This is a genomic window from Acinetobacter sp. ANC 5414, from assembly GCF_013004295.1.
GTDB lineage: Bacteria > Pseudomonadota > Gammaproteobacteria > Pseudomonadales > Moraxellaceae > Acinetobacter.
Map to the genome: position 1 here is coordinate 346,028 of NZ_JABERM010000001.1, position 45,986 is coordinate 392,013.

Genomic DNA, 45,986 nt, shown 5'->3' on the forward strand with positions numbered 1-45,986 from the left:
AAAAGATGTGCTCCTGGCACATCTTTTTTAGAATTCTTGAATATTTCGGTTTAACGGCTTGAGCAGTGCTGCTGATCTTCTTCATATACCGGTGTATGTTCAATACAACGACGTTCAGTTAAGGCACGTTCTGCACGACGATCTTCGCGTACCAAAAGCATGGCAATCACAACCATTGCTGACATTAACGCAGTCAGATAGCTATAGGTCATGGGTAATTCAAATACCACTTGTGTACCGAAGCGGACAACTTCAATCAATCCCCAAAACAGCATACCTGCAAACATAAAGCTTAACAAACGACGATAAGGCGAGAAGAAAACAGCTATCAAAGCAGCCGCAATCAAGCTTAAGCCTACGATGGTCGCTAAATTCGCTGTAACCATAAAAACCTCCGTCTAAGATAAGATTTGGACATTGAATGTTTGTCTAAACCTGATTCCCGATACCGTTAAATAAATGATGAATATGTCTATATCAATCTCTATGCAAGCATTATGCGTAGTTTTTTAAAGAAAAAAAGTCTTGTATTTTCAGAAAGCGACACACCTTGTCGCAACATTATTTTGTCATTACATTTTTTTATTTTTAACTTTTTCTGGAAGTGAGATGGGCACGGACTTGCCGTGTCATTACAAAAAAACAGCGCCTTAAACGCATTAAAAAAATATTTTTTCCGAACCGATTGATTGTTGTTTTTATCGGCAATCCAAGTCGACCGTTCATCGTGTTTTGACTCTTTTTACAACAAAAAACGCGACATCAATGTCGCGTTTTGTCAATAAACTTCAATAGTTAACTAGGATCGTTAAGCACGACTCAGGTCTTTATCATGCACACCTAGAAGGTATAACACACCATCTAAACCTACGCTTGAAATGGCCTGATTTGCATTTTGGCGCACCAAAGGTTTGGCACGGAATGCCACACCCAAACCGGCAATTGACAGCATCGGCAAATCATTCGCGCCATCCCCAACAGCAATCGCTTGTTCAAGGGAAATGCCCATTCGTTCAGCAAGTTCACGCAGTAAAAATGCCTTACGTGCTCCATCGACAATATGACCTTTAACTTCACCGGTAACGATGCCATCTTCAACATCCAGGCAATTGGCATGCACTTCATCAATACCCAATTTTTCTTGCAGGTATTCAGCAAAATACTGAAAACCGCCTGAAAGAATAGCCGTTCGATAACCCAATGCTTTCAAGGTAGAAATTAGGCGTTCTGCACCTTCTGTAACGGTTAAGCGTTCTGCAATTTGAGGTAAAACAGAAGCATCCATCCCTTTTAACAAGGCTACACGGGCACGGAAGCTTTGTTGGAAATCAAGTTCACCTTGCATCGCCCGTTCAGTAATTTCAGCGACTTGCTCCCCTACTCCGGCTTCAATCGCCAACTCATCAATTACTTCCTGTTCAATCAGAGTCGAGTCCATGTCAAAGCAGACCAAACGGCGGTTACGACGGTAAGCATTATCTTCTTGAACTGCGACATCGACATTAAGTTCAGTCGATAAACGTAGGCAAGCTGCACGCATTGCCGTAGCATCCAGCATTTGTCCTTTCAAACCAAATTGTACGCAAGAGCGTTTTGGTCCATCGGCTTGACCCGTTAGCTTTGGACGTTCCGACAAACGCGTTACGGTTTCAATATTAAAACCTTGGTTAGACACAATATTGGTGACTGCTTGTAATTGTGATGCAGTTAATTCTGGTGCAAGTGCAGTTACGATATAACGGGTCTGCCCGCCCTCGCTGACCCATTGATCATATTCTGAGGTAGAGATTGGTTTAAAGCGCACAGTTAAACCAATATCATGTGCTAGAATCAAGATCTCCTTCATGGCTAATGCTGTAGCAGTTTGGTCATCTGACGAAACAACAATACCTAAAGTCAGTTGGTTGTGGATGACGGCTTGTCCAACATCCAAAATTTGTAAGGAATGTACGGACAATACCTGCATTAATCGTGTAAATTGATTAGGCTGGTCTGGTCCCAAAAATGATATAAGAATGATTTCTCGCATGAATTGACTCGGATCTGAGCTACAACTATTGTAAGAATCATAATCGAATTTGAATATAAATGCCTTGGAAGTTTACGTTGAATGCGCCTAGACAAGGGCTATTTGCTAGCCTACTGATTGTAAGTTTTGCTTTACACACCTTTTTACTGGTACTTGCGACAACGCATCAGCTGAATGCAAATCGCGCCAGTCAAGGACAGCTGATGACCACGCAACTGGTCACAGACAGTCTATCCGAGCTTGAACCGGCCAATACGGTGTCATTGGCCTTATTGGCCGAGCGTTATGCAACCAACCCGAGTGTTGCCTCTATTCGTATTTTAGATGCGAATAATCAGGTACTTGCAACAGGTGGTTTAACCAAGACCCGTCAAGGTGAAGTCTTTGTTCGTGAAGCACTACAAAATGAAAAGAAAGTCGGCACCATTGAAATCACTTTAATCCAATCCAGTATTGGAGAAATTTTACGGACCCAATGGCTGGCAATTTTATTATCGCTGATGATTCACGGCCTATTATGGTTAGCCTATCGCGCGATTGCCCGTCCAAGTCGAACTGAATATTTGGCGCGTATCAATAATGAATCACGTCTCAAACATGAAATTCAAACCTTGACCCAGGCCTTAGAACAAGAACAACATAATGCTGCTGTTGCAGTGGCTCAAGCGCAGCATAATGCCCAAGCAAAAACCAAAATTAAAGAATCTAAACCTGTCGTCCTTGATGACAACTGCGTTGCATTGAATATTCAGTTTTATGATCCAAAACAACTTCTGGATTCGGTCAATAAAACGGTATCTGTTCCTTATTTCAATTTATGTCAGATTTTCCTGAATAAAACGACTGAATTGTGTGTTCAACACTACAAATTAAACAGCTCAGATATTTCAACCGTACATAAATTTGATGAACATGGTGCAACCATTAGCATGTCGGTAGAAACACCCAATGCAGTGCAATGCTTGGTAATGATCAGTACTGTGTTCCAGTTATTGTCAGATGTGTTGTACAAACGCTATCGCGAAGAAAAGCGCTTTGTTTTACAAACCCGTAGTGCAATTTCAAGTCATGTCGAGGCTATGCAGCTGACGCCAGTGCAAGCTGCAGAACGTCTGGTTCAACAGTTGGCGGCAAAAGAAAGTGCGATTCATTTACCAAATGAATTACTCAAAGATGTTTCCGACCGTTACCAGTTGGTCAGCATGCCAAATCCAACCAATGTGCTGACCCGTCATGCCTTTATGATGAACGGGATGGACAGTGAAGTGGCAGAATTGGCACAGACGTTCAGAACTGAAATTTTAAAAGCTAAACAGTCCAAAGCTTCTTAAAATGGATTCATAAAAAAGCCGAGCTGATGTGCTCGGCTTTTTTTTCGTCTATTTAAAATAGAGATTTCATTAAACCGCTATTTCATTTTATTGGCTTTACTGGCCCAATACGTCGCCAATGCGGGTCCTGAAATATTATGCCATAAACTAAAAATAGCACTCGGCACAGCAGTAATCGGCGATGCCGCAAAATGCACCGCAGCCAAAGCGACGCCCAAACCTGAATTTTGCATGCCAACTTCTATGGCAATGGCTTTACTGTCAGCATAAGGCAGCTTAAATAGTCGACTTGCCCAGAAACCCAATAAATAACCTAAACCATTGTGTAACGCGACTACAGCTAAAATCAGTAAACCTGATTCCAAAATTTGCGCCTTACTGCCCCCAATAATGGCCGCCACAATGGCAACAATCGCAATCACGGAAATCAGTGGCATCACTTGAATATAAGCATCCACTTTTTGTTTTAGTACTGAACGAACAATTAAACCCAAAATAATCGGAAACAGTACAACTTGCAAAATTGAACCCAGCATTGACATGGCATTAATTTCAATCCATTGGCTGGCTAGCAGATAAAAAATAGCAGGTGTCAACACAGGTGCTAAAAGAGTCGAAACCGAGGTACAGGCAACAGATAAAGCGGTATTGCCTTTAGCCATATAGGTAATCACATTCGATGCTGTTCCACCCGGACAACACCCCACCAATATCACACCAATCGCAATTTCGGGTGGCAACTGAAATAACTGACACAACAGATAAGCCAGTCCCGGCATCACCACAAACTGTGCGACCACCCCAATCACAACCGCTTTGGGACTTTGTAATACTCCTTTAAAATCATCCACGGTCATGGTCATGCCCATTCCGAACATGATGATCCCCAGCATCCAGATGATATAAACTTTAAGCCAGACAAAAGCTTCGGGCACAATTAAAGCAATACCGGCAAATAGCACCACCCACAGTGCAAAGGTTTTTTGAATAAATTGCGTAAAGCGCAAAAAAGCTGACATGATTCAATCCAATATTTATTCTAGCATCTGGGTTAAATGTTACCTTCTACAACAAGCACAGAGAAATTATTCAGGATTACTTTCGCCTAACTGCACACTTTTTGATGCCGCTTGCTGAATAATATCTTTGACCAAAATACGTTTTACCCCTGCTGTGAGCATATCTTGCCAGGCATGTTGCAATGAACCATCGAGGTCAATGCCCTTGGTCGCATCAGAAACCACATAAGCCTTAAAGCCTAATTTACAGGCATCCATCGCCGTCCACGCCACACAAAAATCTGTCGCAATGCCGACTATAAACACCGTATCAATGCCACGTTCTTTTAAATAACCGGCTAAACCGGTTGAGGTTTTCTGATCCGCTTCCATAAAGGCAGAATAACTGTCGATATGCGCATGGAAACCTTTGCGAATAATCAATTGTGCACTGGGTAAATTTAGATCTGGATGCAGTTTGGCATCTGGCGTGCCTTGAACACAATGCGCCGGCCACAACACTTGAGTTCCATACTCTAATTTGATGGTTTCAAATGGCTGTTTACCCGCATGATTTTCAGCAAATGAAATATGATTTTCTGGATGCCAATCTTGGGTAATCACAATATTGTCAAAACACTGCGCCAATTGGTTAATGTTTGGAATGATCTGATCTGCATGGGCCACAGCTAAATTACCCCCTGGGGTAAAACCATTTTGTACATCTACTACAATCAAAGCGGTATTTTTTTGCATAATTCGCAGTCCGTTATTTGCGTGTTGTCATTTTTGTTAAGCATATAACAAAACAAATTGCAGTATTGAAGCTTGAGCTTAAAAATAAAATGACTGCTGATTTAAATAATAAAGCGATTTGCGCAAATTCGATGCCATGCCTTTTGGATGCTAGGTATGTCCTATACTAGGCATGATTCAAAGTAAAGAGAATAATTTTTAATGCACTTGTAAATAAATAATAAAAAATAAAAATTTAGTTAAAAAAATAGCCCGCAATCTGCGAGCTATTTTACCCATCAAAAAATTAAGCTTGCGTTTGTAAGCGGCGAACCAGAATCAACATAAATACGGCTGAAATCACGATACAAGGAATGGCTGCTGAGATTACCCCTGCTGCTCCAAAACCTGCGGCAAGTAACTGACCTGCAATTGTCGGCCCAAGCATTGCGCCAACACGTCCTACGGCTGAAGCCATACCAACGCCTGTTGCACGCACTTCTGTTGGGTACACAATACTACCGAAAGCATAAAGTACACCTTGGCAACCAATAACGAATGCACCAACCAATGCCGAAGCCATATACATTTGCGTCAATGAACTTGCTGCATTCAAGCAGAATAAACCTGCCAAAATACCACCGTACATTAAGATGATCACATAGGCTTTTTTCCAGCGATCCGTCAGCATACCGAGCACGATCGTACCGATTGTTGCACTGACCATGAAGAAGAATTGTGCAGTACTGCCCTCTTTACGGCTAAAGCCCAGTTCCATAAACAATGAAGGCAACCAGCTCAACATGATGTAAACCACCATCAAGGTGAAGAAGTAGCTCACTGAAATTAAACAGGTTCGCATCAAGTTCTGGCTGTTGAATAAATCTTTAAAAGAACCTTGAGTTGTGACCGTAGTTGTTTCAGCAGTATTTTGCGCTTTTAAGAATTCACGTGATTCTGGTAAGAATTTAATCATGATTGGAAGCACAATAATCGGCAGTAAACCGCCTAAATAGAAAATATTTTTCCAATTTGAACCAAAATCTAAACTCGCAATATAGGATAAAACTGCTGCACCTACAGGCATACCGCAATACATCAAACCCACAGCACGACCACGGCTTTCAGGTTTTACTGCTTCGGAAGCCAGGGTAATCAGGTTTGGCATTGCCGCACCTAAACCTGCACCCGCTAAAAAACGAACCAGTAAAAGGCTGTTAAAACTGTTTACCCATACGGTACATAAGGTAAATACAGCAAATACTGCAACCGACCAAATCAGGACCTTTTTCCGCCCGATACGGTCTGAATATCGGCCACCAATCAGCGCTCCAGGTAATAAACCCAGAATCCCTGCGCTAAAAAACACCCCCAATTGAGAACTATCTAAGCCAAAAGATTCACGAATACCGGCTGCTGCAATACCTGCCGCTTGAATATCCAATCCCTCAATCACCGCAATTAAAAAACAAATCGCGACGGTAATGACGGAATGTCTGTTATCTGATCTTTCCATTGGAAAATCCTTGTTCAATCAGTGTCCAAAATAGAGCGCCATCATCCATGAGTCTGGAAATACACATAACTACCAATAAGTGGAACAATCCACAATTTACGGATAAAAATAATAGATATTTAACGTTTTTAAATGCAATAACTTATAGTCGCAAAAACACTTAATCTGGCTTTGATCTGGGTGGAAAAGTGAACCATACAATAATGATTTCAATCCAAGAGCGTCTGCCCATCGCAAAAGTGCAGCAATCTATTTATAGTTTTAACTAATTATTACCCAAGTTTTCAATGATGATATTTGTCGTTTAAATTATTGGTTTATATAGCTTTAAAGTCTATGCTTATCTTTATTAAATCTTAAATCCTGATGTTTTTACCCGGAATTACCGATGTAATTGGCTTTAAAGCACTTTTATGACAGCTTTAACGGCACTTTTGAGTTATAACAAGTAGGCAGTTACAACGATGCTGATCAAAATTTTAGTGAACCCAAATTTAAAAAACCTGACTTTTGTATTGTTCAGTAAATTTTTCCATTGCTTTTCATAAAGTTTTTATATGGTTTGACTAAAGCATATTGTTCTTCATCGTTTGTTCGTTCATAATTTGCATAAGCATTATTCAATTACGCTTAATCGTAGTGAAATTGCTATAAATCAAAATACGCACCCATCCAAATTTATGTTTTTCTACCTCAGCCGGATGGACAAATAGGATATTTTTTCAAAATGACTCAGCAAGCACAGATCATCCAAGGTTCAATTGTCGCAATCGTCACTCCGATGTTTGAAGATGGCAGCGTAGATTGGAAGGGTCTAGAAAAGCTCGTTGAGTGGCATATAGCACAAGGTACCAATAGTATTGTTGCTGTAGGCACAACTGGTGAAGCTTCGACCTTAAGCATGGCAGAACACACCAAAGTCATTGCCGAAATCATTCGTGTAGCCAACAAACGTATTCCTGTGATTGCAGGTACGGGTGCGAACTCGACCCATGAAGCAATCGAACTCACCAAAGAAGCCAAAGAACTGGGTGCCGATGCAGCACTCTTGGTCACACCTTATTACAACAAACCTACACAAGAAGGCTTATATCAGCATTATAAAGCTATTGCTGAAGCCGTTGATTTACCACAAATTCTTTATAATGTACCGGGTCGTACTGGCGTCGACATGTTAAATGAAACAGTGATTCGCCTTGCCGACATCCCGCAAATTATTGGGATTAAAGATGCAACCGGTGATGTACCTCGTGGTCAAGCGCTTATTGAAGGATTACACGGTAAAGACATGACCGTTTACTCTGGTGATGATGCGACTGCATACCAGTTGATGGGCTTGGGCGCAAAAGGCAACATTTCTGTGACTGCCAATGTGGCACCGAAAGAAATGAGCGAAATCTGTGCTGCCGCACTTGCAGGTGATGCAGAACGTGCTGAAGCTTTAAATAATAAAGTTGCAAATTTACACAATATTCTATTTTGTGAATCCAACCCAATTCCTGTGAAATGGGCACTTCATGAAATGGGATTAATTGGTACCGGTATTCGCTTACCATTAACTCCTCTTGCAGAACAATATCGTACACCGTTGCGTGAAGCACTGAGCGCTTCTGGTGTCATTAAATAAAGAGCACAACACTATGCAATTACGTTTTGGTTTAACCCTTGCACTTTCAGCATTCAGTTTAGTGGGTTGTAGTTCAATCGGAATCAGCAATGGTTCACTGGATTATAAAAATACTGCAACCTCTGAACCCCTGAAATATCCTGAAGGCTCAATGGTTCGACCTGCAACGCCATTGTATCCGTTTCCGACGGTTGACCCACTTGCGATTGAGCATGCACCCAAGCTTGAAAATAAACGTGGCAACCGTTTTGCTTTACCTCGTCCTGACAAAGCTCAGGCAAATGTGCCAACAGATCGCCAAGATGACAGCACAAATGTCAGTCGTCCACAATTAGTACGTGATGGAAATCAAAATCCATTGCTCAAAATTGATGGAAATTCTGCTACAATTTGGCAGTACACACTTGCTACCCTCAGCAGCCTTAACTATACCATTGTTGGTCAAAGTAAAAATCGTTACGAAGTAACCATTAAGGTCGATCAACAGATCTATGTATTAAGACTGACATCTGTAGGAACAAGCAACAACATCGCTGTGTTCAATGCCGATAATAGCTTTGCAGACCAAGAAAAAGCTGCAGAACTATTAACCCAGATTTACCAAAATTGGCCAGCCTAGTCGTACTAGGCATTTTTTTTTGAAAAAGGTTCCCCCATGTTGAAACAAACCTTGCTCTATACTGGTAAAGCGAAATCTGTTTATGAAACAGACAGTGCAGATCACCTCATCCTAGTCTTCCGTGACGATGCATCTGCATTTAACGGCGAAAAAATCGAACAGCTGGATCGTAAAGGCAAGGTGAACAACCGTTTTAACGCCTTCATCATGGAAAAATTGGCTGCTGCTGGCATTGAAACTCACTTTGAAAAACTTCTTTCTCCGACTGAAGTTTTAGTGAAAAAATTGAAAATGGTTCCTGTTGAATGTGTTATTCGTAACTACGCAGCAGGTAGCTTGTGCCGTCGTTTAGGCGTGGAAGAAGGTAAAGAACTTGTTCCGCCTACTTTCGAATTGTTCTTCAAAGACGATGCACTTGGCGATCCAATGGTCAACGAATCTCAAGCGATTGCTTTGGGTTGGGCGACTGCTGAACAACTTGAACAAATGAAAGTACTGACTTATCAAGTAAACAACGTACTTAAAGATTTGTTCGACAAAGGCAACATGCTGCTTGTTGACTTCAAACTTGAATTTGGTGTATTCCACGACCGTATTGTTCTTGGTGATGAATTCTCTCCAGACGGTTGCCGTCTATGGGACAAAGACACCAAGAAAAAACTCGACAAAGACCGTTTCCGTCAAGGTTTAGGCGGTGTTGTTGAAGCTTATGAAGAAGTAGCGACACGTTTAGGTATCGACCTTTCTGATATCTAATCAGTACGCCGATTCAAAAAACCGAGCCTGATGGCTCGGTTTTTTATGCTCCATTAAATCGTAAAAATAAATGTTACTAATAAAAATGATCGTTTTTACATTATTAAGTTAAGCCCGTAATATAATTTGTATACCAAGCAACATCGGAATTGAATCTTCCCTTGATACCTTGCCGAGCAGATTCCTGTTTACCCTCTAGGATGTATCTCCCCTAAGACATCCTATTTTCCGCCCAACTCGCCCTGAGTTGGGCTTTTTTTTATTGCTGCTGTTGTTCCTGCTGCCAGCGACGTTGCTGAAGTTTTTCACCTTCCACTTCACGTTTATTCCGCGCAGATTCATACAACTTGGTGCCTTTCAATTCAGGTGGCAAATACTCTTGCAAGACAAAATGCTCTGGGTAATTGTGCGGATAAAGATAATCCACGCCATAGCCCTGCTCTTTCATCAATTTGGTTGGTGCATTTCTTAGATGCAATGGCACCGGTAAATTCGCGGTTTTTTCAGCTAAATCTAAAGCCTTGTTAATGGCTAAATAAGTACTGTTACTTTTGGCACTGGTTGCCAAATACACTGCACACTGCCCCAAAATAATACGACATTCCGGCATACCCACGGCTTGTACCGAACGGAAACATTCTCCGGCAAGAAGCAGCGCATTCGGATTTGAGTTACCAATATCTTCAGACGCTGCAATCAGCATACGGCGTGCAATAAACACTGGATCTTCGCCGCCTTTGAGCATGCGTGCCATCCAATATAAAGTCGCATCCGGATCGCTACCGCGAATGGACTTAATAAAGGCAGAAACCAGGTCATAATGCTGCTCGCCCGATTTGTCATAACGGGCAATATTTTGCTGTGCGACTTTCACTACAATGGCATTGGTAATGATATTTTCAAGTTCTGGTTCAAAGGTGCTGGCAATGAGATCCAAGAGGTTGAGTGCCTTACGTGCATCTCCGGCAGCAAATTGAATCAGTGCTTCATATTCTTCAATTTGAATAGATCGTTCTTTTAAAAAAGCATCATTTTTCAACGCTTGATCCAATAGAGTCCGAATCGCATCGGCATCTAAAGCATTCAGGCTATAGACCTGACAACGTGATAACAACGCACTATTCACTTCAAAGGAAGGGTTTTCTGTGGTTGCACCAATCAGCGTGATTTTGCCCTTTTCCACTGCATTCAATAAGGCATCTTGTTGTGACTTGTTAAAACGGTGAATTTCATCAATAAACACCACAGGTTTGAGTAAATCGCCACTTTCAGCAATGATTTCACGGAGTTCTTTCACTCCGGTATTCAAGGCAGATAAACTGACAAAAGTTCGATCAACCGCCTGCGCAAGAAGCAAAGCAATGGTGGTTTTTCCGACTCCCGGTGGTCCCCAAAAAATAATCGAGGGTAAATGCCCTTGATCAATCATTTGGCGTAAAGGAGCCTGATCACCTAATAAATGATCTTGACCAATAATTTCTGATAAATCACGCGGACGAAGCCGTTCAGGAAGTGGAATATGACTATCTGACATCTTGTTATTTCTTGAGTGTGCTTCAAACAAGTCTACTATGTAATTTTAATATCGCGTATTTCAATTGAATTGTTTTACAAAAAAATCATACTGTTTTTTTTAAAGAATGGGCAATATTATTGATCATTATTGTGCCTATTGTCTGAATTTACTTTTAAATAGAACCAAGTAGATTTACTGTGATAGTCAATATTAAGAAAAATATGCTTAATAATTCCACTTTATTTATGAAGTACATAATCATTGCGTGAAATGCATCACGCTTTTTAGCATTTTGGTCGTTTTTAATGGGTGAGCTGCATGAAATATATTTTCAAAAACAAGCCAGTACCGCTTACACAGAATTTTAAAATTAAGCCAGATCACCCCACTCAAGCCAATAATGCTCAATTAAATACAGAAAATTTATTTCTTCAAAATGTATTAGATCAATTACCGCAACTCATCTGGATAAAAAACAAACAAAATAAGCATTATTATAATCAAGCGTTTTGTGGCTATCTTGGTATGGCTCCTAATCTATACGACACTGCTGATTGTAAAAAATTCATCCACCCTGAAGATTTCGAACATTTCAGTATTCTTTGGCAGCAAGCCCGACCAACACAACAAAATTTCGAAAAAGAATGCCGGATTAAACATCATGAAAAGGGATATCGAGTGTGTTTGATTGCCGTGCAACATCCGCAAAATTTAGACAATACTGAATGGCTGATGACAGCAACCGACATTCACGATCACTATTTAAAGCAATTTGAACTGAATCAACAAGTTCATGTACAAAGCAAAATGCTCGATGCCAGTCTGGATTGCATTAAACTTTTGACACCCGATGGACGTGTTAGCCATAGGAATCGTTCAGATGGTCTGCCTTTGAGTGTATCATTCAGTGAAAAAAAGTTTGGTATGCCTTGGCTCAACTTATTGCCTGACAATGTTCAAAATTCAGGACAACAGGCTTTGACTCATGTTGCAAAAGGTAAAAATGCACGCTTTGATGGGATGAGTGCAATTTCAGGTCAAACACCACAATATGGGGATAATATTTTAACCCCAGTGCAAAATGAAGATGACTCAATACAAAACATTCTCTGTATCGATCGAGATATGAGCCAACAAAAAATTGCTGAAAAAAGCCTGCAACAATTCATCGAAACAGATGAATTAACCTGTTTATATAATCGTCGTGCATTTAATAAAATTTTCAAAAAGACCATTCAAAATGCACGCCAACAAAACCAATCCATCGGCTTTTTGCTGATTAATTTAGACTATTTCAAGCATATCAATGACACTTTAGGACATATCGCCGGCGATCATTTACTCCAGATCTTAGGTCAACGTTTCAGTGGTTGTTTTAAAGATGAAATCGTTGTTGCACGCCTAGGCGGGGATGAATTTGCCATTATTGTGCCTCATCTGACCGATGAAGCTGAATTATTCGAAATTGCAAAAACAGCTCGGCAACAGCTGGATATCCCGATTTGCTATGCAGGACAATATATTAATGGCGGGATGAGTGTCGGCTGTGCCATTTATCCTCGCGATGCACAAAATAGTTCAAATTTACTGCGATGTGCAGATGTAGCATCTCAATGATCTTAAAATCAGCGGTCGCGGTGGTATCCGAATGTTTAAGAACGCCATGTTCCAGAGCATAGAGCTCACCACCAAACAGCTCTCGCTCGCCCGAGCCATTCTCCACAGTGATAAGATTATTCCCTTCTATCAACCCAAAGTCAGTCTGAAATATGGAACGGTCACTGGCTTTGAGGCTTTACTGCGCTGGTATGATGCGGAGGATCAAATCCAACTTCCTGCACATATTTTCTCCGCTTTTCAGGACTATGAACTGGCAACACGCATCAGCGAGACCATGCAGTTAAAAGTATTTAAGGATATGACCCAATGGCGTGAATCTGGACTGGAACTTTTACCCATTTCAATCAATGCCGCACCGGTCGAATTTTTAAGAGATAACTATGCAGAAACGCTGTTAAACAGACTCGCTCAGTTTAATATTCCCCATGAAATGGTTGAAATTGAAATTACCGAGCAAAGCCTTTCAAAACGTGGCTCTGACTATGTTGTTCGCGCATTGGGGCTATTAAAATAAGCGGGTATTCGCATTTCATTAGATGATTTTGGTACCGGACATTCGTCTTTAACCCGCTTAAGAAACTATCCGGTCGATTGCCTTAAAATAGATCGTCACTTTATAGAAAACATTCACGACGATCCTTCGTCACTGGCTATTGTCAAAGCGATCAGCCAAATTGGTGCCAGCATTTCCCTAGAGATATTGGTTGAAGGTATCGAACATTTAGCACAAGTGGATGCGTTGAAAGCATGTGATTGCCATACTGGACAAGGTTTTTATTTTTATCGTCCCATGCCATCTAATGATGCCACTCAACTGTTACAAGCTGTGATGATAGCTCAAGCTTAAGCCGCAACTATATGATCTAATCTGCTCGAAAAATAACGGGTTATGCGGTAACTTTTACCTTATTAAGGCCACATAGTTTAGAAGTGATAGCCAAACAGACATTTTTGAAGTTATTGAGCCAACCAGATTAACGCACCCAACGGACAATATATTCCTCAAGATCCTCTTCATTAACGTCGACTTCTGAAATACAGCGTCCTGCTGCCGACTTTTTCGCTTTAATTATACTTTCACGTGTACCTGTATTTAGATAATGCCAAGACGGTAATTTCTTGCCTTCTTTTAAGCGACGGTAAGCGCAACTCGGTGGTAGCCAGTGAATTTCAGCTAATTTTTCAGGCGTCAGTTGAATACAATCAGGAACATAGTCAAGACGCTGTGCATAATTGCTGCAACGCGCTGTTTTGCAATCTAAAAGTTTACACGACACCTTAGTATAAGCCACTTCGCCGAGTTCTTCATCTTCTAGTTTGATCAGACAACATAAACCACAACCATCACAAAGCGCCTCCCACTCGGTAGGATTCAGTTCAGCTAAAGAATATTTTTTCCAAAATTCCGGACGTAATTGTTCAGTCATAAAACTAAAAAACAAGAGAAATTAGCCATTATTATAACGTGTTCAAGTTCACAATGTATGGATGTTATTTTTACTTTGAATCATATATTTACTGTCAAAGTGAACATTTTTTAAACACAAGCATAACAGTTTAGGAATTTCTAAGCCCTATACTAAATCTACTTTGAAAATAACAACACACGGAGAACGCTTATGTTTCGTTGGGCGATTATTTTTGCAGTGATTGCACTTATAGCCAGCCTACTAGGTTTCGCTGGTGTCGCAGGTTTATCTAAAGATTTTGCAATTATTTTGCTCGTCATTGCGGTTATTTTAGCAATCGTCGGCTTCCTTTCCCGAGGAAAAATATAATTACTCATCTTTAAACAACATATTCCCTTTAAGTAAAAGAGCCTAAATAGGCTCTTTTTCATATTCAAATTTTATCTTTTGAAGGATAAAAAACCTGAATTAAATTGAGCAAAAATTAAAGTAATTTTCACCCATTTAATTCAGGTCACCATTCCAAGATTATTCTAATATAAAAAATAAATTCTTGATCTGTTGATTATGGTCTTAAGTGACGTGGTCTAAACCCTGTTGCGAGCAGACCAAACGCATAAGCCAAAACACCGACCACGCAAAGTCCAATGACTTCGAAAATACGAATCCATTGCGATACATCGCCATTATACCAAGTCAAGGCATACCAAAGTGCTGCAATCATGGTGGCATTGGCGATGGCAAACTGGAGGAAAAGTTTTTTCCAGTGTGCTCCAAAACGGAAAATATTGCGTTGGTGCAGATAGAAATACAGCATCCCGGCATTCACCAGTGCAGAACCTGAAGATGCCAAGGCCAAGGCCATATGTTCTGCTTCCCAGTGGATCAGTTTAAAGAAGCCAATAAAGATCACGTTTAAAATCGCATTGGCTGCAACTGCCATTAAGCCTACACGTACGGGGGTTCGGGTATCTTGCTGTGCATAAAAACCCGGCGCAAAGACTTTAATCAACATGAAGGAAATCACCCCGGCACTCATACATTGCAAAGCCAATGCCGTCATTTTCGTATCTTCAAGGGTGAATTGCCCGCGTTGGAACAGGGCTTGAATGATTGGAGTCGATAACATGAACAAGGCAATGCTGGCTGGAATACCGACCAGCATAATCACTTTTGCAGCCCAGTCGATCATGCCACGGAACTTGGACTGATCTTGTTCAGCATGACGTGCAGAAAGAGAAGGTAAAATCACCGTACCAATCGCAACACCAATTAAGCCTAAAGGCAATTCAGTCATACGCTCCGCACTGTATAACCAAGACACTGAACCATCTTGCATAAAGGATGCCCAGATGGTGTTCAGCAGCAAATTGATTTGCGTCACCGATACACCAAATAATGCCGGAAGCATCAATTTCATGATGCGATCGACACCTTCGTGTTTAAAATCAACTTTAGGTGGAATCAGCAGATTTTTTCGCCATAGCTCCGGGATTTGAATCGCCAGTTGCAACACACCTGCAGCCACGACCGCCCAACCCAAGGCCTTAATCGGTTCGGCCATATACGGCGTTAACCACCATGCCCCGGCAATCATGGTGACATTCAGTAAAACTGGCGCAAAAGCAGGGGTCGAAAATGAACCATAACTATTTAAGATACTGCTCGCAAAAGCAGTCAGTGACATGAATAACAAATATGGAATGGTCAGCCGGAACATGTCGGTTGCTAAGGCAAATTTTTCGGGATCACTATGGAAACCCGGTGCATAGATATACATAATTGCCGGTGCAGCAATCATCGCAATAAAAGTCAGCAGGGTCATAAAGGTTGCGAGACAACCAAATACCCGACTAATCAGAATTTGCACTTCAGCATGGGTTTTCGTGGTTTTATATTCAGTTAAAATGGGAATAAAAGCTTGCGAAAATGCCCCTTCGGCAAACAGCCGCCGAAAGAAGTTCGGGATACGAAAGGCAACTACAAAGGTATCGAAATCTTTACCTGCACCAAACACATTCAGCAAAACCACATCTCGGACTAAACCCAAAACCCGAGACAACATGGTCATTGCACTGACAATAAAGGTCGACCGCCACAGCGCCATCGTTTCCACCCAGTATTAAAATAAGTCGCTATTGTAAAGAAACTCGACAGGAATTTCGTTGTTAAATCTTAAAGTCGAGCAGCTATTGATCTGCTTTGCATTGTTGTATTAATGCTCTGGTTTTTGGCCAATCGAAATATGGACCCGGATCGGTTTTACGTCCTGGCGCAATATCCGAGTGCCCGGCCAAATGTTGTAATATCTTCGGATAGGCTGCCTGTAATGTAGCAATGACCTCTGCCAATACGCTGTATTGCACATCTTCAAAAGGCTGGTCATCGCTGCCTTCAAGCTCAATGCCAATCGAATAATCGTTACATTCTTTTTTGGCTAAATAGCTCGAACGTCCTGCATGCCAGGCGCGATCATTGAAATTCACGAATTGCAAAACTTCGCCAGTGCGCAAAATTAACAGATGGGTAGACACCTGCATCCCTTCAATGGTCTGAAAATAAGGATGCTTTGACCAATCCAGCTGATTTTGAAAAAACTGTTCAATATAGCCGCCACCAAATTGTGAGGGAGGCAAACTGATGTTATGCACCACCACCAACTGAATTTCGGTGTGTTCGGGACGTTGATTATAGTTCGGGGATGGTACTTGCCTTGCACCGATTAACTGACCATCGATGACCTGAAAAGACGGTGCTTGTTGCATATTCCTATCCTGAGTCTTATTTTCGCGTAAGTAGATGATTTTAGCGCAATCCTAAAACTTTAAGCTTAAAATCTCAAATTCCAGAGATAAAAATCCGTGGAAAACACATTTCTTTTAAATGAACAATGCTAATATAACGCGCAATTTTCATGGGCTAAAAAAGATACGGAATTCTAATGAGCATATCTCAATCTTTGTTGGAACACGCAATCCAGATCAATATTCAACAGGCTTTACAAGAAGATATTGGCGAGGGTGATATCACCGCTTTATTAACTCCTGAAGATGAGCAAGCCAATGCCACCATCATTAGCCGTGAAGACATGGTGCTGGCCGGGCAACCTTGGGTCAATGCCCTCATTCAAGCTTATGATGCCAATGTGCAAGTGATCTGGCTGAAAAATGATGGCGAGCGCGTACAAGCCAATGAAGCCTTTTTAAAATTAGCCGGTTCGGCACGCAGCTTACTCACTGTTGAACGCCCTGCACTGAATTTTGTACAAACGCTTTCTGCAGTAGCCACGAAAACAGCTGAATATGTAAAACAATTAGAAGGTTTAAACACCAAATTGTTAGATACCCGTAAAACCCTTCCCGGCTTACGTATTGCGCAAAAATATGCTGTCGCCATTGGTGGCGGTCAAAACCATCGTCTCGGTTTGTTTGATGCCTTTTTGATTAAAGAAAACCACATTATGGCCGCGGGTGGTATTGCACAAGCAATTGCCAAAGCACACAACATTGCACCGGGTAAGCCTGTAGAAGTTGAAGTCGAAACTTGGGATGAACTGAATCAGGCTCTAGAGGCTCATGCCGATATCGTAATGCTGGATAATTTCAGTCAACAACAAATGATTGATGCGGTGAAGCATGTTGCCGGTCGTTGCAAGCTGGAAGCTTCGGGCAACATCACCATTGAAAATTTACGTGAAGTAGCCACGTCTGGGGTCGACTATATTTCGATGGGTGTTTTAACCAAAGATGTCAAAGCAATTGATTTATCTATGCGCTTTAATGCTTAAGTCTGCTCAGTATCATTTTGCGGTTTAGATTTCGGTTCAGCGCTTAAATCCTGCATTTCACTGGAGGGTGTGTTCTGTTGCCAAGCGGATTGGATAGATTTTTGTTCTGAAGCTCGCGGATCACTGGTCATCAGTGCCAGAGTTACCACGGATACAACCAAGATGATGATATTTAACATCTAATGCTCCTGTAAATAATCATCAGTCTAGCCACTGAATATGAACTTGATCTTAAGCCTGCGTTTCGAAAGGGGCGGAAATTGCAGCCTTTTTGTATCCAGCTTTTGACTTATCCATAAAAAAACGCACCTTGAGGTGCGTTTTTTGTATCTTCAAATAAACAACTTACCAGCCTAAAGCTTCCTGTTGCTTTTTAATCAATTCTTGAATGCCTTTTTCAGCCAATTCAAGCATCTCGTTACACTGTGCACGAGTAAATGGTTTCTCTTCGGCAGTACCTTGCACTTCAATAAACTCACCTGCTTGTGTCATCACCACATTTAAGTCAGTTTGGCAGCTTGAATCTTCTTCATAACACAGATCCAATAACGCTTCATCTTTATACATACCCACAGAAATCGCAGCCACCAAGCCTTTAAGCGGATCTTGCTTGATTTTCTTTTTTTCAAGCAACACATTCATGGCATCAATCAATGCAACAGCCGCACCGGTAATTGAAGCGGTACGTGTACCGCCATCTGCCTGAATCACATCACAGTCGATGGTAATGGTGTTTTCACCCAATTTTTTCAAATCGACCATGGCACGTAGGCTACGACCAATCAGACGCTGAATCTCTTGAGTACGACCACTTTGTTTACCACGAGCGGCTTCACGGTCACTACGGGTATGCGTTGAACGTGGCAACATACCGTATTCAGCGGTTACCCAGCCTTGTCCCTTGCCTTTAAGGAAACGTGGAACTGAATTATCAATACTTGCAGTACAAAGAACTTTAGTATGACCAAATTCAATCAATACTGAACCTTCCGCATAACGCGTATAGTTACGGGTAATTTTTACGTCACGTAATTGATCTAAAGTACGTTGGTCGATACGCATAATGGGTTCTCTTTGGCTAAAATTCATTGCGGCTTAGTATAACAGAAGCAAGCTTGAAGGTTTTGCCGGGACATTGTCGATTGGCAAAAACCATAAAATCATGCTGCTTTTATTTAGCCATCAGTTGAATGAGATACCTATTATTTGCAACCTCACATCCATTTCTATTTCACTTTAAAAGCGAAATAAGGTTTTTAACTTTCGTTTGGATTGTTCAACCGATGCCGTCCAGGAATTCGGTAATGAACATTTGGCTAAACGCACCCAAACACTGCCAAACTGTTTCATGAAACTGGCTTCGTTATAGTTAATTCCATACTCTGCACATAAGGCACGAATTTTAGGTGCTGCTTCTGCATAACGGTTCGCAGGCATATCCGGGAATAAATGGTGTTCAATTTGATGGCTTAAATTACCACTTAAAATATGCAGCCATTCCGTTCCACTAAAATTACTTGATCCGCGAATTTGGCGTAAATACCATTCTGCACGGGTTTCATTTTCAGTATTGTCCAGTTCAAAGGTTTCTGCATCTTCAGTGAAATGACCATTAAAAATCACGGCTGATGCCCATAGACTACGAATCACATTGGCCACGGCATTACCCGCAAATACAGGGATAGCATTTGGACCGGCAATTAATGGAAAAAACACATAATCTTTGGCCACCTGACGTAGCGCTTTTTTACGGAATTTTTCAGAATCTGCCCAGACTTGTTTCCAGGTTTTGGTTTTATAGGCAATTGCATCTTCCAAGTGTAGGTTTTGCAAGCCCACATACCATTCAAAGAACACCATCAATTGAATGGTTAAAGGAATATTGAATAAAAAGCGCGGTTCCCATTTTTGCGACTCGCTGACACGAATTAAACCGTAGCCGACATCATGGTCTTTACCGACAATATTGGTATAAGTGTGGTGAATATAGTTGTGCGTGTATTTCCAGTCATCGCCTGTCGCCATGGTATCCCAGTCATAATTGGCACCGTTTAAAGTCGGATCATTGAGCCAGTCAAACTGACCATGCATCACGTTATGACCCAGTTCCATATTTTCGACGATTTTAGACAGACCTAATAAACCGGTGCCCGCTAACCACACTGGTGGAATCCAGCCACCAAACATCAACATTCCGCGTGACGCGATTTCGCTATAACGGACAAAATCACGAATTTTATAAATGTATTTGGCATCTTGTTCGCCAATGCTGTCCATAATTTCACGGCGGATCGCATCGATTTTTTGACCCAATTCAGCAATTTGTTCAGCACTCAAATGTTTTGATTTACTATCTTCTGGAAACTTAACTGACATATTCATTGTTTTTCTCCGAAGCGGAAATCAGGCACTGCTTTTGTGAAAAGTGCAAGAAATCGCTTAAATGCCCTAAAATTATTTTATTTAAAGATTAATCACGACAGGACTGACGGCTTGGCTAATACACAACTTAATTTGGGTATTGCTATCGTGGTCAATTTCACCGGTCAGCAGATTTTTGGTGGAGCCGCTCACTTTAGTACAGGTACAAGTGTTGCAAATCCCCATACGACAACCATGTGCCGGCTTCAAACCTGCCTGTTCAGCGCTTTCAAGTAAATTGGTTTTTGCTTCAAACTCTTGTTGTGCACGTAAGAATACCACCGGTTGTACTTGTGCATTTTCATCTACAACCACCTGAAAATACTCTTGTTTCAGTTGATTTGAAATACCCAGCTGTTGATAAATCTGGTTCAGGCTTTGCATCATGCCTTTGGCACCACAGGCATAACTTTGGCGTTTTTGGAAATCAGCGACCGTACTTTCAAGCAGTTCTACGCTTAAATGTTGTTTCTGTACAAGTGTATTAAAATGGTGGTAGTGGAACTGTGAGTATTGTTCTGATAATTGCTGTAATTCGCTATGAAAAGCATCATCACGGGTAAAGTACAGCAGATCAATTTGACTTACCTTTTGAGTGAGTGCCTGCTGTAATAGCGAATAGATCGCGGTGATACCGCTACCTGATGCCATTAATAGAATAGAATCTTGAGATGACGTTAATGTGAAATCACCCTGAACTTGAGAGATTTCCACCACGCTGCCCACCACCAAATGGGTTAAGGCATTGGATACTTTACCCTGACGTTTCACTGCAATCACGATATTGCCCGTCTCGGTGATTTTCACAATGGAATAACTACGTTGCTGACGAACACCTGCAATCACTAAAGTCACTAAAATACTTTGTCCAGCACGAAACGCTTTTGCATGAAAGTTATGATTCGGCTGAAGCTGAATTTGATAAAAGTCTTCACTCAGCATGTGTACGTCGACAATACTGGCTTTCACTTTTTTCCATGCCCAAACTGGATTCACTTTTTCAGCAATAAAATCGACAAAATCTTCTCGAATCCATTGCGGTTGGTACTGCATCACATGACTCATATGAGGTTCCTCTTTTTTATTGCTGGTTATTTATTTGAGTGAACAGGTGTTCTTATAGTGAACACTTGTACACTATAATTATTTTTCAACTCAGTCAACACATGTTCACTGACACTCGTCGTTTAATTTGTTTTTTTTTGATAGACTTCATGCAGAATTTTTTTAGGGTACTCGAATGTCGATACGGGATGAGCGTAAACAACAAAGCCGCCAAGCACTTTTGGATGCCGCGCTTGCTTTAAGCACGTCTGGACGTTCTTTTAGTAGTATCAGTTTGCGTGAAATCGCTCGTCATGTGGGGCTGGTCCCCACTGCGTTTTATCGCCATTTTCAAGACATGAATGAGCTGGGACTGGAATTGGTCGATCAGGTTGCCCTGCATTTAAAAGGCATTTTGCATCAACTTGGACAAGCCTATATCTATCAACCCAATACCAAAGCGAAAATCAGCCTAGACCTGTTTTTCCAGGCAGTTGAGCATAATCCTGAACCCTGGGTATTTATGATTGCCGAGCGTTGGGGTGGATCAGAAGTGATTCGTCAGGCCATTGCCCGGGAAATTAATTTTTTGATTGAAGATTTGGCCAATGATTTATGCAAAATGGAAACGGTACAGCACATCCGCAATGTACAAGACCTTCAGGTGATTTCTAATATTTTAATTAATTTATCCTTTACCTGGGCAATGAGCTGGATGGACATCAATCGTCACTATCAAGCTGAAGAACGCTTAGAACAACAAAAACAATTTAAATTACAAACCATGACCCAGGTGCATGTGATTTTCCGGGGTATCTCGAACTGGGATACTTCAAAGGCAATCACTGAGTAATTCACTCAAAATCAAACATAAAAAAACCCGCAATGAGCGGGTTTTTTAGCACATAAAACTTATTTCGCTTTACGTTCTTTTTCCACCAGGTAGTTTACCACTTGAGTTACTTTGGCATCTTCACCTTGGACTACATATTTACCATTCACAACCACTGCAGGAACACCGCTTAATTGATATTGCTGTGCCAGTTTCTTAGATTGCGCCACTTTTGAAGTAATCGCGAATGAATTAAACATGCTGTTGAATTTTACTTCAGGTACGCCATATTTCACAAAGAATTTTGCCTGTGATTTTTGGTCAAAAATCTGTTGCCCACCCGCATGAATCGCATGGAATAAAGGCAAGTGAGTTTGCTTACGAACGCCTAATGCTTCAGACACATAATAACCGCGTGCACCTTGTTCCCAAACTGGATTCATCGCAGCAGGTGTGCGCACAAAGTTGACATCTTTAGGAATTTTTCTGAGCCAGGTCTGCATATGCGGCTCTAGTTTAAAGCAGTGTGGGCAGCCGTACCAAAAGAACTCACGTACTTCAATTTTGCCAGGAACTTCAACTTTACCCGGGTTGGCAACCACGGTGTAATCTTTACCTGCGACAAAATTGGCAGCCATTGCCGTGCCTGAAAAGGCAAAAATAGCAGTAGCAACACTACCTAAAAGGAGTTTTTTCATTGAACTTATTGTCCTCTAAATCGTTATGATTAATTTATGCGATTACTATAAATCAATTATGCCGAATTCGTTTTCATTCTGTGAACTTTTTTACGGCTTTTATCGCTTTTTTGAGAATAAACGCTACACTAAGCCCCTATAACTTTTTTTAAATATAACGACTTGATTGAGGTGATACCGATGTCGCAATTGAATGTTGATCCACAAGAAATTGCCAAATTTGAAGCATTCGCAGCCATATGGTGGGATCAGCATTCTGAGTTCCGTCCACTGCATCAAATTAACCCTTTACGCTTAAATTGGATTGATGAACATTCAGGTGGCATTGCCGGCAAAAAAGTGCTCGATGTCGGCTGTGGTGGCGGTATTTTGTCTGAAAGCATGGCGCGTCGTGGTGCCAATGTTTTGGGCATCGATATGGGTGAAGCACCCTTAAATGTGGCGCGTATCCATGCAGAACAAGAAAATGTGACCAATATTGAATACCGCCAGGTTCCAGTAGAACAATTGGCAGAAGAACAAGCCGGACAATATGACGTAGTCACTTGCATGGAAATGCTTGAGCATGTGCCCGATCCAGCATCGATTATTCAAGCTTGCCAAAAGTTAGTCAAACCGGGTGGTCATGTGTTCTTCTCGACCATCAACCGTAATCCAAAATCTTATTTGTTTGCGATTATTGGTGCGGAATATGTGTTACGCATGCTAGCCAAAGGTACGCATGATTATCATAAATTCATCAAGCCGTCTGAACTTGCGCATGACATCCGTAATGCGGGTTTAAAATTGAAAGACATGACCGGTTTACATTTCAACCCGATTACCAAACGTTACTGGCTGGCACCGAATGTCGATGTGAACTACATGGTTTATACGGTAAAAGAAGGTTCGTAATGAAAGCTGTACTGTTTGACCTAGATGGCACCCTGATTGACACTGCTGCCGACTTTATTCGCATTATTCAAGACATGTGCCGTGATAAACAATGCGAGATCGTGGCGGCTGATTTGATTCGCACCCAGGTGTCTGAAGGCGCACGTGCCATGGTGAAACTGGTCTATCCAGAACTGGATGTTGAAGACCCGGTTTTTCTTGCCCATCGGCAACGCTTTTTAGATCTGTATGGGGAAGATATTGCGGTAGATACCGACCTGTTCGAAGGTATGTATCCCTTGCTGGAACAATTGGAAAGCCAGGATATTCCTTGGGGCATTGTCACCAATAAACCACGCTGGTTAAGCGAATCCTTGCTTAAGGCGCTGAACTTGTCTGAGCGCTGTGCGGTTCTGGTTTGCCCTGAAGATGTCAGCAAAACCAAACCTGATCCTGAACCGATGTATCTGGCAGCCAAGCACATTCAGCTTCAGCCTGAAGACTGTATCTATGTCGGTGACCATCCCCGCGATATTGATGCCGGTCGCAACGCCAATATGTATACCATCTTGGCAGGCTATGGTTATTTACCATTGCAACACAAAGATGACTTAACAGCATGGCACGCTGATTGTATAGTCAAGACAGTGGCCGAATTACATCAAGTGATTAATCAGCTGGTTTCATCTAAACAACATAACAATTCTCTGATTTCATAACGACATAACAATATATAAACGAGGAGGTAGGCAATGAAATATTCAGAATATCAACCTCGCCCCGATCTGTTAAAAGATCGCATTATCCTGATTACAGGTGCGGGCGATGGTATTGGTCGTGCAGCTGCAATTAGCTATGCCCTGCATGGGGCAACCGTCGTCCTGCATGGACGCACCTTAAACAAGCTTGAAGTCATTTATGATGAAATTGAAAGCCTAGGTGCTCCACAACCGGCTATTCTGCCTTTGCAACTCTCCAGCGCCTCTCCTCGAGACTATGAGTTACTGGTCGATACTTTAGAAACACAATTTGGTCGCTTAGATGGCATTTTGCACAATGCCGGTATTCTGGGTGAACGCACAGAACTGGCTCATTACCCGGTCGATGTCTGGGATGATGTGATGGCAGTGAATCTGCGTGCGCCATTTTTACTGACGCAAGAACTGCTACCGCTGCTACACAAATCAGAACATGCTTCTGTCGTTTTTGCCAGTTCGGGTGTAGGTCGCGAAGCACGTGAACGTTGGGGAGCATACTCGGTATCAAAAATTGCCATTGAAGCGGTGAACAAGATTTTTGCCAAAGAAAATGTCTATCCAAATGTGCGTTTTAACTGTATTAACCCGGGGGCAACACGTACCGCCATGCGTGCCAAAGCCTACCCAGATGAAGATCCGAAAACCTTAGCAACACCTGAAATGATTATGCCGGCTTACCTGTATTTAATGGGTGATGACAGCTTGCATATGAATGGTCAAAGCATTGATGCGCAGGATTAATCCTTCAAAAGATCAAAAAAGGGAGTCATGCTCCCTTTTTATTTTATTGCCGCTTCATTAAGGAAAAAACTTTCATATAATAAAAAAACCATAAATCGTATTTTTAAATCACTTTTACAATAATATTCGTTTTTCCAAATCATTCAAATAAACCTATGCTCACTCTTATTGAAAAACATCCGATATGAGGAACAGGTTATGGCTGATCAAAAACGTAAAATTGAAACGATTCGTTGTATTAAAAACTTACAGCTTTCAAATACATTGATTACAGGTCTGGATGATGCAAGACAAGCAGAAGCAATTGCAGAAGCTGTCAGTTCACTTCAAGACCTGGCGGAGCAATGGAACTAAAGCAATTTTATTGAACAGTCGCCATAGGGCTGGGCAAGCCTTTAGGCTGAACAATTTTTAATAAATAAAAGCGACATCAAAAATTTGATACAAAGTTTTCATCAGTGTCCTGTTTTTATAGTATTTAATATCGACATAAAATTTATGAAGATTTTTAAATCGTGAGATATTTCTGCATAATATCCTTATTATCTCTGCATTTTTTAAGAAATGAGTGATTTATCTTCACAGTTTCTCTGCAATTTTTTCGTACATTAGCATTATTGAAATTAATAAATTTTCTATGAGGGTTCAACATGAAAAAGATTTTGACAATTTTGGCAATCTCTTTCAGTGCATTGATGGCAAACAGTGTAACCACTGCTGCACCTCATGAGAAACACGATAACAATCGTGGGTGGGATCAACCCCGTTATCAGCAGTCGAATAATGGTCGAGATTTTCGTGGCCAGGATGATGACGATGATCGTATGCAAGATAAACGCCGTTTCCGTGAAGAACGCGGGGTAAAACGTTTACAGCAGCATAAATGGCAAACCGGTTATGTCATGCCGCAGCATTATCGGGGTAATGGCTATAAAGTCGATTACAAAAGTCATGACTTGCCAAAACCCTCTCGTAACCAGCAGTGGTACAAAATCAATAACGACTACATTTTAGTGGATACTGACAGTAATAATATTGTGCGTATTCAAGGTTTCTAAACTCGGTTCTAAATTCTCCAAGCTCAAACTCCGGTTTGAGCTTTTTTTATTTTGCATCCATCATTCATTTTAACAACAAGTCTTTAACTACAAGTTTTTCAACATTTTACAATCTTCTTTTTTTCTCCATGAATTTCACAATTCAACTATAAAGCTCTCATTTTTTATCTCTACTTTTTAGTTAATTTAGTTTCAACGAAATAACTGTTCTCTCTGAAAATTAGGTGAAAGATATGAAAAAAATTCTAACTACAATTGCGCTTTCTTTATCTGCATTGATGGCGACTTCAGCAATGGCAGCACCGGATCATCGTTATGATGATCATCAACGTTATAACCATGCACCATCAAAGCCTGTAAAACATGATGATCATCGTTGGGACAATAACAACCGTTATGACCACAACCGTTATGACAATAAACGTGTAAACCCGAATCGTGATTGGCGTGCAGGTCAAAACTTCCCGCGTGTATTTAGCTCATCTAGCTATAAAGTCAGCGATCGTGAAGCACGCCGTTTACCCAATACTGGCCGTTATCAACAATGGTACAAAGTCAACGGCGACTATGTATTGGTCAATGAACGTACCGACCGTATTGTCCGCATCATCAACTAAAACTGGTTTAAGTTTCCTCTTCCCTAAAAAACACCTGAATCCGATTCAGGTGTTTTTTTATTTTTAAGCTTCCCCTCAATCATTTTTTGATTAGAATCACAGAAGGAAATTTTTTAATTTTGAGATAGGCATGCAAACGAATTCATCTGAAACATCACAAAGCATAACTTTGCAATATGTGCATTGGTTTCGACATTCTGCGCCTTATATCAATGCTCACCGCAATAAAACCTTTGTGATTATGTTTGATGGTGAAGCGGTTCAACATGAAAATTTCCAGCATATTATTCATGACATTGCCCTACTGCATTCTTTAGGCATTCGTCTGATTCTGGTGCATGGTGCACGTTCGCAGATCAATCAGAACTTAAAAGCCAGTGGCATTGAAACGCCATTTCATAATCATCGTCGTATTACCACCCGTGAATCTTTAAGCTGCGTGATGAATGCCGTGGGTTCTATTCGCTTACAAATCGAAGCGCTGCTTTCGATGGGTCTGGCCAACTCACCGATGTACGGTGCACGTATTGATGTCATTTCAGGCAATTTTGTCACTGCAAAACCTTATGGCATTCGTGATGGTGTGGATTTCCAGCTCACCGGTGAATTACGCACCGTAGATACCGATGCCATTCAACGCCATCTTAAAAACCATAATATCGTATTGCTTGGCCCAACCGGTTATTCCAACACAGGTGAAGTGTTTAATCTGGTCGCGGAAGAAGTTGCCACCAATACCGCTATTTTGCTCAAAGCGGACAAGTTGATTTTCTTGGGTAAACAACAAGGCCTGGTGAATGAATTCGGGCAATTGCAACGTGAAATTCCGCCGCATCAGCTCGATCAGCACATTTTGCAATATCAGGACTCCAACCCAGATATTGCGCTGCAATTACGCGGTGCCAAAAATGCCTCACTGCAAGGCGTGCGTCGTGTACACCTGATTTCTTATACCTATGATGGCGCATTGCTCGAAGAACTATTCACCCGTGACGGTGCAGGCACCATGATGACCGATGCACATTATGAAGAAGTACGTACCGCGAATATTCAGGATGTCGGTGGCTTAATGAATTTACTGCGCCCGCTCGAGGCTGAAGGCATTCTAGTCTATCGCTCACGTGAACGATTAGAAAGTGAAATTGAGCAATTTTCGGTGATTGAACGCGATGGGATGATTTTAGCCTGTGCCGCGCTTTACCCGATTCCAACTTCAGCCCATGAAATTAAATCGGCGGAGATCGCTTGTGTCGCGGTAGATCCAACCTATCGTAAATCCAATCGTGGTAGCCAGATTTTGCATTATCTGGAAGACAAGGCAAAAAAAATGGGCATTCAACAACTGTTTGTACTGACCACACGTACCGCGCACTGGTTTGTCGAACATGGCTTTGAACCCGCGAGTGTCGATGATCTGCCGAATGCACGTCAGGCGCTGTATAACTACCAACGTAACTCATTGGTGTTCAAAAAGTCACTTTAAAAAAGTGGCTTTTTTTATGCTTGTTATATCTTTATTTTTTATATCTTTATCTAGACTTTTGCGAATTTTTTGACAATTTTCTTATGCAGTTTTTGCATAACCTTATAACAGCATGCTATTTAAAATTAAATTAAAATAATATCAATAACTTAAACCATTAAAACAGCCTATTTTATTTTTCTTATAAATCACATTTTTACCTAAGTTTTTCTTTTTTTTATTTATCTTTTTTCCTCATTAAGAATTCCTATTTTTTTATTTTTTTCGAAAAAGATAAAGCTTTAGCGTATGTGTTCAATATTCAACACTTCATTGTTGCGGAGCACACATTCATGAGCGCCATTCAAGCAAAATTCTGGGCGAAATCACTGGTCCTTTCTTCAGTAGTTGCTGGCGCAATGATGATGTCAGGTTGTGCTAAGAAAGAAGCTGAAACGGTCACTTTAAATATCGGTTTCCAAAAATATGGCTTGTTACCGATTATTAAAGAACGCGGTACTTTAGAAACAGCGTTGAAAGACCAAGGCGTCAATGTGAAATGGGTCGAATTCCCTGCAGGTCCACAATTGCTTGAAGGCTTAAATGTCGGCAGTGTTTCCTTGGGTGAAGCAGGTGAAGCGCCGCCTATTTTTGCTCAGGCGGCCAATTCGAATCTGGTTTATATCGCCAACCAACCGGAAGCGCCTAAAGCTGAAGCGTTAATTGTGCAAAAAGATTCAGCCATTCAAAGCATCCAGGATTTAAAAGATAAACGGATTGCCCTGAATAAAGGCTCAAACGTGCATTACTTATTACTTAAATTATTAGAAGCCAATAACCTGAAACTGGATGACATCCAAGTGGTGTATTTACCGCCTTCTGATGCACGTGCTGCTTTTGAAAAAGGCGCAGTGGATGCCTGGGTGATTTGGGATCCATTCTTTGCTGCTGCAGAAAAGCAGATTGGTGCCCGTGTCATTGCGACAGGTGAAAACCTGGTCAGCAATCATCAGTTCTATTTGGCAGACCGTAAATTTGCCGAACAACATCCCGATGTACTGAAGGCAGTCGTCAATGAATTAAACACGACTACACAGTGGGTATCACAGCATCAAGATGAAGCAACCAAACTTTTGGAAAAACCAACAGGACTCTCTAACGATATCCTGAAAACATCAATTTCCCGTATGGGCTTTGGCGTGCAACCGATTTCAAACGATGCGGTTAAAAAGCAGCAATATGTTGCCGACGCCTTCTATAACCAGAAACTTATTCCAAACAAAATCAATATTCAATCCGCAATTTTAGCGAAGTAATCACACAACAATAGAGGACTCGACTATGACTCAACATCAGCAAGATAACAAAGCAATTACCTGGTTCAAAACATCCAGTCATGGCATGAATACGATGCTGATTGCTTGCGCAATGTTGGGCTCGAGTGCTGCCTGGGCCGTGGATCCTTCAGTCAAACAGCTACGCGTGGGCTATCAAAAAGCCTCTGTCAATCTGGTGATTGCCAAACAACAAAAGCTGTTTGAACAGGAATTTCCAAACGCAAAAATTTCATGGAATGAATTTCCGGGCGGTCCGCAAATTTTAGAAGCACTTGCAGTCGGTTCGATTGATATCGGTGCAACGGGTGATACACCGCCTGTTTATGCTCAGGCCGGCAACAAGCCACTGCACTATTTTGCTTATGAAACTGCAAAACCTTTGGCTTCTGCCATTTTGGTACCAGGCACTTCCAGAATCACCCAACTCAGCCAGTTGAAAGGTAAACGCATTGGGGTTCACCGTGGTTCTAGTTCGCATTATTTATTGGTGCAAGCGGTACGCAAAGCCGGCTTGAAATGGACGGATATTCAGCCAATCTGGTTAAGCCCTGCCGATGCACGTGCCGCTTTCCAGAAAGGTGCCATTGATGCCTGGGCCATTTGGGATCCGTACTATGCGGCGGCCCAAATAGAAGATAAAGCCAAAGTGCTGGCTTCAGGTAAAGGCTTGAGCCCGAATTACACGTTTTATTTATCCTCTGACAATTTGGTCAAAACACACCCCAAAGCCCTTAAAGGCATTATTCAGCAAATTAACCTTGCCGATAAATGGGTACAAAGCAACAAGGCTGCAACGGCAAGCCTCTTTGCAAAAAGCACCGGATTAAAACCGAATGTCAGCCAGACTTTTATCCAGCGTCGTCCCAATCCATCAACTGCGGCTCCCCTCACTCAAAAAGTGATTGCAAGTCAGCAAGAGCTCGCAAACCGTTTTAGCGAACTCAAGATCATTCCGAAATCTATCCACATTCAGCAAGCCGTTTGGGCAGGCAAATAATCTAAGGATCAAAGCAATGAAAATTTTCTGGTTTATTCCTACGCATGGTGACAGTCGTTATTTAGGTACAAGTAAAGGCGCACGCCAAGTTGACCACGCCTACATGAAACAGATTGCCGTAGCGGTAGATAACTTAGGTTATGAAGGTGTACTGATTCCAACCGGTCGTTCATGTGAAGATCCGTGGATTACTGCCGCAAGCCTGATTGATGCCACCAAAAATTTAAAATTCCTGGTGGCTTTACGTCCAGGAGTAACGACTCCTGCACTGGCTGCGCGTATGGCTGCAACTTTTGACCGTTTATCCAATGGTCGTGTATTACTTAACCTGGTCACCGGTGGCGATGAACAAGAGCTGAAAGGTGATGGTGTGTATGAAGATCATGCGACACGTTACCAAACAGCAGCGGAATACACCAAAATTTGGCGTGAAATTTTAACCCGCTCGCATACAGGTGAAAGCTATAGCTTTAATGGTGAACGCTTACAAGTAGAAGATGCTAAACTGCTTTATCCACCAGTGCAAAAACCTTATCCCCCCCTTTGGTTTGGCGGTTCTTCTGATGCCGCAGTAGATTTAGCCACTGACCAAGTCGACACTTACCTGACTTGGGGCGAGCCACCAGCAGCAGTGAAAGAAAAAATTAAAAATGTCAAAGCCAAAGCTGCCGCTAAAGGTCGTAGTTTAAATTACGGTATTCGTTTACACGTGATTGTGCGTGAAACCAATCAACAGGCATGGGCTGCTGCTGAAGAACTGATTCAATATGTTGATGATGCCACCATTCAAGCAGCGCAAAAAAAATTCAAACAAATGGATTCAGTCGGTCAACGTCGCATGGCTGAACTGCATAATGGCGACCGCAGCAAACTTGAAGTATCTCCGAACCTTTGGGCAGGTGTCGGTCTGGTGCGTGGTGGTGCAGGTACAGCACTGGTCGGTGATCCACAAACAGTTGCAGACCGCATTCAGGAATATGCAGATTTGGGTATTGATACCTTTATTTTCTCGGGTTACCCACATCTTGAAGAATCCATTCGTTTTGCCGAACTGGTATTCCCACTGCTTCCATTAGAAGTCCGTCAAAAACTGGCACAACCAAATTTGACCGGCCCTTTTGGTGAAATCGTGGCAAATAACTATGTGCCCGATGAGGCGAAAAAAGCAGTGAAAACTCAGGAGCCGGCTTAATGAGTAAAAGCATTTCTGCTGAAAGCTTGGCCAAAACCAAGGTTTCACGTGGAACACAATTTGGGCAGCATCTGCTGCCCTGGTTGTTCCCGATCGCACTGATCACGATTTGGCAAATTGCATCCGGTAGCGGGCTTTTAGAAAGCCGTATTCTGCCTGCACCAAGTGCAGTGGTGACTGCATTCTGGAATCTGTTGATCAGTGGCGAGCTTTGGCAACATGTTCAGGTCAGTGCCGGACGTGCCCTGCTTGGTTTATTGGTCGGTGGAGGCCTAGGCTTATTACTCGGCTTGCTGAATGGTTCTTCTAAAATGGCATCCACCCTGCTGGATACCACCTTGCAAATGATCCGTAACATTCCAGCCTTGGCCTTAATTCCTTTGGTGATTTTATGGTTCGGAATTGATGAATCTGCCAAGCTATTTCTGGTCGCAGTCGGTGTGTTCTTCCCACTCTATATCAACACCTATCATGGGATCCGCTCGGTTGACCCCCAACTGATCGAGATGGGTAAAAGCTATGGTCTGACCCGCTGGCAGTTATACAAAGAAATTATTTTACTAGGTGCAATGCCTTCGATTCTGGTCGGTTTACGCTTTGCATTAGGTCTGGTTTGGGTGCTGCTGATTGTTGCAGAAACCATTTCCGCACAATCAGGCATTGGCTACATGACCATGAATGCACGTGAATTCTTACAAACCGATGTCGTGTTAGTGGGTATTTTGCTCTACGCCCTGCTTGGAAAATTGGCCGATGTATTGGCAGTAGGCTTGGAAAAATACTTGCTGCGTTGGCATGCCGGATATCAAAAATAAGGAATAATTCATGACTGATTTAAGTATAGGCCGACATGTAGCTGAGGATCCAACTGCACCAGCACAGCCAGCCACTGCAGATATCAATCCGGCAGCGGTGGTCGGTGCAGAAATTCTGATTGAGCAACTGCATAAATTCTATGGTGATGTTACGGTTCTAGAAGATTTAGACCTGCATATTCAACCCGGTGAATTCCTTGCCATTGTTGGTCGTAGTGGATGTGGTAAAAGTACCCTGCTTCGTCTGATTGCAGATTTAGAACAACCCAGCTATGGCGAAATCAAGTTTAAATCGGCACGCCATATTCGCGAAGGTATTACTAGCGATGACATTCGTGTCATGTTCCAGGACCCGCGACTTTTGCCGTGGCGTAGCATTGAACAAAATGTACAATTGGGTTTAGCCAAAGAACATCAAGGCAATGCCTCTGCCCTGTTAGAAAAAGTCGGATTGAAAGAGAAAGCTGGATTGTGGCCGTCACAACTTTCCGGCGGTCAACGTCAGCGTACTGCACTTGCACGTGCATTGTCACATAAACCTCGCATCTTGCTGTTAGATGAGCCCTTAGGTGCACTAGATGCTTTAACCCGTTTAGACATGCAGAGCCTGATTGAAAAACTCTGGCATGAGCAAGGCTTTACCGCCATTTTGGTGACCCATGATGTCAGTGAAGCAGTACAACTGGCCGATCGAATTATTTTGCTCGATAAAGGGCATATCGCTAAACAATTTAAAGTGGATTTGCCGCGACCACGTAAAAAAGATTACGCTTTTACCGAGTTAGAGCAACAAGTTCTCAATGCTGTATTGGCAACATGATTTTTTACATTTGAAATGAGCACATTCTGACAATCAGTTTGGGCTCATCTCCATGATCAGGCTGTCCAAACCTCATCTTATTCTTTAATTATTTTAATCACTCATTTATCAATCTAGTCTTTAACTTAAGTATTCAAAAAAAATATAAAAAATCAATCTTATTGAATTATTTAACGATCTTTATTCAGCTATTTTCTGCCCTATTTTAAAGCATCTTTTTACATTGATCGAAAACTTGGCAATTTAATAGCTGATCTAAAAAATAAATCGCCAATATTCATAAAATTAAAACTTTTGCCTGTGCACAAATCTGATGATTTGCCGTACAATTTAGGGTTCCACTTTTAATTGTTTTTAAATGGCCAATGGAACAAAAAAAGAGTACTCAAAAACGACATCAACTGCTAAATGCAGCACTGGATGTATTTTCCCTTTACGGTTTTAATGGGGCAAGCTTAGACGAGATTGCTCAAATTGCTGAAATGCACAAATCCAATATTTTCTATTATTATGAAAATAAGGAAGCATTGTACGTTGAAGTACTCACCACGGTATTACAAAAGTGGCTTGCTCCACTGCAAATGCTAGAAACAGAGCTTGAGCCTGAAGAAGCGATCACCAATTATTTATTGCAAAAAATTGAGGTTTCGCGTACCCAGCCGAAAGCATCCCGACTGTTTGCTTTGGAAGTGATTCAAGGTGCGCCGCATATTTTGCCAATTTTAAAAGGTCCGCTCAAGAAACTGGTGAAGCGTAAAGCCAAAGTCATTACCATGTGGCAAGATCAAGGTAAAATTGCCAAGGAAATTGATCCTGAGCTTTTAATTCTGAATATTTGGGCCATTACCCAAAACTATGCAGATTTTGCGACTCAAATGGAAATGGTTACCGGTAAAACCTTGCGTAACCGCAGTATGCAGCAGCGTATCATCCAACATACTGTCCATATGATGTTATACGGCGTTATTCCTCGCCCATAATTCTTAAATTATCTGCTACGATAATTTTGGCATACGACCATAGACAACTATGGTCGCCGAATTTCCAAATCCACTCTGCTTATTTGATCGTTTGATATAATTTTAATAATTTTTGCGCACCCAATAATAAATTGTCTTCCCAATCCAAATGTGCGGTGTCATCCGCGCCATCGGTAATATATTTCACTGAAATCAATCGCACGCCAAGCTTCTTGCAGACCTTCGCAATTGCGTAGCCTTCCATATCCACCAAATGACAGGGTACTTTCGGCGTACCTGTTTCAAAGCTGTCACCGGTTCCGCAAGTGCCTTTTTTCAGGTGCTGAAAATAAGACTCTAAATGAATTTCTGCAGGATGGTCATCATCCATAGGGGTAACACCGACTTTAAAACCTAGGGGTGAAACATCCATATCACGTTGCACAAAAGTCGTCACTTCAACCAAGGCATGCGCATCAAATTGAGAACTTCCCGCTGAGCCCAAATTCAGTAAGGTTTTACAACCAGTTTTCTGAATCACTTCAAAAGCTTTAAAGGCAGCATTGACTTTACCAATACCACTGTAATGCACTTCAATTCCCGCCTGTTCAAACAAACCTTTCGATTCATTGGGAAGTGCCATGATTAAAGCCAGATCCGACATTGCAATACCTTATTTATTTGCCAACTCACAACTACCCCCATTAGAAAAGAATTAGAGGAAGAGTGCAAATTTAAAAATCTGCCCTGAATCAATCTGTATTTTTGATGTTTCTACACCGCTATTTTTAGCCAGATATCCGATAATTTTTTTGGATGAAAACACAACAACAAGACGAACGCTCAAGATTATGGCAATATATAGCCCTGATAATTTTTCACTTATTGATTCGCCCATGAAGCTGCTCCGCCTGAATGCTTTAGCGCCAAATTTTCAATTGCCAAAAACTGCCACTACGATTGGTAATTTTGACGGTGTACATTTGGGCCATCAGGCAATGATTGCACAATTAAAACAACTCGCCGCAGCACAAAATTTAAAAACCTTGGTAATGATTTTTGAGCCACAACCGCTTGAATTTTTTAAGGGTTATGAAGCACCACCTAGAATCAGTTCATTGCGTGAAAAAGTCGAATACTTAACCGAACTGGGTGTCGACTATATTGCGATTGCAAAATTTGATAATCATTTCCGTAGCTTAGATGCTGAAAGCTTTGCCGATATTCTCAAACAGAAACTCAATGCGGAACATCTGGTTCTGGGCGACGATTTCCATTTCGGTAAAAACCGTCAAGGCAATAGTGAATTTTTGCGAGCCTACGGTTTTCAGGTCACCAACTTGCATACCATTGCATTGGAGGGACACCGTGTCAGCTCGACCCGGATTCGTCATACCTTGCAAGCGGGTGATTTAGCTTTGGCTGCCAAATTATTGGGTCGTCCGTATAGCATCACCGGCCGGGTACAATATGGTGATCAGATTGGACGTACCCTTAATTTCCCAACCATCAACATCCGTCTAAACCGTCATAGACCTTGTTTAAAGGGGATTTACGGCGTTGAGGTATTATGTGAAACCGGATCTTTAAAAGATAAAGTGAAAGCCGACAATCCTGAAAAACTGGGGATTGCAGGCTATGAACCGACTGCCCTGTTTGGTGCAGGACATGTGGGTACACGACCAGCCATCAAACAGGAACATCCAGAATGGCGATTAGAAGTACATTTTCCTGATGTTTCTGCTAATCTGTATGGCCTGTTAATGCGGGTGAAGTTCTTGAACTATTTACATGGTGAAAAGGACTACCCTTCGCTTAAAGCATTGAAAGCGGGAATTGATGACGATGTTGAGAAACTGCTTGAGTTTCGACAAAACACGCCCAATTTTCCCTTTTAAATCCCACATTTTTTATTGTAAAACGCGTCAGCCTAAGACTGATTAAATTGGAAGACAACTTGCATGAGCGATAAGCAAACTCCTGAAAATGCAGTGGATTATAAAGCCACGCTAAACCTCCCAGGTACTGAATTTGCAATGAAAGCAAATCTCGCAGTACGTGAAGCAAAATGGTTAGAAGAGTGGTATGCCGACAACATTTATCAGCAGATTCGCGCGTCGCGTATTGGCAAGAAAAAATATGTGCTTCACGATGGCCCTCCATACGCAAATGGTCAAATCCATTTAGGTCATGCGGTAAACAAAGTACTCAAAGACATCATCATCAAAAGCCGGATTATGGATGGCTTTGATGCACCATATGTTCCGGGTTGGGACTGTCATGGTTTGCCGATTGAACTTAAAGTTGAAGAAAAAGTCGGTAAAGTGGGCGTTAAAGTCGATGCGGCTACGTTCCGTAAACATTGCCGTGAATATGCCTACACCCAAGTCGAATTACAGAAAAAAGACTTTGTGCGTATGGGTGTGTTTGGTGATTGGGACAATCCTTACCTGACCATGAATTTTGCGCAAGAAGCCAATATCGTGCGTTCATTGGGTGAAATCCAAAAACAAGGTCATATCCAACCGGGTCTTAAACCAGTCAACTGGTGTTTGGACTGCGGTTCTGCATTGGCAGAAGCTGAAGTTGAATATGAAGATAAAAAATCTGATGCCATCGACGTGGGTTTCACTGTTGTTGATTTAGCAGATTTATCAGCACGTTTAGGTGTTGAGGTTAAAGACTCAACCGACATCGTGATCTGGACAACAACGCCTTGGACCATTCCTGCGAATCAGGCGGTTGCCCTACATGCTGATATTGAATATCAACTGGTTACAGCACGTGGCGATGAAAAAACAGCACAAAACTTTATCTTGGCGAAAGATTTGGTTGAATCTGCAACTGAACGCTATGGCTTCACCACCGTTGAAGTGCTTGCTGATTTTGCCGGTAGCAAACTTGAAAATCTGGTTCTACAACATCCTTTAATTACTGAACGTCAGGTTCCTGTGATTTTAGGCGAACACGTCATTGCGACCAGCGGTACCGGTGCAGTACATACCGCACCTGGCCATGGTGTAGACGATTATAAAGTGGGCTTACTGTACAACTTAAAAGTCGATAATCCTGTCGGTGGTAACGGTGTGTATTTACCGACTGCACCTGTTTTTGCAGGCGAGCACATATACAAAGCCAATCCAAAAATTATTGCTGCATTAAGTGAAGCCAACAAGCTTTGGGCACATGTGGTCATCAAACATAGCTATCCACATTGCTGGCGCCATAAAACCCCGATTATCTTCCGTGCCACCCCGCAGTGGTTCATCAGCATGGACGAAAAAGGTTTACGCCAAGGTGCTTTAAACGCGATTGAAAACGAGATCAGCTTCGTGCCGGATTGGGGTAAAAATCGTATTGAGGCGATGATCGAAGGTCGTCCGGACTGGTGTATCTCGCGTCAACGTACCTGGGGTGTACCAATCCCGTTCTTCGTACATAAAGACACCAACGAATTGCACCCACGTACGCCTGAACTGATCGAAGAAGTGGCAAAACTAATCGAACAGGAAGGTATTGATGGCTGGTATAACCGTGAAGCGAAAGACTTTATCGGTGCCGATGCTGAACACTACAACGCTGTTCGTGACACGTTAGATGTATGGTTTGACTCGGGTACAACGCACTATGCGGTACTTCGTCAACGTGAAGAACTAACTGATCCTGCTGATTTGTACCTTGAAGGTTCAGACCAGCACCGTGGCTGGTTCCAGTCTTCATTATTGACTTCGATTGCGATTAACAACCGCGCACCTTACAAAGGCTTGTTGACTCACGGCTTCGTGGTTGATGAAAAAGGCCGTAAGATGTCGAAGTCGATCGGTAACGTGATCACACCGCAAGACATCATTAAAGATATGGGTGCAGATGGTTTACGTTTCTGGATTGCATCTTCAGACTACCGTTATGAAATGACGGCCGGTAAAGAAATCTTTAGCCGTGCCTCTGATGGTTACCGTCGTATCCGTAATACCTTACGTTTCTTGTTGGCCAACCTGAATGGTTTCCAACCAGCGACTGATGCATTGCCAGTCGATCAGTTGATCGCGCTTGATCAATACATCTTGCAACGTGCAGCGGACGTACAAAAAACCATTCAGCAAGCCTATGAAGATATGAACTTCCATATCGTGGCAAGTTCGTTGACCAACTTCTGTATTAATGACTTGGGTGGTTTCTACCTCGACATCATCAAAGACCGTCAGTACACCACCAAAGCAGACTCTCAAGCACGTCATTCTGCACAAACTGCTTTGTATCATTTAGTACAAGCTTTTGTCCGCTGGATGGCACCGATCTTGACCTTTACCGCTCAAGAAGCTTGGCCGTTAATTCCGGGTCAAACTGAGAAATATGTATTTACCTCTGAATGGTATGACATTCCTGTTGCATCTACTGCGAACTTGATTTCTGAAGCAGATTGGCAAACCATGATTGCGGTTAAATCTGCAGTGAACAAGCAAATTGAAGCTGCACGTAATGCCAAACTGATTGGTTCAAACCTGTCTGCCAAAGTTGAACTTTGGGCAAATGCTGAATTGAAAGCAGTGCTTGATCAACTAAATGATGAACTTCGTTTCGTTCTGATCACATCAACTGTCATTGTAAATGCATTTGATGAAGCACAAGGTGAAGCAACAGATCTTGAAGGCTTACGCGTGAAAGTATCGGCTGCTGAGGGTGAAAAATGTGCCCGTTGCTGGCATGTGCTTCCTGATGTAAATACACATCACGAACATCCAGGCCTTTGTTCTCGTTGTATTATTAACCTTCCTACAGGTCAAGGCGAAGAGAGAAAATATGCCTAATCCGCAAACTAAAAAGGGCTTATTCCAGTTCTACCCACACAATCTGGTGTGGGTGGGTTTATCCATTGTCGCGATTATTCTGGATCAATGGACCAAATGGATTGCAGTGACAAATCTGAACTATGCAGATCCTGTTCCTGTACTGCCCTTTTTAAACTGGACATTGCTACATAACTATGGCGCAGCCTTTAGTTTCCTGTCCGATGCCGGTGGATGGCAACGTTATTTCTTTACTTCACTGGCAGGTTTAGTGTCTGTAATTTTTGTATTTTGGCTGATGCGTATGCCGAAAAAAATGGTGATTTTACCGATGGCGATTGCCCTGATTTTGGGTGGTGCAATTGGTAACTTAATTGACCGCGTTTCTTTAGGTTATGTGGTCGATTTTATTCACGTTTACTACAACAACAGCCACTTCCCTGCTTTTAATATTGCAGATAGTGCCATTACCGTGGGAACTATTCTGCTGCTGATCGATACGTTTTTTCTAGAAAAGCAACGTATTCAACGTGCGGAAGCGCAACACAATGACTGAAATTATTAATCCAAACGAAGAAATCCGTATTAATGATGGCTCGAAAGTAGAACTTCATTTTTCGGTCGCCATTGAAAATGGTGTGGAAATTGATAACACTCGTAGCCGTGAAGAACCGGTCAGTTTGGTGATGGGCGATGGCAGCTTATTACCCGGTTTTGAAAAAGCACTCTTTGGTTTACGTGCCGGTGACCGTCGTACCGTGAGTCTTCCTCCTGAAGATGCTTTCGGTCCCTGGAACCCTGAAAACGTACAAAAATTTGATACCGTTAAATTCGAACAAACACCGATTGTCGGTCATATGATTGAATTTGAAGATAAAGCCAAACAAAGCCTATTTGGTGTAGTGAAATCAGTCGGTGAAGATATTACCGAAATTGATTTCAATCACCCGCTTGCAGGCAAGGACATTACCTTTGAAGTGGAAATCTTTAAAGTGACCCCTGCCGGTCAGCAAGCTATTAAACTGATGTAAAAGATCATCTAACGCATGATTTTTTAAAAGCTCCTTCGGGAGCTTTTTTATGTTCTGGAGATACAAATCCCTAATATTCAGCCCTTAATAATCATATTAATTTAAACCTTGGCTAGCTTTATAAAAACACAGGTTCAATATGAAAATTCAAATTATTGTCGGTAGTGTTCGTGAAGGTCGTATTGCGATTAAAGTCGCGCGCTGGGTACAACGAAGTATCGAAAGAGCCAATTTCAGTACTGTTCAGGTTGAACTGGTCGATTTAAAAGAATGGAACCTGCCTATTTTTTCAGGTGCACATCCACCGATTACGGGTATTTATGACCAACTGAAACAACAACAATGGGCAGACAAAATTGCTTCGGGTGATGCCATTATTTTTATTAGTCCTGAATATAACCATGGCTACAGCCCTGCCCTCAAAAATGCTTTGGATTACTTAGGCAAAGAATGGCAAGGCAAACCCGCTGCCTATATTGGCTATGGCACAACCAATGGCTCACGCTCGATTGATCAAATCCGTCAAGTCGGAACCCAACTCGGTTTAGTCGATAGTAATGCCGTGATTGAAATTCGTGACATCTTCTCACGTAATAAAACTGAAGAATTTGAACCCAATGAATTTGATAACAAAAATCTCAGATCTGTTTTGGATAAACTGATTCAATACGTGAATTCCTGATATTTTTGAAGCAGCTGTGTAGGTTTAAGCTTACAACAGTTGCCGAATATCTCCACTTTTCACATATTATCCAAAGCGCTATATTTAAAGCATACAGAGACAGGAAGTCTCTTAAGCAAAAAACAATAATGATAAGCAATAAACAGCAGGATGCTGAGGGGTACGACAGGAGTTATACCTTTAAAATGAATATAAAGAAGCCTCGACAGGATGTCGGGGCTTTTTTTCAAAGTCATTTAATTATTCTGGTCATTTAATATCGTAATTTAAAGTGAACCCGCCACTTGTCGAAAAGCTCAATTAAACGACCAAAATTTACATCATGCTGAAATATCAAACTTTATAATCAAATTCAGCAAAAACAATTATCCATAACATCTGTATGAATGATTAGAATAGAGTTAAAGATCATTCTAAGCATCATAAGTAAAACAATAAAAATGCTTGAGAGAGAAATTATGCAATTAGAACATCATTTTCTGAATGATTACGCCAAAGTATTCATAGCTCACCCCGACAACAATGCATGTCATGATTTAGCCCAATATATTGAGAACAATCGTGAAGAGTTGATGCAACAGATCCATCAGCATGGCATCTTGATTTTTCGAGGATTTAATATCCAGCAAACCGATGAATTTCATCAACTTATTGAACAAAAATTCAAGTTACAGCCGTGGAATTCCTTCAATCCCAATATGCCGGGTTGGGTTGCATCATGGATGCGTAAATACAGTGAAAGCATTTTAGGTGCAGGGGATTATCGACGCTATATTGACCGTAATACCGTTCAATTAGGGCCAGTGGAGAACGCTGTACAAGGCCCGCATGTGGAAGGTGGTGTCCGTTCTGAACGCTCACGCTATATCGCTTTGTATTGTCAGGAACCCTCAACTTATTTGGCTGAAACTGGCTTTAATAATCTTGAGAAAATTTGGGAAAATTTTCCTGAATCGGTTAAACAAAAATACCAAGGCACCTGGAATCATTTTTCTTATGTCTCATCACGTAAAATTAATTTTATCGATCGGATCTTACTGAAAAAGAGTCCTTTTAGCGTGAGCATACTGCCTGACAAGAAAGCCAAACTGACCTTACAGCGTGCTCCTCTGGTGATTAAGCATCCTGTTACCCAAAAGCTGGCGCTACAACCTTGGGCATTTGCCAACAATACCAACCCATTCGCTTATCAGGCTGCACAAAATTGTTTTGAAAATCGTGGTGATATCCAAATCGATTCCACTGCTGATGGTATGCAGCTAACCTGGGAGATTTTCAATCAGCAGGGGCATAAAGTTGAATGGACGGATCAAGAGAAACAAGCCTTTTTTGATGCGATGTATCGTGATGCCCTGTTATTACAATGGCAGAAAGGCGATGTTGCCATTGTCGATAATATTAAAATTGCCCACTGGCGCATGAATGGCGAACAAGGCAACCGTAAGCTCATTCAAATTCAGGCCAATGTATTTAATGCTGATGATCATTATGCCGCGTAATTCAAGCAGATGATTTACGCAGATACATTTAAAAGCCCGACATTTCCATAAGGGCTTTGGGATGAAATTATTTCGCAGTCATTTTGAGTAATCTGGCGTTTTTACCATCTTCAATCACCCAAATTGCACCGTCTGGAGCTTCCAGCAAGCCACGAATGCGCTGTTTCATATTTAAGCGCTGAACTTCCTTCACTAACTTCATTTCAGTATCAACCACCACAATAGCTTCAGAAGACAAGCCACCGATCAGAGCCTTATTTTTCCATGCGGGAAATTGGTTGCCCTTATAAAACATCAGGCTAGATGGAGAAATCACAGGCGTCCAGCTGATCTCTGGAGCCTTAAATTCAGGGCGGGTATTATGGTCAGGAATATCTTTCCCGTCATAATGATCCCCATTTGAAACAATAGGATAGCCATAATTTTCAGCTTTTATGATGAGATTGAGCTCATCGCCCCCTTTAGGCCCCATTTCAGCCACCCAAAGCTGCCCTTTACTGTCAAATGCAATACCGAGAGGATTACGATGACCCAAAGTCCAGACCTGTTTGGCAACCTCGCCTCGGTTCATAAAGGGATTCCCTGAAGCAGGTGTACCATCATCATTTAAACGCAAGATTTTGCCTAAATTCGATTGCATATCTTGAGCAGGATCAAACTTCTGACGTTCTCCTGAGCTGATCCAGAGCTTGTCATCTGCGCCAAATAACAGCCGATGTCCATAATGTCCCTGACCTTGAACTTTAGGCACTTGTTGCCAAATCGTCCTTAAATTTTTAAGTTGGGGTTGTTGAGGATTGGATAAATCCAATTCACCACGCGCAACCACAGCGCCATAGCCACCCTGTCCTGCTGCTGCATAGCTGATATAGACTTGACGATTCTGTGCAAATTGCGGATGCAATGCAATATCTCCCAAGCCACCTTGTCCACCATAAGCCACTTTAGGAACACCTTTGACTTCGACTTTTTGTTTGGTTTGGGGATCAAATAATTGTAATTTGCCTTTTTTCTCAGTAATCAGTAAACGGCCATCTTTTAAAGAAGCAATCGCCCACGGCTCATTAAACTGTGCAATCGTACTGAGTTGATAACCTTGTTGTATTTTTGAGGAAGACTGCTGTTTTTGTTTTGACTGCTCCTGTGGAATGTCATTTTGTGCATGACAAGCCGTTAAACCATAAAAAGTTAAACTTAAACATATAATGGCAGCTGGGTGAATTTGGTTCATACTTTATGCTTCTTTAATGAACATCATGACCAATTTAGCATTACCAGACAAACCACTACATATAAAAAACCAAGTAATGGTAAAAGGATATGACATTTCACTTGAAGAATTGATCAAACCCAATCAGGTTTTCTGTGGCTTACTGAATACAGGCTTGATCACGTTGATTTTTTGCTTGGTAGAGTTGCTGATCTGCTATTTTCATTAAGCAATCGACACTTTTATAGCAATGTATAGCATCCATAATGGCCACGCCTACACTAATTGTAATATAGTCTTTTCCATCTTCCCGATTGATATGTTCAAGTTGTTGTTCACGTATAACCCAACACAATTTTTCTGCAAATTTTTTAGCCTGTTCCCTATTCAAATCAGATAACAAAATTGCAAATTCTTCTCCACCATAGCGTGCTAAAAAACCGGATGCTGGCAAAATTGAATCTATCGTCTTGACCAAAGTCTTTAAAATTTCGTCACCTTTAAGATGACCATAATGATCGTTATATTTTTTAAAGTAGTCGACATCAACCATATAAAATCCCAATGATGATCCGGCTTGAATCGCCTGCTCAAAGCGTTGTTGTATCTCTATATTTAATGCATAACGGTTATAAGCACTGGTTAAGGCATCGGTACGAACTTGATGTGCCAATTGCTCATTTAGTTGCGTTATGGCCTGCGTACGCTCCTGGACTTTTTTATCGAGGGTTTTGTTCCACTGTAACAGTTTCTTATTCAACAATTTAGTTTTATAGCTCTGCACCGCATAATCACGACTAAGCTGTAAAGTGACCACCATAAAATACACACACGAACTATAAAAAGCGATTTCAAGTGAATCGATCAGCTTTAGCCCCAATAAATAGTCATGTATAAAGGTAAGACACACTAAAACAATGGCAAAGGCATTGGCCTTGGAATAGGGAATTTGATCCCGATAGATCCGGTAAACCGCATATAAAAGATTGGCAAAAATTAGGAATGAAATTGCAAAACTTTGAAAAAATAAGCTTTGAAAAATCAGAGGCTGTTGAGTCAGAGTCACGACTATATTAATACCGATCATCACACAGGTGATCTGTAATAAGAAACGGTGAATCAGCTGATGAGGCAATAGAAAAATATAGAGCAGAAAGAATAGGCAAACCAATTCAGTCAGTAGATATTCAAGTCGTGTTCCCCAAAGCCAAGAAATATTGGTAAATAAGGTATAAATAAAAGGAACAGCAAAGAAACTACGCAGACTCAGACATAAAATAAAGAGTCCCAAGAACAGCCAAATATGACTAGACTGCTTGTGGCCAATACGATATAGCGCAAACAACACCATAAAACAGCCAATCATTAGCAATACACCACTCACAAGAGTGAGGGGAATTACTTGGCGATAAAATTTGTGCAGGATCGGTTTATTGAAACCCATATAAATACTGTTTTCTAGACCACCCCGAATATGCTGAAAACTTGAGACCTGAAGGGTAATTACTACATCGGTTTTATTTGGAAAATAATGACACCAATTTAGGTGCCATTTCTGTTTGATGATGTCCCTCTACACCTACTTGCCCAACTTTTGTGAGTAAACGATCATCTACAAAAATTGATAGGCACCATACTGATATGGGATATACAAATAGATTTGTTGCCCTACCGCAGACTCAGGTAATTTAAAATGTTGCTGAAAGGTCGCTAAACCATCTTTCTGCCCTGAAATACTGAAAAATGATGCAGGTAATTGAACTGTTTTAATAATTTTAGATGGAGAAATCTGAGACGCTTCAGATCCAATGATCAGTTGATTAGGATAATAATTCCATACACCATCAAGTCGTGCATTATGTTGTCTATCAAAATTCAAAGACGTTGAAGCATAGACCGCTGTACTTAGCAATAACAGCCATAAAGAGAAAATAGCACTGAGAACAAAGCGGAACATGCGGAAAAAATAAGGAGGAATTAAGTGGAAAAGTATAACATTTAACCTTCAAACAATAAGCTTATTTGATCCGACTAAAATTTAATCTTTGATTCGAAAGATAATTTAATCAAAATATAAGAATTTACTCTAAATTTTTCTATTTATTCCCCACATAAAAAAACACCCCCTTCAATAGAAGGGGGTGTTTTTAGGAATAATGAGCTGGCGATGACTTACTCTCACATGGGTAACCCCACACTACCATCAGCGC

General features: G+C 41.5%; 46 protein-coding genes and 1 pseudogene. 28 read left to right on the plus strand and 19 right to left on the minus strand.

Translation table 11 applies throughout. The annotated features are described in order from the left end of the window. Nucleotides 1-50: 50 nt before the first annotated feature. Together aciT and serB are read right to left on the minus strand one after the other, a co-directional pair. Nucleotides 51-386, minus strand: coding sequence for a ciprofloxacin tolerance protein AciT (aciT, locus tag HLH18_RS01695; RefSeq protein ID WP_131288437.1), 336 nt, complete (start codon nucleotides 384-386; stop codon nucleotides 51-53). 422 nt (nucleotides 387-808) lie between these two features. Further along, nucleotides 809-2,029 carry a phosphoserine phosphatase SerB gene (gene serB / locus HLH18_RS01700; RefSeq protein WP_131272056.1) on the minus strand — a complete coding sequence of 407 codons (1,221 nt, stop codon included), beginning with the start codon at nucleotides 2,027-2,029 and terminating at the stop codon, nucleotides 809-811. 77 nt (nucleotides 2,030-2,106) lie between these two features. On the opposite strand from serB, the gene HLH18_RS01705 reads away from it, so the two are divergent. After that, entirely contained in the window at nucleotides 2,107-3,360 is a 1,254-nt protein-coding gene (locus tag HLH18_RS01705; protein WP_171545608.1) for a hypothetical protein, read from the plus strand. A gap of 77 nt (nucleotides 3,361-3,437) precedes the next feature. On the opposite strand, the gene HLH18_RS01710 is transcribed toward HLH18_RS01705, so the two are convergent. The 3 genes from HLH18_RS01710 to mhpT form a co-directional block, all read right to left on the minus strand. After that, nucleotides 3,438-4,379: a bile acid:sodium symporter family protein gene (locus HLH18_RS01710; RefSeq protein WP_171545561.1), complete on the minus strand. Its 942-nt coding sequence runs from the start codon at nucleotides 4,377-4,379 to the stop codon at nucleotides 3,438-3,440. Between the two features lie 66 nt (nucleotides 4,380-4,445). Next, entirely contained in the window at nucleotides 4,446-5,114 is a 669-nt protein-coding gene (gene pncA / locus HLH18_RS01715) for a bifunctional nicotinamidase/pyrazinamidase (RefSeq protein ID WP_171545562.1), read from the minus strand. Nucleotides 5,115-5,400: 286 nt separating this feature from the next. Next, a complete protein-coding gene (gene mhpT / locus HLH18_RS01720) occupies nucleotides 5,401-6,609 on the minus strand; it encodes a 3-(3-hydroxy-phenyl)propionate transporter MhpT (RefSeq protein ID WP_171545563.1) in 1,209 nt (402 codons plus the stop codon). Nucleotides 6,610-7,336: 727 nt separating this feature from the next. On the opposite strand from mhpT, the gene dapA reads away from it, so the two are divergent. The 3 genes from dapA to purC are packed head-to-tail and all read left to right on the plus strand — an operon-like array spanning nucleotide 7,337 to nucleotide 9,611. Next, on the plus strand, nucleotides 7,337-8,236 hold the full coding sequence (dapA, locus tag HLH18_RS01725; RefSeq protein WP_131288447.1) for a 4-hydroxy-tetrahydrodipicolinate synthase: 900 nt from the start codon (nucleotides 7,337-7,339) through the stop codon (nucleotides 8,234-8,236). 13 nt (nucleotides 8,237-8,249) lie between these two features. Further along, nucleotides 8,250-8,855, plus strand: a complete 606-nt coding sequence (locus HLH18_RS01730; protein WP_171545564.1) for a lipoprotein-34 precursor (NlpB) — start codon at nucleotides 8,250-8,252, stop codon at nucleotides 8,853-8,855. Nucleotides 8,856-8,891: 36 nt separating this feature from the next. After that, entirely contained in the window at nucleotides 8,892-9,611 is a 720-nt protein-coding gene (purC, locus tag HLH18_RS01735) for a phosphoribosylaminoimidazolesuccinocarboxamide synthase (RefSeq protein WP_171545565.1), read from the plus strand. A gap of 259 nt (nucleotides 9,612-9,870) precedes the next feature. On the opposite strand, the gene HLH18_RS01740 is transcribed toward purC, so the two are convergent. Beyond that, complete coding sequence (locus HLH18_RS01740; RefSeq protein WP_171545566.1) at nucleotides 9,871-11,145, minus strand: replication-associated recombination protein A; 1,275 nt, start codon at nucleotides 11,143-11,145, stop codon at nucleotides 9,871-9,873. A 300-nt stretch (nucleotides 11,146-11,445) separates the two neighbouring features. Here HLH18_RS01740 and HLH18_RS15915 point away from each other — a divergent pair, with 300 nt between their 5' ends. Both HLH18_RS15915 and HLH18_RS15920 read left to right on the plus strand, forming a co-directional pair. Beyond that, nucleotides 11,446-12,744, plus strand: coding sequence for a sensor domain-containing diguanylate cyclase (locus HLH18_RS15915; RefSeq protein ID WP_250852348.1), 1,299 nt, complete (start codon nucleotides 11,446-11,448; stop codon nucleotides 12,742-12,744). Between the two features lie 46 nt (nucleotides 12,745-12,790). Beyond that, a pseudogene (locus HLH18_RS15920) lies at nucleotides 12,791-13,594 on the plus strand (EAL domain-containing protein). Nucleotides 13,595-13,721: 127 nt separating this feature from the next. Here HLH18_RS15920 and HLH18_RS01750 read toward each other — a convergent pair. Further along, entirely contained in the window at nucleotides 13,722-14,174 is a 453-nt protein-coding gene (locus HLH18_RS01750; protein WP_171545567.1) for a YcgN family cysteine cluster protein, read from the minus strand. Between the two features lie 192 nt (nucleotides 14,175-14,366). On the opposite strand from HLH18_RS01750, the gene HLH18_RS01755 reads away from it, so the two are divergent. After that, nucleotides 14,367-14,525 (plus strand): DUF1328 domain-containing protein, encoded by a 159-nt coding sequence (locus HLH18_RS01755; protein ID WP_131288459.1) that lies wholly within the window; start codon nucleotides 14,367-14,369, stop codon nucleotides 14,523-14,525. Between the two features lie 196 nt (nucleotides 14,526-14,721). On the opposite strand, the gene murJ is transcribed toward HLH18_RS01755, so the two are convergent. Both murJ and ampD read right to left on the minus strand, forming a co-directional pair. Then, nucleotides 14,722-16,272 (minus strand): murein biosynthesis integral membrane protein MurJ, encoded by a 1,551-nt coding sequence (murJ, locus tag HLH18_RS01760; RefSeq protein WP_171545568.1) that lies wholly within the window; start codon nucleotides 16,270-16,272, stop codon nucleotides 14,722-14,724. A 73-nt stretch (nucleotides 16,273-16,345) separates the two neighbouring features. Then, on the minus strand, nucleotides 16,346-16,921 hold the full coding sequence (gene ampD, locus HLH18_RS01765; RefSeq protein ID WP_171545569.1) for a 1,6-anhydro-N-acetylmuramyl-L-alanine amidase AmpD: 576 nt from the start codon (nucleotides 16,919-16,921) through the stop codon (nucleotides 16,346-16,348). 176 nt (nucleotides 16,922-17,097) lie between these two features. Here ampD and nadC point away from each other — a divergent pair, with 176 nt between their 5' ends. Further along, nucleotides 17,098-17,943, plus strand: a complete 846-nt coding sequence (gene nadC, locus HLH18_RS01770; RefSeq protein WP_171545570.1) for a carboxylating nicotinate-nucleotide diphosphorylase — start codon at nucleotides 17,098-17,100, stop codon at nucleotides 17,941-17,943. Here the strand turns inward: nadC and HLH18_RS01775 are convergent. The 4 genes from HLH18_RS01775 to HLH18_RS01790 all read right to left on the minus strand — a co-directional run bounded on the left by HLH18_RS01775 (nucleotide 17,940) and on the right by HLH18_RS01790 (nucleotide 21,429). Continuing rightward, nucleotides 17,940-18,122 carry an ABZJ_00068 family colistin stress protein gene (locus HLH18_RS01775; protein WP_171529710.1) on the minus strand — a complete coding sequence of 61 codons (183 nt, stop codon included), beginning with the start codon at nucleotides 18,120-18,122 and terminating at the stop codon, nucleotides 17,940-17,942. The two genes, nadC and HLH18_RS01775, sit on opposite strands and share 4 nt — an antisense overlap. Nucleotides 18,123-18,288: 166 nt before the next feature. Next, on the minus strand, nucleotides 18,289-19,005 hold the full coding sequence (gene rph, locus HLH18_RS01780; protein ID WP_131288469.1) for a ribonuclease PH: 717 nt from the start codon (nucleotides 19,003-19,005) through the stop codon (nucleotides 18,289-18,291). Nucleotides 19,006-19,179: 174 nt separating this feature from the next. Next, nucleotides 19,180-20,325: a fatty acid desaturase family protein gene (locus HLH18_RS01785; RefSeq protein WP_502708108.1), complete on the minus strand. Its 1,146-nt coding sequence runs from the start codon at nucleotides 20,323-20,325 to the stop codon at nucleotides 19,180-19,182. An 81-nt stretch (nucleotides 20,326-20,406) separates the two neighbouring features. Continuing rightward, on the minus strand, nucleotides 20,407-21,429 hold the full coding sequence (locus HLH18_RS01790; protein ID WP_171545571.1) for a ferredoxin reductase: 1,023 nt from the start codon (nucleotides 21,427-21,429) through the stop codon (nucleotides 20,407-20,409). A gap of 175 nt (nucleotides 21,430-21,604) precedes the next feature. Between HLH18_RS01790 and HLH18_RS01795 the strand changes: the two genes are divergently transcribed. Next, entirely contained in the window at nucleotides 21,605-22,261 is a 657-nt protein-coding gene (locus tag HLH18_RS01795) for a TetR family transcriptional regulator (protein WP_171545572.1), read from the plus strand. Between the two features lie 59 nt (nucleotides 22,262-22,320). Here HLH18_RS01795 and HLH18_RS01800 read toward each other — a convergent pair whose 3' ends face one another. Continuing rightward, nucleotides 22,321-22,938, minus strand: a complete 618-nt coding sequence (locus tag HLH18_RS01800; protein ID WP_171545573.1) for a thiol:disulfide interchange protein DsbA/DsbL — start codon at nucleotides 22,936-22,938, stop codon at nucleotides 22,321-22,323. 180 nt (nucleotides 22,939-23,118) lie between these two features. Here HLH18_RS01800 and ubiG point away from each other — a divergent pair, with 180 nt between their 5' ends. The 13 genes from ubiG to HLH18_RS01865 all read left to right on the plus strand — a co-directional run bounded on the left by ubiG (nucleotide 23,119) and on the right by HLH18_RS01865 (nucleotide 34,588). After that, nucleotides 23,119-23,832, plus strand: coding sequence for a bifunctional 2-polyprenyl-6-hydroxyphenol methylase/3-demethylubiquinol 3-O-methyltransferase UbiG (gene ubiG / locus HLH18_RS01805; protein WP_171545574.1), 714 nt, complete (start codon nucleotides 23,119-23,121; stop codon nucleotides 23,830-23,832). Continuing rightward, nucleotides 23,832-24,530: an HAD family hydrolase gene (locus HLH18_RS01810; protein ID WP_171545575.1), complete on the plus strand. Its 699-nt coding sequence runs from the start codon at nucleotides 23,832-23,834 to the stop codon at nucleotides 24,528-24,530. The genes ubiG and HLH18_RS01810 overlap by 1 nt, the downstream gene beginning before the upstream one ends. A gap of 33 nt (nucleotides 24,531-24,563) precedes the next feature. After that, a complete protein-coding gene (locus HLH18_RS01815) occupies nucleotides 24,564-25,310 on the plus strand; it encodes a YciK family oxidoreductase (RefSeq protein ID WP_171529716.1) in 747 nt (248 codons plus the stop codon). 198 nt (nucleotides 25,311-25,508) lie between these two features. Beyond that, the gene (locus tag HLH18_RS01820) at nucleotides 25,509-25,664 is read left to right on the plus strand and encodes a hypothetical protein (protein WP_171545576.1); all 156 of its coding nucleotides are present in this window, start codon (nucleotides 25,509-25,511) and stop codon (nucleotides 25,662-25,664) included. Nucleotides 25,665-25,960: 296 nt separating this feature from the next. Continuing rightward, on the plus strand, nucleotides 25,961-26,368 hold the full coding sequence (locus HLH18_RS01825; RefSeq protein ID WP_171545577.1) for an RcnB family protein: 408 nt from the start codon (nucleotides 25,961-25,963) through the stop codon (nucleotides 26,366-26,368). A gap of 233 nt (nucleotides 26,369-26,601) precedes the next feature. Beyond that, nucleotides 26,602-26,985, plus strand: coding sequence for an RcnB family protein (locus HLH18_RS01830; RefSeq protein WP_171545578.1), 384 nt, complete (start codon nucleotides 26,602-26,604; stop codon nucleotides 26,983-26,985). A gap of 130 nt (nucleotides 26,986-27,115) precedes the next feature. After that, entirely contained in the window at nucleotides 27,116-28,468 is a 1,353-nt protein-coding gene (argA, locus tag HLH18_RS01835; protein WP_171545579.1) for an amino-acid N-acetyltransferase, read from the plus strand. A gap of 332 nt (nucleotides 28,469-28,800) precedes the next feature. Then, entirely contained in the window at nucleotides 28,801-29,763 is a 963-nt protein-coding gene (locus tag HLH18_RS01840; protein ID WP_171545580.1) for a sulfonate ABC transporter substrate-binding protein, read from the plus strand. 85 nt (nucleotides 29,764-29,848) lie between these two features. Beyond that, the gene (locus HLH18_RS01845) at nucleotides 29,849-30,781 is read left to right on the plus strand and encodes an aliphatic sulfonate ABC transporter substrate-binding protein (protein WP_250852353.1); all 933 of its coding nucleotides are present in this window, start codon (nucleotides 29,849-29,851) and stop codon (nucleotides 30,779-30,781) included. Between the two features lie 16 nt (nucleotides 30,782-30,797). Next, nucleotides 30,798-31,973, plus strand: a complete 1,176-nt coding sequence (ssuD, locus tag HLH18_RS01850; RefSeq protein WP_171545582.1) for an FMNH2-dependent alkanesulfonate monooxygenase — start codon at nucleotides 30,798-30,800, stop codon at nucleotides 31,971-31,973. Continuing rightward, a complete protein-coding gene (gene ssuC, locus HLH18_RS01855; RefSeq protein ID WP_171545583.1) occupies nucleotides 31,973-32,788 on the plus strand; it encodes an aliphatic sulfonate ABC transporter permease SsuC in 816 nt (271 codons plus the stop codon). The genes ssuD and ssuC overlap by 1 nt, the downstream gene beginning before the upstream one ends. Before the next feature lie 10 nt (nucleotides 32,789-32,798). Then, nucleotides 32,799-33,608: an ABC transporter ATP-binding protein gene (locus HLH18_RS01860; RefSeq protein ID WP_171545584.1), complete on the plus strand. Its 810-nt coding sequence runs from the start codon at nucleotides 32,799-32,801 to the stop codon at nucleotides 33,606-33,608. A 365-nt stretch (nucleotides 33,609-33,973) separates the two neighbouring features. Then, nucleotides 33,974-34,588, plus strand: coding sequence for a TetR/AcrR family transcriptional regulator (locus HLH18_RS01865; RefSeq protein WP_131288502.1), 615 nt, complete (start codon nucleotides 33,974-33,976; stop codon nucleotides 34,586-34,588). Between the two features lie 79 nt (nucleotides 34,589-34,667). On the opposite strand, the gene HLH18_RS01870 is transcribed toward HLH18_RS01865, so the two are convergent. After that, on the minus strand, nucleotides 34,668-35,231 hold the full coding sequence (locus HLH18_RS01870; RefSeq protein WP_171545585.1) for a 5'-methylthioadenosine/S-adenosylhomocysteine nucleosidase: 564 nt from the start codon (nucleotides 35,229-35,231) through the stop codon (nucleotides 34,668-34,670). A 51-nt stretch (nucleotides 35,232-35,282) separates the two neighbouring features. Then, on the minus strand, nucleotides 35,283-35,465 hold the full coding sequence (locus HLH18_RS01875; RefSeq protein ID WP_171545586.1) for a hypothetical protein: 183 nt from the start codon (nucleotides 35,463-35,465) through the stop codon (nucleotides 35,283-35,285). On the opposite strand from HLH18_RS01875, the gene ribF reads away from it, so the two are divergent. The 6 genes from ribF (at nucleotide 35,464) to HLH18_RS01905 (ending at nucleotide 42,566) form a co-directional block, all read left to right on the plus strand. Further along, nucleotides 35,464-36,465 (plus strand): riboflavin biosynthesis protein RibF, encoded by a 1,002-nt coding sequence (gene ribF / locus HLH18_RS01880; RefSeq protein ID WP_171545587.1) that lies wholly within the window; start codon nucleotides 35,464-35,466, stop codon nucleotides 36,463-36,465. The genes HLH18_RS01875 and ribF overlap by 2 nt on opposite strands. A gap of 63 nt (nucleotides 36,466-36,528) precedes the next feature. Beyond that, a complete protein-coding gene (gene ileS, locus HLH18_RS01885; RefSeq protein ID WP_171545588.1) occupies nucleotides 36,529-39,375 on the plus strand; it encodes an isoleucine--tRNA ligase in 2,847 nt (948 codons plus the stop codon). Continuing rightward, on the plus strand, nucleotides 39,368-39,910 hold the full coding sequence (gene lspA, locus HLH18_RS01890) for a signal peptidase II (protein WP_171529753.1): 543 nt from the start codon (nucleotides 39,368-39,370) through the stop codon (nucleotides 39,908-39,910). Before ileS ends, lspA begins: the two co-directional genes overlap by 8 nt. After that, nucleotides 39,903-40,385, plus strand: coding sequence for an FKBP-type peptidyl-prolyl cis-trans isomerase (locus HLH18_RS01895; RefSeq protein WP_131288513.1), 483 nt, complete (start codon nucleotides 39,903-39,905; stop codon nucleotides 40,383-40,385). The genes lspA and HLH18_RS01895 overlap by 8 nt, the downstream gene beginning before the upstream one ends. A 139-nt stretch (nucleotides 40,386-40,524) precedes the next feature. Next, complete coding sequence (locus tag HLH18_RS01900) at nucleotides 40,525-41,067, plus strand: NADPH-dependent FMN reductase (RefSeq protein ID WP_171545589.1); 543 nt, start codon at nucleotides 40,525-40,527, stop codon at nucleotides 41,065-41,067. A 458-nt stretch (nucleotides 41,068-41,525) separates the two neighbouring features. Next, on the plus strand, nucleotides 41,526-42,566 hold the full coding sequence (locus tag HLH18_RS01905) for a TauD/TfdA dioxygenase family protein (RefSeq protein ID WP_171545590.1): 1,041 nt from the start codon (nucleotides 41,526-41,528) through the stop codon (nucleotides 42,564-42,566). A gap of 67 nt (nucleotides 42,567-42,633) precedes the next feature. Here the strand turns inward: HLH18_RS01905 and HLH18_RS01910 are convergent, their stop codons facing one another. The 3 genes from HLH18_RS01910 to HLH18_RS01920 all read right to left on the minus strand — a co-directional run bounded on the left by HLH18_RS01910 (nucleotide 42,634) and on the right by HLH18_RS01920 (nucleotide 45,733). Further along, a complete protein-coding gene (locus HLH18_RS01910; RefSeq protein WP_171545591.1) occupies nucleotides 42,634-43,797 on the minus strand; it encodes a PQQ-dependent sugar dehydrogenase in 1,164 nt (387 codons plus the stop codon). 139 nt (nucleotides 43,798-43,936) lie between these two features. Next, complete coding sequence (locus tag HLH18_RS01915; protein WP_171545592.1) at nucleotides 43,937-45,142, minus strand: GGDEF domain-containing protein; 1,206 nt, start codon at nucleotides 45,140-45,142, stop codon at nucleotides 43,937-43,939. Between the two features lie 246 nt (nucleotides 45,143-45,388). Further along, nucleotides 45,389-45,733 carry a hypothetical protein gene (locus tag HLH18_RS01920; protein ID WP_171545593.1) on the minus strand — a complete coding sequence of 115 codons (345 nt, stop codon included), beginning with the start codon at nucleotides 45,731-45,733 and terminating at the stop codon, nucleotides 45,389-45,391. Nucleotides 45,734-45,986: the final 253 nt, after the last annotated feature.

Coding starts and splice junctions, on each gene's coding strand:
- nadC (WP_171545570.1), top strand. CDS start 17,098: ATGAGCATATCTCAATCTTTGTTGGAACACGCAATCCAGATCAATATT.
- HLH18_RS01905 (WP_171545590.1), top strand. CDS start 41,526: ATGCAATTAGAACATCATTTTCTGAATGATTACGCCAAAGTATTCATA.
- argA (WP_171545579.1), top strand. CDS start 27,116: ATGCAAACGAATTCATCTGAAACATCACAAAGCATAACTTTGCAATAT.
- ubiG (WP_171545574.1), top strand. CDS start 23,119: ATGTCGCAATTGAATGTTGATCCACAAGAAATTGCCAAATTTGAAGCA.
- HLH18_RS01730 (WP_171545564.1), top strand. CDS start 8,250: ATGCAATTACGTTTTGGTTTAACCCTTGCACTTTCAGCATTCAGTTTA.
- HLH18_RS01845 (WP_250852353.1), top strand. CDS start 29,849: ATGAATACGATGCTGATTGCTTGCGCAATGTTGGGCTCGAGTGCTGCC.
- HLH18_RS01740 (WP_171545566.1), bottom strand. CDS start 11,145: ATGTCAGATAGTCATATTCCACTTCCTGAACGGCTTCGTCCGCGTGAT.
- serB (WP_131272056.1), bottom strand. CDS start 2,029: ATGCGAGAAATCATTCTTATATCATTTTTGGGACCAGACCAGCCTAAT.
- HLH18_RS01775 (WP_171529710.1), bottom strand. CDS start 18,122: ATGTTAAATATCATCATCTTGGTTGTATCCGTGGTAACTCTGGCACTG.
- HLH18_RS01875 (WP_171545586.1), bottom strand. CDS start 35,465: ATGGGCGAATCAATAAGTGAAAAATTATCAGGGCTATATATTGCCATA.
- dapA (WP_131288447.1), top strand. CDS start 7,337: ATGACTCAGCAAGCACAGATCATCCAAGGTTCAATTGTCGCAATCGTC.
- aciT (WP_131288437.1), bottom strand. CDS start 386: ATGGTTACAGCGAATTTAGCGACCATCGTAGGCTTAAGCTTGATTGCG.
- HLH18_RS01840 (WP_171545580.1), top strand. CDS start 28,801: ATGAGCGCCATTCAAGCAAAATTCTGGGCGAAATCACTGGTCCTTTCT.
- HLH18_RS15915 (WP_250852348.1), top strand. CDS start 11,446: ATGAAATATATTTTCAAAAACAAGCCAGTACCGCTTACACAGAATTTT.
- HLH18_RS01870 (WP_171545585.1), bottom strand. CDS start 35,231: ATGTCGGATCTGGCTTTAATCATGGCACTTCCCAATGAATCGAAAGGT.
- HLH18_RS01815 (WP_171529716.1), top strand. CDS start 24,564: ATGAAATATTCAGAATATCAACCTCGCCCCGATCTGTTAAAAGATCGC.
- ssuC (WP_171545583.1), top strand. CDS start 31,973: ATGAGTAAAAGCATTTCTGCTGAAAGCTTGGCCAAAACCAAGGTTTCA.
- HLH18_RS01915 (WP_171545592.1), bottom strand. CDS start 45,142: ATGATTGGCTGTTTTATGGTGTTGTTTGCGCTATATCGTATTGGCCAC.
- ssuD (WP_171545582.1), top strand. CDS start 30,798: ATGAAAATTTTCTGGTTTATTCCTACGCATGGTGACAGTCGTTATTTA.
- lspA (WP_171529753.1), top strand. CDS start 39,368: ATGCCTAATCCGCAAACTAAAAAGGGCTTATTCCAGTTCTACCCACAC.
- ileS (WP_171545588.1), top strand. CDS start 36,529: ATGAGCGATAAGCAAACTCCTGAAAATGCAGTGGATTATAAAGCCACG.
- HLH18_RS01895 (WP_131288513.1), top strand. CDS start 39,903: ATGACTGAAATTATTAATCCAAACGAAGAAATCCGTATTAATGATGGC.
- HLH18_RS01750 (WP_171545567.1), bottom strand. CDS start 14,174: ATGACTGAACAATTACGTCCGGAATTTTGGAAAAAATATTCTTTAGCT.
- HLH18_RS01910 (WP_171545591.1), bottom strand. CDS start 43,797: ATGAACCAAATTCACCCAGCTGCCATTATATGTTTAAGTTTAACTTTT.
- HLH18_RS01830 (WP_171545578.1), top strand. CDS start 26,602: ATGAAAAAAATTCTAACTACAATTGCGCTTTCTTTATCTGCATTGATG.
- HLH18_RS01785 (WP_502708108.1), bottom strand. CDS start 20,325: ATGAATATGTCAGTTAAGTTTCCAGAAGATAGTAAATCAAAACATTTG.
- HLH18_RS01900 (WP_171545589.1), top strand. CDS start 40,525: ATGAAAATTCAAATTATTGTCGGTAGTGTTCGTGAAGGTCGTATTGCG.
- HLH18_RS01865 (WP_131288502.1), top strand. CDS start 33,974: ATGGAACAAAAAAAGAGTACTCAAAAACGACATCAACTGCTAAATGCA.
- pncA (WP_171545562.1), bottom strand. CDS start 5,114: ATGCAAAAAAATACCGCTTTGATTGTAGTAGATGTACAAAATGGTTTT.
- HLH18_RS01710 (WP_171545561.1), bottom strand. CDS start 4,379: ATGTCAGCTTTTTTGCGCTTTACGCAATTTATTCAAAAAACCTTTGCA.
- HLH18_RS01920 (WP_171545593.1), bottom strand. CDS start 45,733: ATGTTCCGCTTTGTTCTCAGTGCTATTTTCTCTTTATGGCTGTTATTG.
- purC (WP_171545565.1), top strand. CDS start 8,892: ATGTTGAAACAAACCTTGCTCTATACTGGTAAAGCGAAATCTGTTTAT.
- HLH18_RS01820 (WP_171545576.1), top strand. CDS start 25,509: ATGGCTGATCAAAAACGTAAAATTGAAACGATTCGTTGTATTAAAAAC.
- HLH18_RS01790 (WP_171545571.1), bottom strand. CDS start 21,429: ATGAGTCATGTGATGCAGTACCAACCGCAATGGATTCGAGAAGATTTT.
- ribF (WP_171545587.1), top strand. CDS start 35,464: ATGAAGCTGCTCCGCCTGAATGCTTTAGCGCCAAATTTTCAATTGCCA.
- ampD (WP_171545569.1), bottom strand. CDS start 16,921: ATGCAACAAGCACCGTCTTTTCAGGTCATCGATGGTCAGTTAATCGGT.
- mhpT (WP_171545563.1), bottom strand. CDS start 6,609: ATGGAAAGATCAGATAACAGACATTCCGTCATTACCGTCGCGATTTGT.
- HLH18_RS01825 (WP_171545577.1), top strand. CDS start 25,961: ATGAAAAAGATTTTGACAATTTTGGCAATCTCTTTCAGTGCATTGATG.
- rph (WP_131288469.1), bottom strand. CDS start 19,005: ATGCGTATCGACCAACGTACTTTAGATCAATTACGTGACGTAAAAATT.
- HLH18_RS01795 (WP_171545572.1), top strand. CDS start 21,605: ATGTCGATACGGGATGAGCGTAAACAACAAAGCCGCCAAGCACTTTTG.
- HLH18_RS01860 (WP_171545584.1), top strand. CDS start 32,799: ATGACTGATTTAAGTATAGGCCGACATGTAGCTGAGGATCCAACTGCA.
- HLH18_RS01810 (WP_171545575.1), top strand. CDS start 23,832: ATGAAAGCTGTACTGTTTGACCTAGATGGCACCCTGATTGACACTGCT.
- HLH18_RS01755 (WP_131288459.1), top strand. CDS start 14,367: ATGTTTCGTTGGGCGATTATTTTTGCAGTGATTGCACTTATAGCCAGC.
- HLH18_RS01800 (WP_171545573.1), bottom strand. CDS start 22,938: ATGAAAAAACTCCTTTTAGGTAGTGTTGCTACTGCTATTTTTGCCTTT.